We start from the raw sequence: 50568 nt of genomic DNA on the forward strand, positions 1-50568 counted from the left end.
TTAAATTCCTATCTTAATGGACTTTACGGCCTGTTTAGCTTTTAAATATTAAATAATTCCAAAATTTTTTAAGAGAGTTTAATTGGCTGTTGCGAGAAATTTTAATTCACTTATTGTTGAGATGACGCTAATTATTAAAGAAATTCAACAAACAAAATTCCTATTTACTAATTAAAAAATTTGAAGTAGAAGTCATCCATGTATGACACTTTAGTTTATCTATTTATATTGATAGTGATTAGCTTACTTATCATCTTAGTCATTCTACCGCAACTCTCTCTACTATCAACAAATAAAAGCAACACGCTTTTCGAAACTCAAAAACCGAGAGGGTTGAGTTATCAGTTAATGTATATAACGGGATTCTTAGTCGTTTTATAACTTAATTTAGGAATTGTTTTGGTGGTTTTAGAAAACAATTAAACAATCTACTTATAATCTTAGATTAAAATATTTTATTCTCTCTTTTAGAGATTATTTTATAAACAAGTACCAAGAAAACTTTTGTTTTTCTGAAATTTTATTTTTTTGACTCATTTTTCTATCAAATTTGAATTTCATAAATAGCGTAGTGAAATGGTTAAGATTGTATATTTCTAACACATAGAATAACTTATGAACTATAATCAAATCTACCCAGCGCTTTTAAGGTTAAATTAAGTTACAATATTTAAAATTTTGCTCATGATGAAACATTTTCGTTAAAAGGAATTAATTTATGGATGAGGGGACCAAGAATGAAAAATGAAATACTTAAACGAACTAAAGAGATTATATTATCCGATGGACAAAAAGCGATATTAATCCAAAACAAAGATACAACGTTTAATAATATCTTAATCGTTGAATTGAATGGGATTTTACGAGTGATTGATAAAGAAACGAAAACGCTCGCACAAACTTTAGGAGAGACACAAAATAAGCATGCTTATTATGTTAAAAAAAAACTTAAATAGGAATCCGGCTACTGTTTCTCAAAAAGATATTTAGACATCAATTCACTCCTATAGTTAGAATTCCCACATGTTGTCCTGTACGAGTCCTTTATCCAACAATTTAGCAGCTTCCTTTGATTAGTGTTTAGAACCTCCACTAGTTTCCTTAAACTAGTGACTTTTTTATGCAAAAAAAAGCACTCCTCTGAGCGACTTTTCATGAAATGATTGACAATCTTGTCAACCTCTCCTCTTCTTAATAATTGAAAAGTAGAAACAAATTAAACTATCAATCATGGAGACGTTCGACCGTTTCTCTTTACAGTATTTTGATTTTATGGTTCCTGCTGGACTCGAAACAGCAGTGCCCCCGTTATGAGCGGGGGACTTTACCCCACCAAGCATAATAACCAACAACACTTATCAATAAGCATGGGCTTTGTCATTGATTATCACTAGTAATACTTTTATAAGTCTACCAAATTTATTATACATTATTACATGAAAAATAAAAAAAGTCAGCAAATGCTGACGCTCAAGTTTAATAATACTAATTATATCATATTTTAAAATTACTATTTATTTAAGCTAGAATTGTTAAACTTATGAAGCCCTCCTGAAAACATAAAATTATGATTTATTTTTAACCAAAGAATGTTTGTGACACATTTTTCACTAGTTTACAAAATTCTAGTGATTTTTTTGTAAAAAAATCACTCCGAAGAGGAGATAAATAATTATGAGAGTAAATATTCTTCGATCAAAGTCCAATAATATGGAACACAAAAGATTCTTTTAAAATTGGGAAATAAGAATTATTTATGATAGTTTTGGGTCTGATTATTATTATAGAATAACCCAAATCTTTACAAATAGAAAGGCTATGATAGTACATCCCCAAATTAGATTAATTAAAATAAAGCTCCTAGCTTTGGACAACGGAGCTTTAATAACAAAACACTAATTATAATTTAGTGCCTAAGGAGAGTAAGGGATTCGAACCCTTGCATCAATCTCTTGATCTAATGATTTAGCAAACCATCCTCTTAAACCTCTTGAGTAACTCCCCTAATATAAATCTACTATGCCAATGTGATTCGAACTCACACACGCTATTACACACCTGACAGTTCCCAAGACCTTACCTTTCAGCCAAACTTGGGTAATCCTCCACTTCATTACTGCTATACTATAACATATTGTTTTTAAAATAACAATTATAAATTATTAAGTAACAAATAAATTACACTCATTGATATAGAAAAATTTTAACTAATTAAAAATGTCTTGTTTTGAATACCTTCACAGATTTAACATTTTATATGTGCTACAATAATGCTTTCAAAAAAATTAAAGAAGTTTAACAAACAGGTATCCTTAACATTAATTCAAATACTTAAAAAGTATCATTAATGTCTTACACTCGAAAAACATACTCTATGAGTTCTTATAAGCTAGTAAGTTTTTTAGTATTTTATTTAGCCTTTTATTTCTATTCAAAGCTAATTTAAGCTTATATTTGTAGTAAATATTGTAATTTCTTTACAACGTTTGAAATAATAAAAATTTTGTTTTATAATATAGACTATGAAAAAAAAATACATCCCTTTTGTTTCTTTTTTAGCCTTTAACGCGGCGGTAGTATCTTTTACATTCGCTCATTCTAATGTTGTTCATGCAGGAATGATTAACATCGCTACAGAAACAATGACCCAAACAGAGAATCCTCAAAACTATAATAACGCAACTGTAGAAGACAATTCATTGGATCGACCAATTTTACTTGATACTTTCACATCAGATGCTTATTCTTATAAGCAATGTACCTGGTGGGTATATAATAGAGCAAAAGAATTTGGTATAAACTATGGGGAAACCATGGGAAATGGTGGAGATTGGCAATTCAATCCTAACTATACAGTAACAACTACTCCCCAACTTCATACCGCGGTCAGTTTCAGCCCAGGACAAATTGTTGGGGGACAATGGCAAGCAGATCTTACCTACGGTCATGTAGCATTTGTGGAAGCAATTCATCCTGATGGCTCTATTTTGATCTCCCAATCTGGCCTTGGGTTCAGTGAAGTAATTAATTATCAAGAGATCTCCAGTTCTGATGCCCAGCAACTTCACTACGTGATTGGAAAACAATAATTTTATATAAAAAAAATCCGCTACAGATTCCAAATCAGAGCGGATTTTTTTATTTATTTAATTCTACTTAGTATCATATTACTCGTTCTTGGAGCTATACTATAAAAGTAGACACAAAAACGAAAGGACTTTTATGTCAGGATTTAAACGTAACGCTGAGGATTTTAAACAATCTCTCGTCAACCTCTACCAAACAGGTAAAACTCAAGCCGAACTCTGTAAAGATTATGGCCTCTCCGCTTCAGCACTCGCAAAATGGATTAAGCAGTACTGTCAAGTTCATCTTGAAAATAATACCGTATTGACTACCAGACAGATTCAAGAATTTCAAAAATGTAGTGCTCAACTTAAAGACGAAAATCTTATCTTCAAAAAAGCGAGTGTCATATTCATGAAAAACTCCAAGTGAGACTAAAAACCGCCTATCGACTTCAATTTGAATACATGACAGTTATGCTCTGTAGTGTTTACATTTCAATCGTCCAACCCACTATCATTTCATTAATAAGAAAGCTTCTAAGCGTGAAATAGAGAATCAACGCTTGAGAAAATTACTCCTTGAAATTTATATGAAAGCTAAGAAAAAAATTGGAACGAGAGCATTTAAAATCATTCTTCTGCGTGATTAGGGCATCAATATTTTTGAAGGGCATATCTTACGACTTCTCAAATCTATGACGCACCCTAATGTGTCAATGATCAAGCCTCGGATTAAATCAAATAAAACTCCTGAATTTTCTTCTGATAATTTGCTTAAGTAAAGATTTAATCCGAAGTCTCCAAATCAAGTTTGGACAATTGATTTCACTTATATTTCTAAACGGCCTAGACGACAGGTTTATCTCTGGACTATTATTGAACTCTACTTTAAAAAATGTATTGCTTGGAAAGCAAATGATAAGATTGATGCTCAACTCGCTTGTTACGCCCTAGAGACTGCTATAAATAAGAGAAAACCTAAAGAACAAATCATTTTTCATTCAGATCAAGAGAGTCAATTTAAATTAGCTTCATTTAGAAAGAGATTAGATGGGCACCAGTTGCTTGCTTCTTACTCCAAACCTGGTTCCCCTTATGATAATGCCGTAACTGAGGTCTTTTTCAAGTACCTTAAACAGCGAGAAATTAATCGGAGAACTCATCACTCAATTCATAAGTTCAATTATCCTGCTTCGAATACATTGAACAATTTTATAATAACTATAATCCTCATTCCGCAAACAATGGATTAACTCCGAATCAGAAAGAAGAAAATTATTTTAAAAAAAGATAGCTCATTTTGTGTCTAAATATTTGAACAAACTTTTTCATACCCACAAGGCGGACAAGGTGAAACAATTATCACTCTTTCAACTTTCATAACACTTCTTGATAAAAAAATTTGTATTTTCCGTCATAATCTTAAACGAGCTTTATAAGAACTATTTAAATTTAAGTTCACCATATTTTCATCAGTAACATCAACTTCAGGTTTTACTTCAACAGGATAGCTATTACTGCATAACAACTCATGAATTTCATCATCGGAGAAAAAAATTTAACATTCTTAATCGTTTTTTCAAGTGGAAATTTTTTATTTCGCAAACAATACCTCCAAGAGTCAACCGGAATACTAACTTGATTAACTGCACAAAATTTTGTCATGCTCATATTCTTTTTTTCACAAAAATCTGTAATTTTAGTCCAAAAGTATTCTGGTGTCATAATGAATTTCCTCCGTTTCTTATAATTTAACTTTATCATCGAAAAAATCTGACATAAAACAACTTCATTTTAAGACCATGGCCCAACCATTGGTATATCTACATTTATTGAGTTCGTATCACTATCACTAATCAATGAAGTTTGTAATAATTGAAGGTCGCTCGTTAACTCTTTTTCATTAAATTTTTGATTAGAAAACCGTTCCTGTAAGAAATGTCCAGGTTGAGACTTACTATTTTCTTTTAGTTGAATAAGACTCTTACCAGCCAGGCTAACCCTAATTTCTGTATCAAGTGCTGCTAACCAGAACCGATTCATTTGAGAGACAAAATATCCCTTAGGATTTTTTATGGGTTGATCTTTTCTTTCCGCCTCTTTTATTGCAAAATGATACTTGATGAGTTCATTTTCCAAATCCTCTGCCCAAAACTCTCCCATGAGCTGTGGGGTTTCTGACAATTGAGGGATAACTTTCAACAGAAAATTATACCTTTGCTCAATTTTCTTTTTTGTTCTGAAGAGAATATCTTGATAATCTTTTGCATTCTCCCCAATCCTTGAAAGTTCCACAACTGTTCTAGGGGTTAAAAAAGAATGATTTGAACCTTGAATAAAATAATCTTGAGTAGTCAGTCCTTTTTCGTATCGATTACTATCATTATTATTTGTTATATTTGTTTGGTTATATATGGTTAATGCTGCTGCCATTTTGACAGCATCGGAGCCGTCATTTTGACAGCATGACTGTTCATGGGCGTTCTCAGATTTTTCCGCTTCTAAACTCTTGCTATCACTCATGCTGTCATTTTGACAGCCAAGAGAGTTTCCGAAAGTTTCTTGTTCAAGTTGATAAAGAATTTTTTTTAACGGTTTCGTTGATTTCATCGTTAATGATTGCTTCATTAAAATCTTTGTAGTTCATAACAAGTTGTTCGGCTCTTGTTTTTGCTTGAGCTTTTGCGTCGGAATTGAACGCTTTTTTCATTCGTTGGTACTCTGACAATGTTGAACCTTCAACTTTTGGGTTAAAATCTAACCATTTTTTGAGTTCCCAAGTGATGCGCGTAACAATGACTGCATGCCATTTTTTTACAAATTGTTCTGAATAATACCGATCTAGTGCTTCATAATCTAAGGAATACCAGAGCGTTTTATCTTTAGAAATTTTATTTTTATCGTCTCGCTTGAGTACAATTTTCGCTTGTACAAGGGACTTAATCACTCTTGTGAAAGTCGATTCAGAAAAGTGATAAAACTCCTCTAGCCACGAAGGAACGAGTTGATTACGACTTGATTTAAGTGTTTTGAAGATATACATTCTTTGTTCATCTTCCACCCACCCTCTAACAGGCTCTCCATTAGCCAGCTGGGTTTGTAACTTTTGTTGGATCCAAAAATCTAAACGATTAATGAACATGTACTGCTCCGGTGAAAAAACGAGCAGTAACCGTTCATCTAATTGGAAAAAATGCTTCTGATTACGAAGCACTTCACTCGCCGAATATCGGGGAGTAGGGACATTATCGGTTGACATAATTTTTCCCTTCTATTTTTGATATAATATTTATTAAAGGAGTTTTTAGAACAGATGAATATTAATGATGAAGCACTAAATGCAGCTTTAGCTTTAACCAAAGGACAGCTAGCGCACTTTTTAGAACAAATGGTAAAACACCACCATTATCAGTATGCATACATTGAACTAAAGGATAATTTTGAAGCTCACTTTGAAGAGTTAAAACGTTTAGCTAACAATCACAAAGAAATAGAATTTCCTCAAATTTCCATGTTAATAAACAATTTTCAGCTTTTTCATGATCAACTCGCAATTTATGCTCAGTCGACTGATGGCCTTGAAAAAAATGACCAACTTTTGAAACTCTGTCAAATTGCGGCTGATCATTTTAACATCACTATTCCTGAAACTTACATCCTGGATTTAAAATCGGAACTATTGTAGTGTTCCGTTTTTTTATTAAATAAATTACTACTTTTTTTATACTCTAAATTTTTCCCATGCGTCGCTCCATTCTTTAAGAGTCAACCCTCGAACATAAATTCTCTTTCTTTTGTCAAAGTAACCAACACTTTCCTGATTGATCCATAGCTGATCTTCTTTTGGTTCAAAACTCGCTTCTTCATAGAAACTCACCATTACCTCATGTTTAGTTTGATGGGTCACAATGGATAACTCATTAAAGATATAATTGGCTGTTTTTTTATCGATTACCATATTCCTTCTCCCTCCAGATGATATAAGGCGATGATTTCGTCTACTTTATAATCACGATCAATTAAGTCATCATGAATACATGAAACGCCTTTTTTACTGACAATTTTCCTTAGACCAAATGAACCTAAAACAAAATCATTATGGCTTTCATATTCTAAGAAATATTTTTTTAATCGTAGTCGCTTTCGTTGAGCAATAATGTCTAATAAATAAACAAAAACCTTTGTAAAACATAATCCCTCGCTCTCTCTAAAATCAGTTGGGCGATAACTTAACTCCTTCTGTCCTGTTTTCTTCAAAGCTTTGGGGAAACGAACCAGTCGTTTGTCTTTATTTTTGTTTTTATTAAATTCTTCTTGTGCTTTCGCATAGCCAAATAAGTCATTCACATCATATTCAGGTAAACCATCTACCTCTGACCAGTCATTATACGTAGGAATACATGGAATATAATCTAAGAGTTGATTAAGTTCCAATTCAATGTCGTTGGCTAATTTCTTAAAAGACAGCCGAGCATTGCGGGGAGAAGGTGTGGCTAAAGCATTCAAGATTCGATAGCCAATAATTAATCGCTCAATTGTAGTCTCATCTACTTCTATTTTAAGGAGCTTTTCAAGGCGCCCCTCGTCTTCTTCTTCATAAAAATATAAAAATAATGCTTCATTCACTTGAGACCAAAAATGTAAACAATAAGGATTAACCGGATAGTAGGTTAATAATTCAAGATTCCAAGCTGCTTCAGTATATTCCGTGTAAGAATACCCAAGATTCGATAAATAAACTCCGTCTAATTTTTCTTTATTTTCCAAGGTAATATCCTCAAATTTTTTAATTTTTAGCAAGAAGGGGAACCCTATGCTAATTAATAAATTCCCCTAAATGGCTTACTGCTCCAAGTTTGAAGTAACCTTCAACATTTGAAGTTTCTGGGTGTTTTAGAATTTCAATAAAGTTTTGTTGCTCAGTGAATTGGTCCGGTACAACATAACTATTTTGTAACTCATTTTTAAGCTGTTCAAAATCAATGATGTAAGTTCCACCACCTGTCAAAAAGATTTTATCGAGATTAATTCCATCACTTTCAGCACTTAAGTCTTCTTCAAAGAATGTTTTTTCCATTTCTTTAGCTACTTTAGTGGTATAAAGTGCTTTGGCCTCTAGGACCTTGTCCGTCAAATCAATCGGAGACATGCCTTTTTGGTTAATAATGTATTTCCCGTCCTCATTTGGATTTCTTAGCATGAGGTCAACTTGACTTGAACTTACAGAGTACTCTTTAATAATGTGATTAAAAAGCCGATGGGCTCCATTTTTACTATCAGGTTTTGCGGTAGAAAGATTAAAATTTAAACCATCCACGATATCCGATAAAATGGTTCCGCCTCCGATATCCATAATTCCATATCGAATATTCATGAACTCAGAAAAGTTTTCTCTCAATTCAGTTAAATGATGGTCTGTCCATCGATAGGAGTTGTCTACGACTGTCCCTATATATTGAGGATAAAATTTCACTTCCGCAATTTCAAAACTGATGGGCACATCATCCACATAGATGGTATGACGCCCTTTAAAGAGTTTTCGTAAAGTAGGTAAGATTTCTTTTGTTTCATCTTGAAAATCTTTTGAAGGGAGCCCAGTAACTAAGTCAAGTATTGGATTTCTAATCTCTAATTCTTTAACCACTCGTGCAATCGAAAATAGAGCAATCATTTGGAACGTTTTACCTTGGTAACGTTTCAGCTTAAAGCCAATTGAACGTTCCCAATGATTCACATTTGATTTTCCCCAAGAGGCAAGTGTTTCACCAAAATAGTAGGCTTTTTCTTCTTTATCTAGTCTTAATCGATAAAGGGATGGAATATTATCTGGTTCTCCTCCCAAGTATAGAGTGGGGCCATATTTGTTTTCTAACAGTGCACTTGGCATCACAATAAGTCCTGTTTTTTTAGATTTAACCTTAACTTGGTTATTCCCTAAATCCAAAGCAATAAGTGTTTTTTTGATATTAATTCCCATTTTTATTCCTAATAATCCTTTTATTTTTATAATTGACTCATATTAATTTTCTTTAGCTATACCTTGCCTGATTAGCTTTTTTAATAATTAAATTTGTGTAAATCTTCCAATAGATAGAATAGCGAACCGCCTCTATTTATTGGTGTTAAACCTTGTTTATTCCATGCTTTTAGCGTATTTGGAGAAATTCCCAAGTCTTTTATTAATTTTGCTTGTCTTATTTCTCCAGTTTTTGACTCCATTTTGAGAAGCTTTTTTTGTATCTCTAAGCTTTCATTTAATATTTGACTAATTTCTACAACTATTCCACGCGCAGCCATTGCCGTTAACGAATCAGTTTGAGCAGTCATCATCTTCTCCTTCTATGCTTCAACTATAGTTCCCAGATGATTAAATCTCCCCAGGCCTCTTGAAAAGCTTCTTTTAAGCTAAAAACTCGCTTAATGATTTCACCTGTTAGTTTATTAACAATTAAATAAAGTACTTCCATTATTCACTTCCTCTTTTTAACCCAATAAATTAAGTTTTCGGATTGCTTCTCTAGTATTAAAGGAGGGTTGCCATGATTTGGTATAAGTAAGAGCTTCATCAAATTGACTCAATGGAGTCGCATCATAACGTGGAACCTCAAAATTCTCTTTGAAATCTCTCCCAAATTCTGAAAAGACTTTTCGACTTAACTTTTGATAGGCCTTTTTATCTTTACCTCCTAGATAGTGAACAATATGTCCATTTCTCACGTGTGAGAGGATAGCAGCATTTGTGGCAGGAAGTCCAAAACGTTCAGATAAGTCTTCTACTTTCTCTTTCACGTCTCCAATTTCTTGATGCATATTTCCATATCCAGAGGCAATCGTTGCAATTTTTTCATCTAACGACATTGGTAGGTTTTGTTCTTTGAGTTGTTGTTCCATTTTGTTAAATCGATTGACATATCTAAACGTAAATTGAGTTCCTTTAACTCCAGTCATACGATTCCCATAGACTTCACAGCCCTCTTTTGTAACTAGAAAACATGGTAATTTTTTATTTTGCATGGAGCGATATTTACTTTCCTCAAAAAAGTCTTTAATATCAATGCTTTCAGAGGAGAAGGGAAAATTCCCCATTCCTAAATCCTCAATTATTTGACGAATATCTTTTAAAACTTCATTGTGTGCTCTACCTACCATTTCGGCAACTTCTATGAAAGTTAATACTTGTTTATTTTGATTCATAATCCTCTCATTTCAATTGATAAGCTTTAATCACCCGACGTTTTTGTTGCGAAATATCAACTTTTTTAGCAAAAAAATATGAAATGTCAAAAAGTTTTTTTTCATCTAAATTTGTTGCTAAAACAATCTTAGAAATTAGTTCTCCGTTCAACTTAGAAGGACATCTTCTTAATCTATATAATTGATATTCCTCTAATCCAGACCTACTGGCGATTGCCTTATATGTCATACCTGTTGATTTAAGTAATTCGTCAAAGGGTTTATATGTCTTTTTTTTCACGAATACTCCTTTCTATACCTCCAAAATATTACGTTGATTAACATTTTTTCAACTTTATGAATTCATTATAAACAAAAAGTTACATAAAATCAACAATAAAGTTGATAAAACACAACTCGTTTCATTTACTTTTCAAAGCAATTATTATATACTTTTAGTATGGAAAAAATCACATTTGCCGAAAGAATTAAAGAGGCACGAAAAAATGCAAAATTGACCCAACAACAGTTAGCCGATATTGTGGGAAGAACAAAGTCAGCTGTTTCGCGTTGGGAAAGCGGAGAAAATACTCCACAACTTTTTGATTTAGTTAAAATTGAAAATGCTGTAGGTGTACCTGGTAAAGTTCTGATGTATGGTACAGATGAACTAAAGCCCTCTCCTATATCTGATATCAATCACATTATTTCTCAACTTGATTCTGAATATCAAATAGAAGTTCTAAAATTTTCTAAGATGCAACTTAATATTCAAAAGGCACGTGCTAAAAGAAAAATAAAAATAAAAATGGTTGATAGTAATTCTGATAAACAAGAAAAAGATGCTCCTATTAAACTTTACCCAATCAAAGCAAAAGAACATGTTGCTCTTGCAGCTGGAAATGGATATAGTTATAACGATAATGGGGAGTATTCAACATACTATACTTTGCGTAATGATTTTCCTTGTTTTGATGAGGCTGTTCCAGTAGAGGGACAATCGATGGAACCCAGAGTTAACGATGGAGATATTGCCTTAATCAAAACAAATTATTCTAAGATAAATGGGCAGATTTATGCTTTTGATTATGATGGTAAAAGTTATATTAAATACCTATATTTTTATAATGATAAGATTATTGTAAAATCAGAAAATGATAATTTTAATGATTGGGAAATTAGTTTTGAAGAATTAACTTATGACAACTATTTATATTTTAATATTGTTGGTGAAGTTGTTGATTGGTTCACGCCAGTTCTAGTTTAAAGAATTTATGGAGCAGCACTAATTGAATCAAATAAATTTTCCCTTAAGAACTAGTAAAGGTCTATTATCAGATAATAAGGAATTGATCACCTATTTTACTAATCTATCCATTCAAGAATTAATTACCGAACTTGATTACTCCAGAACCTCAAAAAACTACGATTTAGAATTAATTGTTATGAATGAGTACTATCGTAAACAGGCTATCAAAAATCTTAACTAAAAGATAAAGCGCGTGATCACGCGCAAGATATTTTAATAAAATTCATACTAACTTTCTTTAGCTATACCTTGCCTAATAATAGAACAGGAAATAAAATATGAAAATTACTAAAATAGAGAAAAAAGACGGTACTTTCGTGTACCGTACTAATGTTTATTTAGGTGTAGATAGTCTTACCGGTAAGCAAGTTAGAACAACAGCAACTGCTAAAACTCGTAAAATGTGTGAAATGAAAGCCAATCAAGCTATAAATAATTTTATCAAAAATGGTAAAACTGTTGCTAGAAAAAAAGTGATTTTCGACAATTTTAATTCACTTGCATTAAGTTGGTTTGAAAGTTACAAATTGACGGTAAAAATAAATACAGTCAGAGTTGCAAACAATTTTCTTCAAGTTTATATTTTGCCAACGCTTGGAAAATATAAGGTAGAAAATATTACAACTATATTGTTGCAGAGTATTATTAATCAATGGGCTAAAAATGCTAATATTACCACTATAAAGAATGGCAAAAGAGAAAAAGGAAAATGTAAAGACTTTAAAATACTACTAAATATGATAAAAAGAATCTTGGATTATGCTATACAGCTCGGTGTTATTACTTTTAACCCTGCTACCCAAGTTTTGCCACCAAAGTTGAAAGACCGTAGACCTACAACAATTAAATACTTTGATAAAGATGAATTAAAAAAATTTTTAGATTATCTTGACTCATTGGAGTATACTGATGAAAATGTATTAAATAGTACTTTATACCAGTTTTTACTAGCGACAGGTTTAAGAATTGGGGAAGCATTGGCATTGAATTGGTCAGACATAAACATAAAAGATCAAACTGTCACTATTAATAAAACAATTATTCAATCAGCATCAAGTAAAACTAGGATACAAATCGGTGCAAAAACCAAGGAAAGCAACCGAACTGTTTCTCTAGATAAAACAACTATCAGTGTATTATTAAAATGGAAAAATATCCAAGAAAATAAGATTATATCACTTTCAGATAGATTGGTATTTTCTTATAACGAAATACTTAAAACATACCCAAGTTCCGCTTCAATTTTAAAAAAACATTTTAAAGCAGCTGGAGTCCATGATATTGGCTTTCATGGCTTCAGACATACTCATGCTAGTCTTCTTATGAACAATGATGTAAATCCTAAGGAAATACAAATGAGGTTAGGTCATGCAGATTATTCTATAACAATGAATTTGTACAGTCACCTTGCCAAGGACAAAAAGAAAGAAACAGCTGAAAAGTTTGCTAATATACTTAGAGCATTATAATTTAATGATTTTTCAGTAAAACGTAACTAAAAGCGTAACTAATAAATATTAAAATCGTCAAAATCCCTTATTAGCGCTACATCTACGGTACTTCTTTTTTCACAGACATATTATAGCACAAGTTCTCCCTTACTATTTGCTCATTATGATTATAAATAACAGAAAAACTACTGACCAGTCTGTCAGTAGTTTTCTTAACATTAATGGAAGAAATGACTCTTGCTTCCGATTTCGGAAATCTTCTTCGTTTTATCTTCAAAGTGTGGGAAGAGAAAGGCACCTATTGCAACAAACACAATTGATACTGCTACAAGGATAATTATCGCAAACCAAGCATTTGGCCAGTAAATTCCTCCCGCTGATTCTCGTAAAAGGTTGACAGCATGAGTAAATGGTAAATAAGGATTAATGGCTTGGAAGAATTTTCCAGAAACTTGGATTGGATAGTTCCCACCACCACCAGAAATGGAAAGAACCAGGATGATAATCGCTATTCCTTTACCTACATTGCCAAACAGTGCGACCAGAACATAAACCATTATCATAAAGGCTATGGATATTAGTAAGGCAAAGAGAACACTGTAGAATGGATCTCTTACATCTACTCCTAAACCAAAATAATTTCCAAGCGTTACAATCAAGGCTTGAGCAAGTCCAATGGCTACGAAACTTCCCATTCGAGCAAAGAATTGTTCACGTTTAGAATAACGTTTTTTATCTTTATCTGATAAGTGAACCTCCGTTGTTGCCAAACTTGAAAGTAAGACTGCACCGACCCACAGACAAAGCGCAGTATAGAAAGGTGTACTTGCTGAACCATTGTTGGCAATCGGGTAGATTTGATTTTCTTGGACTTCAACTGGTTGTGTCAGGAAGTCACTTTCTTTGGTCGCATCTAATTTTAGGAGTTTGACGATTTCACCTAAGTCAACTTCTTTTTCACCTTTTTGAATGGCTGCGGCTGCTTTTTGAATTCCTGATTTGATTTCAGGCCAATCATTTTGGATTAAATCATTGGCTTGATTCAAAGCAGACTCAACATCAGGCATTTTATCATTTGCCATTGTTAAGGTATCTGTCAAATCTTTACGAACACCAGCATAATCATTTTTAAAGAAATCAGAAGCTGTCCCTAACTTAGTTTTAAGAGTAGGAAACTCATTTTTATAGAGATTAGCTCCCTCATTGATTGCATTAACAATCGTTGTCATATTACCATTTAACATCACATTTGCATCATGAATTTCTTGTTTAATGGCTGGCATTTCGCCTTGATATTTTTCTAAAATGGTAATAGCATTAGAAACTGTTTGACTTGTTGAATTTAGTAAGGCATCAAAGTCGATTTGTTGAGCTTGATTTAATAAACCTTTAGCATTTGTTATGGTATTAATCAAAGTTGTTAGAGCTTGATTAATAGTTGAATTAATTTCATCTACATTGATTTGACTTGCTATATTAGAAATATTAGTAACGACATCATCTAATTTATCTAAATAATTTTCTACATCAGATACACTAGCATTTTGAACGAGATCATTAAGATGATTCATTCTATTACTGAGGTCTCCCAATAATGAATCTAATGTGCTTAGGTTTTTAATAGCTGAATCTAAATCATGATTCCCATTACTTGCTTCGATTTTCTTAAGATAGTCAATTGTTGTTTCAATTGAAGCTCTTTGTTGAGCGATTTTAGTAACAAAATTAGTAATTAGAACATTAATCTGATTTTTTTCTTCGGGGCTAAGTTGATTATCTTCTAATGCTTTTTTTATCGTGTTGATAACTGTCGAAGTATCATCTGAAAAGCCCTTAATAGATTCTAAAGCAACCTTAGAACTACTTGTAATTGCTGGTAATGCTGTTTGTAATTTCGTAGCCGCATCCAAGGTTATAGTCCCCAAACTATCAGCATCTTGTCCCAATTTTTTAATGTCTGGCATTGATTTTTGGACTTGATTGATAATTTGTAAACCTTGTTTGGCTTCTTGAATGCCTTGAGTCATGGTACTTTCTACTGACGCAAAGTCATCATCAATCATCGAGATTTGTTTCCCAGCATTTTGAATCTCAGGTATTTTCTCTTGAAGGGTCAAAACGAGTGAAAAACTTTTATCAATTTCTGGCATTTTATCATTTAATTTAATGACCTTTTGACCTAAAGCATCTACTTCTGGTAAATAAGTGATAAATTCATTAGCTTTTGCCAGTTTTTCTTTAATTTCTGGCATTTTTCCATGAAGGTCAACAACTTGTTGAGTGTATTTATCAATGGTTCCTAAATTATCATTAGTTGATAAAATCGCTGATTTAACCTTCTGAATACTTACCATGTTTTTATCAATATCGTAACCAATTGTATTGAAGGTTTTTAAAAGGGTACTACTTGCCGTTTTGATAAACTCTTCAGAAATTTGCGATTGTAGAGAAGAGGCTCCTTTTGATGTTATTTTGGGAGCGATGGCATTGATTTTTTCGTTAATTGAATAAACAATTTGTGGTTTTTTAATATCTCCCGTGGTGAAACTTAAGAGATCCTTTGAAAAATCCTTTGGTAAATAGATCCCAGCATAGTATTTCCCAGATTTCACACCTTTATCTAAATCTGCTTTGGAATCAACAAATTTCCAGCCTAATTGGTGATTTTTCTTTAAATTTTTCAGTACTTCATCACCAATATTGATGGTTTTATCTTGAAAACTTGCAGATTTATCTGCACTATAGACCGCAATTGGTAGTTGCGAAGTATTGGCATAGGGGTCCCACAGGGCTTTAATATTAAACCAAGCATATAAAGAGGGGATTATCATTAGGGCGACAATTAAAAAAGTCGCCACGGGATTTTTAAATATTCGCTTCCAGTCTAGGGCAAACAACTTCCATGTATTTTTAATACTTTTCACTTCTTATCCTCATCATTCTTATCTCACTTGTAACTTTTTAAATTTCTTAAATATCATCGAGGCTTTTTCATACTTCATGACTGCGGATTTAAAAATTACGCAATACACGATTTTATCATATTTCATAAAAAAGTTCTAGCACTGCTTCCTTTTAATGGACACTTGCTTAACTATTGTAAATTTTTCTTGCTAGATAAAAATCTTAAATCAAAGAAATGTTTTGTTTGATAAAAAAAGGAGGAAAGCCCCCCTTTTTAATTATTCATTTGTTAAATCTTCACCGTTGCTTGCAATAACTTTCTTGTACCAGTTAAATGATTTCTTAGGCGTCCGTTTCAAACTTCCTTTACCATAATCGTCTCGGTCGACATAGATGAATCCATAACGTTTGCTCATCTCACCCGTTCCTGCTGATACTAAGTCGATACATCCCCAAGAAGTATAACCTAATAGTTCAACGCCATCAAGTTCAACTGCTTTCTTCATTTCTTTGATGTGTGCAGCCATATAATCAATTCGATAATCATCAGCTACAAATCCATTTTCATCAGGTTTATCTACTGCTCCTAAACCATTTTCTACAATAAATAATGGTTTTTGATAGCGATCATAAATAGAATTCATTGTGATTCTTAAACCAAGTGGGTCAATTTGCCAACCCCATTCACTGGCCTCTAAATAAGGATTTTTTACAGATTCAAAGATATTTCCAGCTGATTTATCTGCATCCTCATCCTTGACTTTAGCGACTCGACTTGCATAGTAACTAAATGAAATAAAGTCAACTGTGTTTTCAGCAAGGATTTCTAAGTCGCCTTTTTCAATCGGAAGTGTAATTTCTTCACGCTCTAATCTCTTTAAAAGGTAGTTTGGATATTTTCCACGAGATTGAACATCAATGAAAAAGAGATTATCATGATTTTGTTTTTGAGCTTCAAAAACATTTTCTGGATTACAATCAAATGGATAGTAATCTCCAGCAGCTAACATGCAGCCTATCTTATTTTCTGGGTCAACTTCATGTCCAATTTTTGTTGCTAAAGCCGATGCTAATAGTTCATGATGAGCGGCTAAGTATTTGGCTTGTTCTTTATTTTCTCCTTCTTCAAAAACAAGTCCTGCTCCCATAAATGGAGCATGGAGGAGCATATTAATTTCATTAAATGTCAACCAATAGCGAACTAATCCTTTATAACGAGTAAAAATTGCTCGCGCTAAATTTTCATAGAAACCAACCATTTTTCGATTACGCCAGCCACCGTATTCTTTAATTAAGTGGACAGGGCAATCAAAGTGAGTAATGGTTACTAAGGGTTCAATTCCTAAACGTTGGCATTCTCTAAAAATATCTTCATAAAATTGCAAGCCTTCTTCATTTGGCTCTTGTTCGTCACCTTTTGGAAAAATTCTTGTCCAAGCAATAGACATTCGATAGGTTTTAAATCCCATTTCAGCAAAAAGTGCGAGGTCTTCTTTCCAATGATGATACATATCAATCGCTTCTTTTGCTGGATAAAAATGGTCTTCATCGAATTCAAGGTGCTTCATTTCCCCTGTAATAATTGGAAAACGGTCTTTTCCGTGTGGAACAAGGTCGACATTGGCAAGCCCACGTCCTCCCTGATTATAGCCGCCTTCACATTGATTAGCTGCAGTTGCTCCGCCCCAGAGAAAATCTTTACTAAATGGCATAATAGATGACACTCCTTTTTTATTCTTTTTTTCATTTTAACATTTTTTTATGACATTTGATAGCGATTTCATCTATTTTTTGAAGCGCTTTCTATAATTTTATAAATAGAAAAGACTCAAATTAATTTGAGTCTTCTTCTTTTTCTGGTTCTGCCCAATTTCTTCGCAAACTAAAATGGTCTGGAACTAAATCATATCCTGGCTGGCAAAATGGGTGACAACGTAAAATACGTGCTGTTCCCATTGCCAAACCTTTGGCTGGTCCATGTTTTTCAATGGCCTGAACCATGTAATTGGAGCAGGTAGGATAATAACGACAGGCTGGTGGCAAGGCTGGAGAAATCCAGCGTTGGTAGCCATGTACTGCTTTTACTAATACTTTTTTCATCTATTTCACTTTATTAAGTAAGAACTTATCATCATTCTTGCTAGTTTTACTGACAGACATTATCAGTTCTTTATTTTTACTGACAGAAATATTTTGGAACATCTGTCAGTAAATTTTTATTTCAAAAGACTAAGAATATCAGCAACCATAAGTTCTGGTGTCAAATGATAACGATTATAAAGTTCTGTCACTGGAACAGAATCATTAAATTCACGTTTCGCACCAAAGTTCAAAACTTTAACATCATACTTACCAAGGAAGGAAGCAACTTTTTGACCAAATCCTCCGTCAAGAATTCCATCTTCGATCGTCGCAATAACTTGATGATTTTCAACTAAGTTTTCAAGGAAAGCTTGGTCCAAATCGTTGATGAAAAGTGGATTTATTAGGGTTGCATTAATTCCATTTTCAGCCAAAACTTTAGCTACTTTTTCACCATGTGAATAAAGGCCACCAAGTGCCAAGAGGGCAACTTTTTCGCCTGATTTTGTCATTTGATATGAAGGGGTTGAATAATCTGTGAGAACCGTCGGACGTGATTCTAAGCCGTGTTCTGGCATTTGAATCACAACTGGTTCTTCATGTTGAGCAAGGGCCCAATCAAGAATTGAAATAAATTCTTCTTCAGAAGTTGGAGCAAGATATTTGATATTTGGAATGTTTGAAATCCAAGTCATGGCTGATGAGCCTTGGTGTGTTTCATCTGAACCTGAAATAACTCCACCTTTAATAATAACAATTGCTGGTTCTTCATTAATTGCTAAGTCATGCCAAAATTGATCATAAGCACGTTGAACAAAAGTAGAATTGTGGAAAATAATTGGACGAGCACCAGCCGCAGCCATTGCACCTCCAAAAGTAATGGTAAATTGCTCAGCAATTCCTGCATCAATATAACGGTCAGGATATTTAGCTGCAAATTGTTTCAGTCCAAAGATTCCTGGAATTGCTGCATTGATGGCAACAAGAGGTAGGCCTTCTGAAACCTTTTTATCCATGTAATCCAACATAACTGAACTATAAGATTTACCAGAATCAATCACTTTTGATTGACCAGTTTCTAAATCGAAAGGCATGTGCCAGTGAAAAGCTTCTTTATTTTCAAGAGCTGGTTGATAACCACGTCCTTTTTCAGTATGAATATGAAGGACAATTGGATGGTTGATATCTTTTACTTCTTCAAATAAGTGAATTAAAGATTCAATATCATTTCCATTTTCAAGATATTTATAATCTAAACCAAAAGTTTTAAAGAAGTTATTTTCGGCTTGACCATTTGTCGCCCGAAGTTCGGCAAGGTTACGGTAAAGTCCTCCATGATTTTCAGCAATTGACATTTGATTATCATTAACTAAAATAATGAGGTTTCCTTTGAAATCTCCGGCATTATTGAGGGCTTCCATAGCAAGTCCCCCAGAAAGTGAACCGTCACCAATGACTGCAACAATGTTGCCTTTGTCATTTGTCAAATCACGCGCTTTGGCATAACCTAAGGCATTAGCAATTGAAGTTGAGGTATGGCCAACTGTGAAAAAGTCGTGTTCTGATTCTCTTTGACTGGTGTAAGGTGTGATGTCATGGAAATGTCCATCAGTAAATCCATTTTTACGTCCAGTTAAAATTTTATGTGGATAAGTTTGGTGAGAAACATCCCAAATAAACTTATCAATTGGTGAATTGAAAACTTTATGAAGGGCAATTGTTAATTCAGTCACACCCAAGTTTGGGCCAACGTGTCCACCAATGTTTGATACTTTATGAAGAACTGCTGTTCTAATTTCTGAAGCTAATTCTTCTAGTTCTTGATTTGATACTTTTTTTAAATCCGCTGGGCTGTCTATTTTTTCTAACACTGACATCTCTGATTTTCTCCTTTTTAGATTTACTTAGTTATTTACTAACAGAAATTGTCTTTAAAAACTAGTAAATCGACTGACAAAATTGTCATAATTTGAATGTTACTATTATCTTATCATAATTTGTCAGTAATTTTTTCCTATCATATTTTACAACTTTTGGAAAATTTTTGCAGGATTTGAAATTGTGCTATCCACACGAATTCTAACAATGAATTTTGTACCTTTAGGTTTATTATCTTCAACTGTAATCTTCCCATTGTAAGCTTCAACAATTTGTTTGGCCAGAGAAAGACCCAAACCTAAGCCACCTTTTTGACGCGTTCTTGCTTTATCTACTCGGAAAAAGCGGTCAAAGATTTTTTTCTTATCTTCATCAGAAATTCCTTCACCATTATCGGCGACAGCAAAAACTAAGAATCCCCCATTTTTTTGAACATCTACAGAGATTTCACCCTCATCACCCGTGTATTTAAGAGCATTATCAAATAAGATGGTTAGCAATTGTTTGATCAGAGCTTGGTCCAAATTAATCGTTCCATCTAATTTCAAATGGCCTGAAAACTTTTTACCTGCGTTTTCAGCAAGCATTTCATAGCTATTAAAAATATTCTCAAAATAAGTTGCCGTAGTCGCCTCTGGCTCAATTCTGATTCCAGAATCTCGACGAGCTAAGTTCAGTAAGTTACTTGTTAATAAACGCATATTACGAACTTCTGATAAACTTTCAGAAATATTTTCTGATTCATCAATAATTGTTGCTGTTGGCTTTTGGAAAAGTAATTCTAGACGATTTTGCAAGATTGCCAGAGGTGTTCTCAATTCATGTGAAGCATTTTCAACAAATTCTTTTTGTTTTTCATAAGCGGCCAAAATTGGTTTTAATGTCCAGTTTGCAAGATATAGACTAATAATTACTGACAGAAGCCAGAAAGTAATCATTGTTGTCACAATGACCCACATGGCTCGGCTCATGGCATCTTGAATTTGGTCAACATTTGAAAAAATTTGTGCATAAACCGGAGTTACTGTTCCATCAGTATTTGTAATAATAAATTGTGATGTTGTCAGATAACGATAGTGCCAATTATCTCCATAAGGATTTTTTACAGAAACAGTTTGAATAGTGTTAATTTGATTTTCGTTAAATTTCATTGTTTTTTGCAGAAGGCTCATGCCAAAGTTTGTACTTATATTTGCATTTGAACCCGCTGAAGGTATGAAACTTTTACCCTCTGAATCATAAAAAATTACACTATTATTGGGACCGTAATAGCCACTATCTTGCGAATTATTCATTCCTAATTGATTATTCGCTGCTTCTATCAAAAAGACTCGGTTTTGAGCCAAATTGTGTAAATTTTGGTCAGTCGCTCGATACATTCCTAATTGCATGACTTGAATAATAATCACGGCTAAAGCAACAAAAATGACTGTAAAAGCTAGAAAAAAATGAAGGAAGTTTTTCCCATCATTTTTTACAATAGCTGAAGATTTAACTTTTTTAATTATTTTCTTCAAAGAGGTCTCATTTCTAGATAGATTTACTGACAGAACTTTTTGTTAATTTATAGATGACTTTCATCTCTATACAATAAGCTGTCAGTAAAATTTTATCTCAAGATATAGCCAACATTTCGCAAAGTTGAAAGATTATTGACAAATTCTGTATCTTTCAATTTTTTCCGAATTTTACTCATATAAACTTCAACAACAGTTACTGTTGTATCACTGTCATAACCCCAAATCCGGTCAAAAATTTGCTCTTTTGGCAAAATAACATTTTGATTTTGCATTAAATAAACGACTAAATCAAATTCTTTTCCGATTAAATCAACAGGTTGATCATCAACTAAAGTTGATTTATTTGATAAATTCAAACGAATATTTCCATAAGTTAAACCGTTTGAATCTTCTAATTTACCTGTCCGTTTCAAAAGTGCTTGAATACGTGCTTTTAGTTCATCTAAATAGAAAGGTTTTGTTAAATAATCATCTGCTCCAATGTCGAATCCGTGCATTTTATCATCCAAAGATTCCTTAGCAGTCATGATTAAGACTGGCGTATCTACATTTTGCTCACGTAATTCCTTTAAGACTTCAAAACCATTCTTTTCTGGAAGCATTAAATCAAGCAAAATTAAATCATAGATTCCCAATTCTGCCTCATAGAGTCCTTCAACACCATCATAAACCTGTTTGACTTGCGCAAATGATTTTAAGAAATCGTAAACAGATTTTGAGAGTGATAAATCATCCTCCACTAATAAAATTTTAATCATTGAATCCATCCCTTTTCACTTTTTTTAGGGCTCATAATTTATAAATTATTTTTAGTTAAATTGCTTGGAAAGTCAATAAAACTGCGCCCATCCCTTTCTATTATTTTACACTATTATCATATTTTTGTCTTGTACTAGGCTTAACCTTATCTTAAACAAAACTAAAAAAGCTAGAACTTAAATTCTAGCTTTTGTTGATTCTCTAATAATTAATTCAAAAGGGATAATTGATTTTTCTGGCAAATTTTCTTTCTTATCTCGTAAATCCAAGATTTTCTTAATTGCGCTTGCCCCTAATTGCTCAATATGAATGTCAAAAGTTGTTAAATAAGGATGAATCATTGCTCCAAAGATAGAGTTGTTGTAAGTAATTAAACTCACATCTTCTGGAACATTTAAACCTTGACTTCTTAGACGTTCCACAACTTTTAAAGACAAGACATCATCCATAACTACAAGAGCTGTTTCATTTCGCAAGGAAAAATTAGCATCCATAAACAAGAGGTCATGATTGAGCCCAAGTTTCTCGGATTCATCTTTAAAACCTTGATAACGTTCTTCAAAAACTTCTGTTTCTTTCGTATCGGTCACGAATGAAATATTTTGATGATTTAATTGTGCTAAATGACGAACAGCCTCGCGTCCAAGCAGCATATTATCATTATCCACATGGGTAATTTCATTTTTTCCTTCAGCCGGAGTTCCAACTAAAACAAAAGGAACCTTATTTTCTAATAAATAATCGCGAACTTCATCATTTTTTCCAGCGTAAAGCACGATAAATCCGTCAACTCGCTTTTCTGAATATTGAAGTTCAATCTGTTTTTTCAACTCTTTGGCTGAATGCCCCGTCGCAATAGCGATTGAAACATCGTAATCACGAGCTGTTTCATTGATTGAGGTCAATATTTTCATAAAGAAAGGTTGGCTCGCTTTGTCAGCCACTGGCGGGAAAACAACACCAATTGTATTGGTTTTTCCCGAAGCTAGAATCTGAGCCGCTGCATTCCTTCGATAACCTAATTCATGCATGGCTTTGCGAACTTTTACTTTTGTTTTATCTGAAATCTCTGAACTATCTTTAATGACCCGACTGACCGTTGAGGCATTAACACCAGCTTTTTTTGCAACATCTTTAATTGTAACTGCCATATTTTCACTTGAGACTAGCTAAACCCAGCTCAACTCAGCGCTCCTTTCTTTTTCTTTTATTTGACACTCTGAAATTTTATTTTGCCAAATTTTCGATTAATTTTCAACTATTTTTTAGATTTTTGATAAAAAAGTCATTTAAAGACATCAAATTACTTTGTTTTTGTAACATAAAAATCTCTTAACTCAATTTTTTCACCATAAATTTCAAGATTTAAGGCTTGGCCACGTAATAATTCAAGTTTCACTTCTTGACCAACAGAAATTTTTAATAAACGTCCGCGATAGTTAATGTGAAAGGCATAACCCGTCCATGCTTGTGGTAAAAATGGGGCAAAACTCAATTGACCATCCCAGGTTTTCATTTGGGCAAAACCATGAACAATCGCCAACCATGAGCCAGTCATTGATGTGATGTGAAGTCCATCTTCTGTGTCGTTATTATAATTATCTAAGTCAAGACGAGCTGTTCTTTCATACATTTCAACAGCCTTGTCTTCCATGCCAAGCTCTGCTGCTAAAATCGCATGAATGGATGGAGAAAGTGAGCTTTCATGAACAGTTAATGGTTCATAAAAATCAAAATTTCGTTGTTTTTCGGCTAATGAAAATTGATTGCCGAAGAAATAAATTCCTTGAAGCACATCTGCTTGCTTAATATATGGACTACGTAACACTCGATCCCAAGACCAATTTTGGTTCAATGGAAGATTTTTAGGGTCAAGTTGAGCCACTGGAGTCAAATCTTTATCTAAATAGCCATCATGTTGAACAAAGATACCCAATTCTTCATCTTCTGGATAATACATTTTATCCACAATTTCTGCCCAGTGAGCAATTTCAGCTCCTTCAATTAAATCTGGGCGTGGATATTTCGCTAAACTTTCAGCAGTATAAGTCAAAACCCAAGCTGCCAATTTATTAGTGTACCAGTTGTTATTGATATTATTTTCATACTCATTTGGGCCTGTGACTCCATGAATCATGTATTTATCATTTCGTTTACTATAATGCACACGGTCTGCCCAAAAACGAGCAATTTCAATCAAAACTTCTAAACCTTCATGAGCAAGATAAGTTTCATCTCCCGTGTAGTTGCTGTAGTTATAAATCGCATAAGCCATTGCTCCATTACGGTGAATTTCTTCAAATGTAATTTCCCACTCATTATGACATTCAACACCTGTAAAAGTAACCATTGGATACAAAGCACCTTTAAGTCCTTGTTGACGGGCATTATGTTGTGCTTGTGGCAATTGATTATGACGATATTTTAAAAGATTTTTAGCAACTTTTTCATCCGAAAGTGCCAAGTATAATGGAACGGCATAGGCTTCTGTATCCCAATAAGTTGCTCCGCCATATTTTTCTCCAGTAAATCCTTTAGGGCCAATATTTAAACGTTCATCTTCGCCGTAATAGGTAGAGAAAAGTTGGAAAAGATTAAAGCGAATCCCTTGTTGAGCTTCTGCTGAACCGTCAATTTGTACATCAGCAATTTCCCAACGTTTTTTCCAAGCGATTTCTTGTTCTTTATAAAATTCATGATATGTTTTCTTAGAAATTTCAAGGGTCAAATTTGATAGCACTTTTGTTAAATTCGAGGGTTCAATATCACGACTTGTGACAACTAAAACATTTTTGATAAAGGTGAGTGGTGCATTTTCTATTAATTTTGCTTCGTAAACATCTAAAACAGAACTTTCTCTTGTTTCTTGCTTAACTCGAGTAAAATCGCCTGCAAAGCTTTGTTTAGCTGCTACCGTAAATTGTTCAACTCCAAATGGATTAGGAATTGTTTCAGTGACAATAAATGAACCTGTAGCTGTATTATCAAGGTTTTTTACTGTCCAAAATTTTTCATCGTAGTTGGAATCTTCATTACGAACATTTGCATCAATGATTGAGGCTGTACGGATTTGATGAATTTCACCATCTAAGCTTTCAAACATGAAAGCAAAAACCGCAAGTTCTTGTTGAGCAATTGAGAAAAATCTTTCGGCAGTCACACGTACTCCATAAGCTACATAAGTATAGGTGAGTACCCCTTTTTCCATATCAAGCGACAGATTAAAATCAGTCACGTGACTTGCGGCTAAATCAACTTCTTTGTCATCAATAAAAACTCTGACAGAAGCAAAATTGAGGGCATTGATTGCTTTACCAAAATATTCAGGATAACCATTTTTCCACCAACCTACACGTGTTTTATCTGGAAACCAAACCCCTGCAATGTAAGTTCCTTGGTGACTGTCGCCACTATAAGTTTCACTAAAATTTCCGCGCATTCCCATGTAGCCATTGCCAATGGAAGTAAGTGATTCTTGCAAACGACGGTCTTCTTTTTCAATCTGATTTGATGTGATTTTCCAAGGGTCAATGCCCATAATTCTTTTGATTTGTTTCATAGTGTTATCTTGTTCTCACCTTCTATTTTTTATAAACCCGATATTCCCAGGCTGACAGAACCATTTTTTCTTGAAATTTTTGATTTGAACTGCCCAAGACTTGTTGATAATTAATGACAGAACTTTCAGCAGAGCTGTCAGTAAAACTGTCAATTTTTGTAAAATCTAAATGAGCTTTTTTGTCAGCCAAATTGACAATAATTAAAAATTCAGCTCGTTCATAAACTAAAACTTGAGGATGTCTTTTAAAATGAAATTTAATTGAACCCTCTGAAATCGCTGGTTCTTGATGCCGTAATTCAATCAATTTTTTATAAAGTTCAATGAGTTCTTGATTAGTTTGACTATTAATAACAGAAAAATTTGGATTAATTTCCATCCAAGCTTGTCCACTTGTAAATCCTGCATTTTTAGAATTGTCCCACTGCATTGGTGTTCTTGAGTGCTCACGACTATTTTGGGTCACTTCTGCTAGTGCTTGATTTGCTGACAATTCTGTCATTAACATTTCATATTTCTTTTTAATCTCGTCAGCTCGCAATTGCTTTGCGTCAGTAAATGGAAAATTAGTCATCCCAAATTCCTGCCCTTGATATATGAAAGGCGTTCCTCTTAAGAGCATATAACTGACAGCCAACGCTTTTGCTGATTCTATTGAACCATCGCCAAAAGTATCAATACTTCTTGGTTGGTCATGATTTTCAATATACAAAGCATTCCACCCCCGTTCAAGCAAATCTTCTTGCCAACGCATAATGACTTTTTTATAGCCATAAATATCTCCTTGGCTGTTGTCAGTTGCTTTTCTAAGATTATGCTCTAATTCAAAAATCATATTGATATAGCCAGCTTCATCGGTCCAATCGGGCGCTTGCTTGGAGCGAACCCCTGAAGCTTCCCCAACAGTCAAAGCACCATATTCATCAAAAATAGCTTTCAAATCTGACATATATGTTTCAATCCCAGCAACATTCATGAAAGGCACCCACGGGCCGTCGCCTTTCCAAGATTTAATTTTATAGTTCCATGGCATTTTTTGAATGTGTGAAATCGCATCTAATCTGAAGCCATCTATTCCCAAATCTAACCACCAGCGAATCATGTCATAAATTTCTTGCCGAACTTTGGGATTTTTCCAATTTAAATCAGGCTGTTCTTTGGCAAAAACGTGAAAATAAGCTTGTTTTGTTTTTTCATCATAAGCCCAAGTTGAACCACCAAAAAAGGAAATCCAATCATTTGGCATTTGGTTAGGGCTAGCGTCTTCCCACAAATAATAATCACGGTAAGGATTATCTTTTGATTTTTGACTTTCTAAAAACCAAGGATGTTGGTCTGATGTATGATTGACTACCAAATCCATGATGACTTTCAAGCCATTTTCATGCGCTTTATCTAGTAATTTTTTAAAATCTTCAAGTGAGCCAAACATTTCATCAATGACTTGATAATCAGAAATATCATAGCCCCCGTCAACTTGTGGACTCTTGTAAATTGGATTTATCCAGATAAAATCAATCCCCAATTCACGTAGATAAGGAATTTTTTCAATGATGCCATTGATGTCGCCAATGCCATCTCCATTGGTATCTTTGAAAGATTTTGGATAAATCTGATAACCTACCATCTTGTGAAAATCATTTGTTTTTATTTTTTTCATAGTTTTACATTTTCATTTTTAAAGTCCCTAAACTGAACTTATTTTTTTTTCAAAATAACGGTGCTGTAAGCTGGAATTGTCAATTTTCCATCAGTTAATTTTGCTTGAGAACTACTGACAGAAAGTTGGTCAGTGATTTTTGTCCCAACAACGCTTTTTGGGAGTTTCATTGTCACATTTTCTGTATCGGAAAAATTATTGATAATAGTCAAATCCTTTCCATAATTAATGACAGACAAGCTCTCTTCACTGACAGAAATATTTTTCAATCTGTCAGTCGCAATTTCAGGATATTTTGCTTTGACCCGTAAAATTTTTTTGTACCAATTGAGCAGTGAGTTCGGATTGGCTTCTTGTTGAGCTACTGAGCCTCCGTCAGTTGTGGCAATTTCTGTCGTACCTGGCACAGAAATGTCTGCTTTGGGAGAATCTGTCCCGGCAGCATTCCACGGCATTGGCAAACGTTTATTTTGGTCAATGCCAGAACCGGTCAGCCCCAATTCCTCACCGTAGTAAATAAATGGATTTCCCGGCATCAAAAGATAAGTTTGAGCAGCCATTTTCTGCATGGATAAAGAACTTAAAAGGGTTGCAGATCGGTCTGTGTCATGATTACTCAAGAAAGGAGCGTCAATGGCTTTCGGGTTATCCGCATGAATTTCTTGGTCCCATGCTTCAATTTGTTGACCAAATAAAGAGCCTTCACCTAAGACTAAAGCTGAATTAATTGGACTTGAACTCGATTGCAAAGCATTCGGAAAGTCAAATAATGAATCAATACCTGATGGATAAATATCATCAATTGCCGAAGCCGTTGAAAAAACTTCACCCACTAAATAGGCTTTTGGATTTTGCTTTTTGACCGTGTCTGTCAGCCATTTGGTAAAGGCCGTCGTTTTTTTGTCATCATTTGAGAAATAAAAACCGACAGCGTCCAAACGAAAACCAGAAACACCTTTGTCTAACCAAAATTTCGTAATTTTTGCAATTTCTTTTTTGACCTCAGGATTGGCAAGATTGAGGTCTGGCATGGATTTATCAAACTCTGACTCATAGTATTTGCCGTTGCTGGCTAAACTATAACCCTCTTTTGCTGTATCTGACCAATTATAATAAGCCACATATTTTTTGTCGCCAGCTAGTGCTTTTTGAAACCAAACATTATCAGTCGCCGTGTGGTTAAATGGCATATCTAAAATCACAGCAATTCCTCGTTTTTTAGCTTGAGCAATCAGATTTTCAAAATCAGCCATTGTCCCAAATTTAGGATTAATTTTTTCGTAATTAGTGACATCATAGCCATGATAACTAGGACTAGCAAAAATCGGTGTCATCCAAAGTCCTTGCACTTTCAAATCCGTTGTAGAATTGGATTTTCCAGTATTCAAGTAGTCTAAATGTTGCGTGACCCCATTTAAATCACCTTCGCCATCATGATTTGAATCGGCAAATGAACTCGTAAATATTTCATAAAAATTCCGATACAAACTTCTATCAACCTTTTGGCTGACAGCCGCTTTTTTTACTGATGAATCTTTTGAATTTGCTTTTTGACAAGCACTTAAAGCACACGTCGTCAGTAAAGTTACTGACAGAAGTAAAAGCTTATTTTTCATAATATTCGTTCTCTTTTTCTTCCCAGTAAAGTCGGTCAGAATCAGTAATTTCGCGGAGAATTCGTGCTGGATTACCTACTGCAATCACATTTGCTGGCAAATTTTTTGTCACTACCGTTCCCGAACCCACAATTGTATTTTCGCCAATCGTAACGCCCGGATTAACAATTACTCCTGCACCGAGCCAAACTCGATTACCAATCGTAATCGCTTTTCCATATTCTAGTCCACGCTGTCGAACTCCGGCATCAATTGGATGAGAAGCCGTAATCAGACTGACGCGAGGTCCAAACATCACATCATCGCCAATCGTAATCGGTGCAACATCCAGAAAAATACAGTCCATATTGGCATAAAAGCGCTGACCAATTCTTGTATTTTTACCATAGTCGATGTAAAGCGGTGGATTTACAAATAACTCATCACCAGTTTGACCAAAAAGTTCTTTTTCAAGTGCCACAATTTTTTCTGTATCAAGTAGATTGAGTTGGTTAATTTCTTGATTTAATGCTCGATTATTATCAGGTTTGTATTCTGGTTCAACTTTACTTGCTTTATAGAGTTCGCCAGCAACCATTCTTTTAAATTCGCTCATTTTCACCTCACCCTTTTGCGCTTTAACTATTCCACTTCGCAAGCAAAGGCTTCCCAAGCTTTTAATTTAATCTGAGAAAGTTCAGGCAGGAAATTTTCATTGTGAATCAATAAGTCACGACAGACAAATCCTGTTTTAAATTGATTTTCTTCATCAGATAAATTGGCAACGACCAAATATTTCTTGCCCTTATAAGTCCGCAAATATGCAAAAACATCAGCCTCAGAATCAATCAACTTGAAGTCCCCATAAATGACCCAATCATGTTGTTTACGAAGTTCAATCAACTTTTGATAAGTATAAAAAACAGAATCAGGATCACTCATGGCTTGGTCAGCATTAATTTCTTCATGATTAGAATTGACAGCGAGCCAAGGTTTTCCATCAGTAAAACCTGCATTTTCTCCAGCCGTCCATTGCATCGGTGTTCTTGCATTATCACGACCAACACGACGAATTGAATCCATGATTTCATTTTCAGAATGACCAGCAGCTAAGCGTTCAGCAAACATATTCCGTGACTCGATATCATTGACTTCTTCAATTGATTCAAAAGGATAATTCGTCATTCCAAGCTCTTCACCTTGATAAATATAAGGCGTTCCTTTCATCAAATGTAATAAAATCGCAAAAGCTTTAGCTGATTTCAAACGATATTTTCCATCATTTCCCCAATTTGAGACAATCCGTGGTAAATCATGATTATTCCAAAAAAGTGAATTCCAACCTTTTTCTAAAGCTTGCCATTTGGCTAAAATTTCTTTAAGTTTTGAAACTGAAAATTCCTTTTTATCCCATTTTTCGCCCTCATCAAGATAAGCATTTGTGATGTGTTCAAATTGGAAAACCATTGATAATTCTTGACGTTTAGGGTCAGAATAAAGTTCCGCAATCTCTGGTGTTGCTCCCCAAGTTTCACCTACGGTCAGCAAATTTTTCTGACCAAAAGTTGCCTGATTCATTTCATGCAAATACTCATGTAATTTAGGCCCATTTCCTGTGATTTCTTGGTCAATTTCTTTCCCAATCAAATCAATCACATCCATGCGAAAACCGCCGATTCCCTTATCAATCCAGAAATTCATCATGTCATAAACTTCTTGATGAACCTGAGGATTTTCCCAGTTTAAGTCTGGCTGACGCTTGCTAAAAAGATGAAGGAAATATCGGCCCGATTCCTCATCAAATTCCCAAGCAGAACCAGAAAAGGTAGATTGCAAACCATTAGGTTCATCAGCCCAAATATAATAATCACGATAAGCATTATCTTTTGATTTTCTAGCTTCCACAAACCATTTATGTTCATCAGAAGTATGATTAACTACCAAATCCATAACAATTTGAATATTTCGCTTTTTAGCTTCCTTGAGCAATTCATCCATATCCGCCATCGTTCCAAAAACATCAGCAATTGCTTGATAATCAGAAATATCATAACCATTATCATCCATTGGCGATTGATAAACTGGACTCAACCAAATTGCACCAATCCCAAGTTTTTCAAGATAATCTAATTTAGAGATAATTCCTTGCAAATCACCAACACCATCACCATTAGCATCCATAAAAGAACGCGGATAAATCTGATAAACGACTGTTTTTTGCCACCAATTTTCTTTCATATTAACTACTCCATTAAGATGTGAGTTCATTCTCCTATTTTCCTAGGATATAGGAGGGCGAACTCAATTAAAATTTTACTGACAGCTTTATAAGTTAATCCCGTCAGTAAAATACTCACTAAACCAAAGATTCTGTCAGCAATTTTTACTGACAAAACTATCAGCAAAGCCGATAGTTTCTTTATTTACCGATTCAATGACTCCCTCGGTCACAGTGAACTGACAGAATCCATTTTCTATTTATAGATTACAAAACCATATTGTAAAATATTATTTTGATCAACCAAATTAGAGAAAACCACTTCATCAGCTGAAAAATAAGCCGGTTTTTCGCCAATATTGAAAATAGCTTTCAAAGTTCCACGTTCAAATTTCACAATGCCATTTTCTGAATCTACGATTTTCCATTCTACTTCTGAATCACTTAAAATTCCTTGATATTGTTTGCGTAAAGCAATCAGATTTTTAAAGAATTCAAACATCTCTAAATCTTGATCTTTTTCTTCCCAAGGCATCACCTTACGACACTCAGGGTCCATCCCACCTGTCACCGCATACTCATCCCCATAATAAATACAAGGCACACCTGGTTGCATGAAGGTGAACGTCTCAACCAATTTCATCAAATTTTTATTATTTTTTGCAACAGTCAAAATTCTGGGTGTATCATGAGAATCTAAAACATTAAACATCATTTGATTCACTTGCTTACGGTATAATGTCAGCTGCGTATTAATATTAGAAACCATTTGTTCCAAAGAAATTTTCTTCGTAATCAAACCATCTTTGATCGCATCGGTATAAGCATAGTTCATAACGGCAGAAAACTCATCGCCAACTAACCAAGGTTGTGCAGAATGCCAAACCTCACCTAAAATATAAAAATCATCTTTTGCCGCGTCACAAGTTGTGCGGAATTTTTTCCAGAAAGTGTGATCCACTTCATCCGCCACATCCAAACGCCAAGCATCAATATCAAACTCAGAAATCCAATAATCAGCTACTTTCAAAAGATAAGCTTCAACCTCTGGGTTAGCCGTATTCAGTTTTGGCATGTGTGGAGTAAAGGCAAAAGTATCATAAGTTGCATTTTCAGCATTTTCAAAATCATCAGTCGGAGTATAAGTTGCTGGCCAACTATTAACATGGAACCAATCCGCAAATTTTGATTTTTCTTGATTTTTCAATACATCTTGCCATTGAGCAGACGTATCTCCGATGTGATTAAAGACCGCATCTAACATGACTTTAATACCACGCGCATGTGCTTCTTTCACCAAAGTTTTAAACAATTCCTTATCCCCAAATTGCTTATCAATTTCCATATAATCTTCTGTATCATATTTATGATTAGAAAAAGCTTGAAAAATAGGGGTAAAGTAAATACCATTCACACCGAGTTCAGTCAAATGTTCCAAATGATCAATCACCCCTTGCAAATCTCCCCCATAAAAATCTTGACGGTCGGGAACATCTTGTGGATTCCAAGCTTTTGTTCTCTCAGGGTCATTGCTCTTATCCCCATTGGCAAAACGTTCAGGGAAAATTTGATACCAAACCGTTTCTTTGACCCATTCAGGTGCTTTAAAACGATCACTTTCATGGAAATAAGGCAAACGGAAAGCCCCATATTTTTTAGTCACCAAGCTCTCATCATAATCAAACATTCCTTGGTCTGTGTAAATTACTTTTTCTCCATCCAAGCCTGTAATGACAAATAAGTAATCTACTCGTTTCGTTGCAACAGTAATTTCGGCCTCAAAATAATCGCTAATATTAGTAGAAAGATACTTTTTCATCTCTACTTTTTGACTAGCCCAATACTGTGTTTCAGGGTTATCAAGCCCTTCCCACGAATAAGGATCGCCATAAAATAATTCGACTTTTTCCACATCAGATTTTTGTGTTTGCAGACGAACATGCATCAGATTTTTTGCATAAAGATAAGCAAATTCCGACTCAGGACGATGATAAATTGCAGCTTTGTTCATAATAGAACCTCCAAATTTTTTTGATGGCTGTACTGTCTTAAACTATTTTCAATTAATCTCAAGGACAGCGAAAAGCACCTTTTCCGTCGCTTTTCGATAGTGTCATTTCCACCACATCTGGAGAAGATAAATCTCACATTAATCATATTTTATCATAACGCTTTCATTGACGCAACCGTTTGCGACGATTTTCGCATATTATTTTTTAAAACATTTATTTTTCATTCTAAAGAATACGCTGAAAAGTCGGTATAAACCAATTTCTAAGTAATCAAAATGTAATATTTTTTTCCTTGACAAAAAGCAAACGGTTGCGTAAAATGAGGAGTGTATAAAATAAACCGTTTTCATTAGGAGGAAACACAAAATGAAATCATGGAAAAAAGTTGCTCTTGGTGGAGCATCTGTACTCGCCCTCGCAACCCTCGCAGCTTGCGGTTCATCAGCAAGTTCTAACAAATCATCATCTTCTAGCTCAAACAATGTAAAAGGTAATGTTACCTTGTGGGTTGACCCAGCTAATGTTGATAGCTACAAAACACTAGTAACTGGCTTTGAAAAAAAATATCCTGATGTTAAAGTAAAAGTCAATCAATCTCCAACAGGTTCTGCAAATGCCAAAACTGACGTTGGTAAAGATCCAGCAAAAGCAGCGGATGTCTTCAAAGTTCCTAATGACCAACTTGGTGCCATGGCTGAAGCAGGTTACATTAACCCTCTTTCTCCTGATGCAACAAAATGGGTAGACAAAAATGACATTTCTGTTGCTGGAGAAGCTGTTTCTTGGAAAGGTAAATATTATGCCTATCCTCAAGACCAACAATCAAATATCATCTTCTATAACAAAGCTAAATTCTCTGAAGCACCAACTAGTTGGACTCAATTTACACAAGATAAAGCAATCGGTACAGACTTTACAAACTCTTATAACTGGTATCCAGCCTTCCTTTCAAACGGTACAGTATTGTTTGGTAAAGATGGTGAAACTTTAGACGGTACTGACGTTGCCGGAGATGCTGGACTTCAAGTCTTGAATTGGTTTGCAAAACAAAAATCTAACACAGGTGTTGTCCAATCAGGTCAAGCATTGCTAGCTGATTTAAAATCAGGTAAAACAGCTGCTGTCCTCGATGGACCTTGGGATGCAAGTAATGTTAAGAAAATTCTTGGCGACAATTACGGTGTTACCACCCTTCCAACAATTGATTTCGGCTCTGGCGAAAAGAAAATGCAAGCTTTCTCTGGTGTAGGTACACTTGCTGTTAACTCTGCTTCTAAAAATCAAGTCGCTGCATCTTCTCTCGCTCAATATCTTTCTAATGCTGACTCACAAAAAGAACTTTATAAAGATAATAATGCAATCCCAGTTGCTAAAAGTTTGCAAACTGATTCAGATATTACCGCAGACCCAGCTGCCCAAGCTGTTATCAAACAAGTGCCTGAAGATACTTTGATGCCTAAAATGCCTGAAATGGCCACATTCTGGAATTTAGCTGCTCCTTTGATTAATAATACATACCTTGGTAAGACTCCTGCTTCACAATATGACAGTCAACTTAAAACTTTCCAAGATTCTATCTCTAAAGCAACTAAATAATTCATTAGTACTCTTTTAAAGAGGTTGGGCACAGCCTAATCTCTTTATTTATTAGAAAAGGACAAAGTTATATGTTCAGAAAAAAAACTTCTTTACCACCTGAAGCCACTTATAAAGAAGTCTGGTCTAAAGGGGATATTTTTGCAAAACTGAGTTTTTTTGTGATGGGACTCTTTCAATTAAAAAATAAACAATGGCTAAAAGGGCTTCTCCTTCTTGCCAGTGAAGTCATTATTATTTGGTGGTTACTCTTTTCAGGCTTTAAAGCTATCAGTATGCTTGGAACTCTTGGTACAGTAAAAACTAAAAAAGTTATCTGGGATGCTTCTGAGGGAGTATATAATACTCTTTTACCTGATAATTCTATGCTCTACCTTCTATTTGGTGTTTTTGCAATAGTAGCAATTGGTTTACTTATATTTTTATATATCGTTCATCTTAGATCTCTTCGTCACCTCTATGCACTTAATCGTGACAATAAGCATATTCCAACAACGCTGGAAGATTTATCTTCACTATTAGATGATAAACTTTACATTACATTAATGGTTCTTCCACTTCTTGGAATTTTAGCTTTTACTGTCGCTCCGTTAATCTTTATGATTACTCTAGCCTTTACAAACTATGATACTCAACATTTAATTGGTTTTTCATGGACTGGATTGTCTGCATTTGCTCAAGTTTTCCAAGGGGACTACGGAAAAGCCTTTTTCCCACTATTAATTTGGACCATTATTTGGGCTGTTGCTGCAACTTTAACAACATTCCTTGGTGGTGTTCTATTAGCCTTGCTAATAGAATCCAATGGAGTTAAATTTAAAGGTTTTTGGAGAACTATATTTGTTGTAGTGTTTGCCGTTCCTCAATTTGTTTCTTTGCTTTTAATGGGAATGTTCTTAGATGACCATGGACCTATTAATAGCGTTTTACAAAATGCCCACTGGATTAAAGGGCCAATTCAATTTTTATCTGACCCAATCTTGGCTAAAATTTCAGTTATTGGTGTAAACATGTGGATTGGTATTCCAGTAACAATGTTAGTTTCAACTGCTATCATTCAAAATTTATCGCAAGATCAAATTGAAGCAGCAAAAATTGATGGAGCTAACACTTTCCAAGTGTTTAAATCAATTACATTCCCACAAATATTATTTGTTTTGACCCCAACATTGATCCAACAATTTATTGGTAATTTCAATAATTTCAACGTTATTTATCTTCTTACAGGAGGTGGACCAAATACAGACAATAACTTGGCAAATGCTCAAGCAGGAACAACCGATTTATTAATTACTTGGCTCTATAAACTTACTACACAATCTACAAGAAATTACGCTCTTGCTTCTGCTATTGGTATCATAATATTTGTTATCACAGCAACTGCATCACTCGCTCTATATCGTAGAACTAATGCATTTAAGGAGGGCTAATTAGTGAAATCTTATAAAACTCAGAGAAAACTTTCTCTAACATTCCGTTACCTTTTATTAGTTATCTTAGCTCTCCTTTGGATATTCCCTGTCATATGGATGATTTTAACAAGTTTTGCTAAGAATAATAATACAGGTTTCGTTCAATCTTTATTTCCACAAAACTGGACTTTGGAAAATTATATAGGTATCTTTAATAATTCTCAATATCCTTATGCGCATTGGCTTTTAAATACTTTTATTTTAGCAGTAATATGTGCGGTGGCGAATACTTTTATCACAACAATTATGTCGTACGCACTTTCACGTTTACGTTTTAAATTCAGAAAACCATTTTTACAATTCGCATTGATTATTGGCATGTTCCCAGGAATCATGGGAATGATTGCAATGTATTCAATTCTTAAATCTATTAATATGCTTAATATTTGGGGAATGGCACTGGTCTATGTAGGTGGTTCTGGATTAGGTTTCTACGTGTTCAAGGGTTTCTTAGATACCATCCCTCGCTCTATTGACGAAGCCGCAACAATTGACGGTGCAACTCGCTGGCAAACTTTTATTCATATTACACTTCCTCTTTCTCGTCCAATGATTGTATACACATCTTTAATGGCATTCATCGGACCATGGCTTGATTTCATGTTCTCAAGTTACATCTTAGGTGGTGGAGATCCCAAAATTCGTACAGTGGCCTACGGATTGCAAAATATGATGACAAATTCAAAAGGTTCAAGTGCTACAAACCTCTATCAGTTTATCGCAGGTAGCGTACTGATTGCAGTGCCTATTACAATCTTATTTATAGTTATGCAAAAATTCTATGTCAACGGAATTACAGCTGGTGCGGATAAAGGATAAAAAATACTTTTTCATAAAATTCGATAAATAAAAAACAGATTCTTAAGAGTCTGTTTTTTCTATTACTATGCAAAATCATTTGAATAATTCAACTTTACTCTACAATAACAAAGCCAAGTGTTTCTACTTATTTTAGAAATTTTTGAAGAAAGTGTCTCGTTTATTTTTTATTAATACTATAAATAACTAATTACCAAATATTTTTAGTATTAAGTAATACTACTAATTTGCAAGTCTCAATTTTGGAAACGAGCATGTCCAAGAAATTAATTGTATGGCTATTCTCATATATTCTTTAAGTAAATCCGGTGAAATTTTTTCAAAAAACAAATTATATTGCTCCTGATAGTGTCTCGCTCCCTCAGAGTTTTTTTTAAAGTTTTGGTTTATTGATTTTAAATATTTTGAAGTATAAATGAATTCCTTTGAAACAGTGGAAACTCCAGATTTACCAATATTATATTTATTAGCTAGTATAGACCTAGAAAATTGTTTTTTAAAAAACTTTGTAGTATCATCAGTTTCTGCTGAAATTTTCAGATATTGTATCTCCGCTCCTAATGATTCGTGATTTTCAATACTCTCTAATAAAAATAATCCCTCGAAATTTTTATAATTAGAATGCTGACAATAACACGATGGAGGAATAAGATTTTCTTTTTCCCTAACTTTAAGAATAATGAGGTCACAAATACGATTGTGGTTGATTCTTTTGTTCACGCTTGAAATTACCTCAGCAGTTTCACCAATTTTTGAACTGATACTCTTTTTATCACTATCACAAATAGAAAATGTAATTCTTTTTTCGATTTGTGCCTTATTATGAAAAAATGGACCAATTTGATTTCCACCACCTGCATCATTTGAACAATTCAAAACTATATTTTGAGGTAATCCGAATTTATTTTCTTCCATCATTCTATCTACTAGACCTTTATAAAAATAACCATCTACCGTATTCTCTGTGACCAATGATGTATTTAAAAGTTGATTATCAAAATATACTATGGGAACATCAAATATTTTTACACAATTTTTTTCAATATGTTGTGAAAATTTACTCTCCGAGTTTCCCACTCTCACATAAACTTGCAAACTTTTTCTCAGAGTTATGTTGTCTTGATGATTTTGGTAAACATGATAAAATATATTTTCTAAGGAAGCGTTCGATTTGAAGTAGTCTTCTAACTCTGTACTATATTTTCTATTTTCTAAAGCAACAATATGATTTCCTTGTGCATAACTATCTAGTACATTGAAGAAATTATTTAATGTATTTTCATTTTTTTTTGATATTATTTCCTCTATTAATTCGTTACTAAGTTCCAGATACATTTATAATATTCCTCCAGAAAGAAATCCCACTGGCCATTCTTTAATTATACCTTCATGATCATAGGAAGTCGGAGTTATATTTTTATCCGTATCATTATTACTTATTGGATTTACCAAAAATATATTAATCTTATCCTCTAAATTTTTAGAGTTTTCTTCTAAGTTATTTTTTTCAATATGTTGACCAATACGATTCATAATTACAATGCTATGTGTCTCAATAATGAACTGTATTTCGGGATAATTTGAAATAATTGAAATTAGTAAGTCTGCAAATTGTGCCTGCATTGCAGGATGTAAGTGAAGTTCAGGTTGTTCAATTACTATCAAATTTTTGGGGGATTCCATCTTGCCGTAGTAATCCTTAGGCATTCCTCTTCTACTTTTATATTTTCCCTTGTTATTAATTTGTTTCCAGATAACCAATAAAACTGGTAAGATTTGAGAGTAACCAAACCCTGTATCTGCTAAATTGTATTTATTTTCTTCTAAACTGTGTACATTTATACCAATATGGCCTCCATTTTGAAAAGTTTCAAATTCAATATTGAAAGTTTCTTTTGTCCATTTCTTCCAAGAAGATTTCTGTTTTGCAGACATGCTATGTAAAATCATCGGCACATTGGTACCTGTAGAATCAACATCAAGTACTGAAAGTCCTTGTATTCTATAATATCTCTCGGCAGTGGCTCTAACAGGTGCTATATAAGAAATTTGTGAAAACAAAGTATCTAAGTTTTCATTAATTTTATTCATTGTGAATAGTGCAGTAAGAATAGTGTAGTCATCGTAAATGTAATCTATATTCTTTTTAAAAGTTGCTAATATAGTCTTTGGAAATTTTTTTTCTAAAATATAAGCTTCAAATTCTTTTCTAGTTCCATAATATTTCAAAGTACTAAAAAATTGAGCCAACTTATCAATAGATATTGATGGATTGATATTTTCAAAAAGTTTCTTTCCTAGATGATCATCCACAATCTTTTGTAAGTGTTTATGCCGATTTTTAGAATTATTTTTTTTACTTTCATCAGTAAATATCTCAGGAATTATTTTATTAGTCTGATTTATTCCCTCTAATGTCAAGTCATCAAAGAAAAGAATTTCTCTACCATCTATTTTAATACTTGATTCATCAAAATTAAATTCAATTTTTTTATTATCCAGTTTAACAGATACTTTTTTGTACTTATCCTTATTAATTGAAATTTTAATAGAAATATCAGAGATTTTATTTTTTTGTTTTTTCTCGTTATCATCAATAAAAAAAGCAAAGTACTTATAAATATTATTTGATTTCATAAGTTTTTTCTCACCTACATGAAAACGTAATACATCCAAAAGCACATTTGAATTATTTAAATTTATATCGACATCTTTAAACGAAAAAGAATATGATAAAACTTCTTTTTCGTTTTTCGAGTGCACACTCTCTTTAAAACTCCCAAAATCAACTCCTTCAGGATCATACCAAAGTAGAGGGGTATCATTGTTTCTGAATAGAGTCTGCCTTACTAATGGAAAGAAGCGAAGGATAGTACTCTTACCCGTACTATTAGCTCCCAAAAAAAGATTCAAATTACTTAACTTTATTTCTCCTGAATCTTTTATTGCCCTTAAATTTTCAAATTGTATTGATTCCATAAATTCATCTCCTATAACTTGATAAGTATATTTTAATTTATTTTTAACAAAAATGATAGTAATAATATGGTTGATTACAATTTATATAACTTTTATCTTATTTCTATTCACTTTCTAATCAACCATTGTCATAGTGCTAAAAAACATTGTTAACTAATTTCAAATATTATCTAACATCCGTTTTTGCTCTTCAAAAGTTTCCGTTAATTTATCACTAAACTTTCCTTTAATTGCTTCTTTAAGTTCTGCTGAATTTTTGGAAATTGAATTTTTAGCTGTTTCTGATTCTAATTGTGCACTTTTTTCACGTTTTTCGCGTTTCTTATAGCTACTGACAGTTCCTGTCTTTCCTAAAGTTTGAATTTGAATTTTTTGTAATTCTTTTTGTGCTTTTTTAATCAGCTGATCTACAATATCCATTCTTACCCCTTTTCTTGTAACTGTCTAAATTGTCGGTTAGACTCCAGTTCAGATTGTTCAATTTTATTTTGAACAACTCTTTTTTCTGCCTCAAATTCCTCAGCCATTTCTTGTGAGAATTGATTCAAACGATAACGAGAAAAATCATAAGCTTCAGAAAAGTCACCATCTACTTCTTGAAGCATACGATCAATTTCATTCCTAGTCTGCTCAATCAAATCATTTACTGATCGTTCTCCTCTTCTAAGTTCATCTTCCTGCTCTTCTAACTGTGTTCTTTGATAACGATAATCACTTAATAATTCTTCCTCAGTAAGCAAAATTTATTCCCTTTATCCTTTTAGTTGCTGAGCCAATTCACTATCTCGAGCAACTAATTCTGAGATTTTACTCTTAATTTCGCCCTCAAGATTTTTAAATTTATCGCTCATTGTTCTTACTTTATCAATTTTACTTTGATACTGTCCTGTCGGAAATCCGACAATATTATCTTGCGTAAAACCAACCATTTCAAGTGCTTCGTATATTTCCCAAGTTTCAAGAAGATTGCCCATATCTACCGCCTTATTAAAAGTATCTTGCCATAGTTTTTCTGATTCATTAATTCCATCTTGATAGTTTTTCATGACATTACTCATAGCCAACTCAAACTCAGAACTGGCCGTTGAAACAATCGCAAGAGCTTGTGCATCGTCTAAGTAGATTTTTTCACTGGATGAAAGACCTCCACCACTTGCTGTAAGTCTTGTCCGAAGATCACTTAACCTAGACATTTGAACTTCAAACTGTTTCCCCATTCCTTCAATACTTTTTTCAACATCAGCATTTTTAGGAAGTTTATAAACATGTCCCTTTTCATCAATAAGATTTCCCTTGCTATCAAAATTCCACGAAGATAAATCATGACTACTTCCATCAATCCATACAATTGTACCTAAATCATCCCCAGCATGAATATTACCATCCAAATATCGTACCACTTCATCGTTATTATGACGAAAGTTGACGAACATTTCCCGATGTGATTTGATATAGTTTCGCTCTTCCTCAGTTAAATCAGAATATCTAAACCATCCATTAAAAACAGTCGTTGGAATATGAGCTTCAGCTCCTATTTTTAACATATAGCCTCCTTGGCTATACCCTGTTAATTGAGTGACTGTATATTTTTCCTGTACTCTTTTCAAAAAATCTTGAGCAGATGACAGTTGGTCGGATTGAAAACCTCCCCATTCATCGACAGCACTGGCAAGATTTTTCCAATCATTGGGGTTTGTTCCAGCAGAAACAACAATCACATGATTAGGGTCACCATTAGGGAATTCTTTGGTAATAGGGGCAACCGCCATTCCTCTATAACTTCCTCCAAATAAAGAATTATCACAGTCAGTATCTACAACTCTATATGAGTCCGTTGAGTTCCCATTAGGCACATGTATTTTATTTTGTTGCCCCTCTTTAGGATTTTGCGATACTAATACATCTCCAGAATAGTTAGCATCCACTCTATATACAGCTTTATTTAACTTATTTAAGTCTTTTATACTAGTCATATCTATAATACTTCCTCAGAATCATTTGTAAAATATACTGTTATATTATTTGATGTTTCTCCATTATTTAAATCGTCACCACCAATATAACTTTCTAGCTGTTCACTTTTACTTTCGTTGTCTTTATTTATAGGAAAGTCTGTGCCTATTTTTTCATTTTTATTATCTGTTTGAATTATTATATCGATTGATATAAAACCTGCAACTGAATTTTTGCTCATTGACTTATTTACAAATTTAACTGATTTTATATCTGCAAATGTATTTTTTATTTGTTTAGCTAGTATTCTTTCTTGCTCAATACTGTAATCTGAAGTTTGTAACTCTACTTTTTCTTTTTCAGCTTTTTCGTTCATATAATATTTTCCTCCAATGATTCCCACTCCAACCAGGACTACAACTAGTAATGCTAAAATTAGCATTTTTCGTTTCTTCATTTCATTTTCCCTTACTAAAAAATTAACCTTTAAGGTTATTTTGCTTTAGAAGCCAAAGCTTTGAGCATCTTGTCTGTCACATTCCACAATGTTATCCGTATATTTATACTAAACACCTTGTTCGATTTGCTCCTTAGATTGAATATAGACTTGAACTTGTTGTTTGAGTTCTTCAGAAGTTGTAGAATTTTGTGACATTACATTTTACATTTTTCAATTTTATGTTTATATTTTACTATTTTTTTACAAAAACATCAAACTATGTCTTGTAGAGTTCCTATCTTTCCCATTTCTTTTTATAATTTAAATGTGTATAAATAATGGTAACTATTTTCTTCTTATACATTATTTGTGGAGTTTGGATAAGATTTTTTAACTTTTTTTCCAAATGAATCATCGTTTATCAAAGATAACAGGAAAAGTAACGCTATCATTCATAGAGTTAAAGAATTGATTGAAGTCCTTATAACTGATATCAAGTCGTTCAAACGATAATTTGTGCTTTCCCACTATGCTCTTTTTATCTCCATCAGTACGTGAAGAAGTTTTTGGTTGCTCGAAAAATTCAACGACTACCTTATTAGCCCCATTTCCCCACCATAAGACATGAATATCTTTCACTTCTTTTAAGGAGATATGATAACTAATGGTGCCATTAGTTAAAGGATAATAAATTAACTCATCATTATCAACCTGCATAATGAAGGGAGCCTTCTTTTTAGAATTTTTGCTTATTCTTTTAATCAAAAAAGAAACCAAAAGAGAAAAAATATATAAAATTGATATTGCCAGTGCTGTATAGGTCACCAATTTATTTTTTCCCATTTGATAAACTCCAAGACCCCCATAACCCACGATAAAAATAAAAAGAATAATGCTATTTATCTTTTTTATGCTACTTTTATCTTTCTTTAATATAAGTTTATTTTCCACATTTTGATCCATTTAAAAAACCTCATTTTATTATATTTAAGTACGAAAATTTTATTATTGTTATCTGTTATTTTATATTTATAGTAAACTCCAAGCCCTAATTCACCAACCTCCTGAAGCCCCGCCTCCATCAGATGAACCACCGTCTCCAGAAAATCCGCCATCTGCAGAGCCACTACTATAATTTGAATAAGCATGATACGAATCTCCACTATATTTTTTCGTCCCCTTAAAATCATTACTATAAAAATACCCTGTAGAAGCTGGCGCTAGTATTTGTGAAGAACTTTGAGAAACAAACATTGTTAAATCACGGATGAGATATGATGCATCTGAATAAATTCTATGATTGTTATTTTGAAGTTTTAATAGATACTTAGCTACTAGTTCTTCTGGATTTTTCTCTAAAACAGTGTTTCTGACACCTTCCAGACAATTCAAATTGATTGAAATCCTCGTAAAGTAAGGAATCATATAGTCAAGGTCTAAAGTTGCTTGTTCATCGTATCTATAGGCCCATGCAATCTCCAGTCTACTTACCTTTTCCTCAATTTTATTTAGTAAAGTTAAAGACTTCTCATTCTTTGAAATAAAATCCATGATCTCAACGACAGTATATCGAGGTTTAAAAGCAGTAATTTTTTGATATATAGCTATTGATAAATAAACAAATCCGCTAATTACTAAAATGGTTATTGAAAATATTAAGAAAACACCTCCTGAATTTTCATTTGGTGAATAGTTGTAATCATTTGGATAATTTTCTTCTGAGTTCCCTAGTAACTCTTCATTCCTATTCCAACTTAATGTATTCTTCGCCAAATCCAATGTCCGATTGACCATTGAACTAACTGCCTCATCATAATCGAAAGCTCTAAAATCATCAGCAATGTCACTTCTATAAACTTGCTCTTTTATGGTTCCTTCATTTAAAAAAGAATTGCCGTTCCAACCTTTGCCTAACTGAGTACGGTATTTATGATCATTCACTGCAATAACAAGTAAAATTCCTAAATTATTTTTCTTATCACCAATTCCTTTGGAGTTAAAATAATCTTTAGAAAACTTTTCTATTGTTTTTCCTTCTAAGCTATCTATGATAAGTACCGCATATTGCGGTTTTACCATTTCTCCATTTATCGTGGCAGTTGTAAATTCATTTAATGCCAAATTAATATTTTCTTTTGTATTTATAGATAGAATATTCGCTTGGTCGTCCACAAAGTTCTGACTATCAGCATTCACTTTTATTATAGTTCCACATATCAAAATACAAACTATCATAACAAAAAGCAACGATTTCTTTTTCATAAATTACTCCTAGAATTACTTTATTTCAAAAATTTTACTATTGTATTGTATCATAATTTACAAACTAATCTTAATTCTATATTAACTCCAAATCTCTTTATTATCATAATAATTTTATAAATAATCTTCAAAATACATCATCATTTTTCTGATATAACTTATATTTATTCACTTATATGCTATAATTAAGCCGTAATGTCACCAAAATTGGAGTATATAAATTTATGAAAAAATTTTTTATTATCATCTTTGCTATTTTTTCTATTGGAATTTTAAGCAGTTGTAAAACTTCAAGTAAAGATAGTGTTAAAACTAATAGTAATCCTCATCAAGCTATTCAAGGAGAATGGATTTCGTATTCCGAAAGTAAAATCAATCTTCCGAAAACAACGAGTGCCGCAGATGCACATAAACTGCTAGATTTAACCGCATCTACCAGTGAAAAGATCAAGTTTGATAAGAAAAAAGTCATACTTGCTACTAATGAATACGACTATAAGCTAGGTCGACAAATTATTATTGGTTCATACAGTTATGATTATAAGTTAGAACATGGTCAGGATATTTTAAAATTTGATACGACGAGTTCAGATATTGGTGGAAATGTTTATTATCGAGTAGGAAGTAAGCTTGAAAAAGAAAAGACCAAAGAAATTAACGACAAAGAAGCCAAAGAGAAAAAATCAGTGACTCATTTGAATGAAGTTTGGAAAGCAAAAACAGACATCATTGAAAAATCACTCAAGGAAGCAATGATTGGAACATGGTCAGGCCACTTTAAGGCAGTAGCAACTACTGGGCAAGGTGTGGCTTGGGCGCCCGGAATGCAAACATTAACTTTTGATGGTGGAACTAATCTTTCATTTCACGCCTCTTCTGATTCTTTGACAAATTTTGACCAAAAAGTAATTCACAACGCTTATGCTTCTTATCAACCTAATGGAATTTTAGGATTAGAACATTCAGATCATATTCCAGTAGATTCTAAGAAACTTTTAAATATCATTAAAGACCTCACCGCCGAACAAATGTTTAGCCGTATCAAATATATTGCTTTTTCCTATGATGTAACAACTGATACTGGCACGATTTCTCAAAGCTTTTCCCCTTCCGAACTTTCATATAAGAACGGAAAGTTATCATTTGATACTGCCTTACTCATCACACAATGTGGTGATGAAGGAGTTCAAATTTCTGGAAATGTTTCTAAAACGGAGTAACAATTGAAAAATAAAATTATCGTAGTAGCTATACTAATAACAACTTTTTTCTCTCTTTCAGCATGTAGTAAACTAACAAAGTCAGAAAGTACACTAATAAAGGGTCAGTGGGAACTATTACAAGAACCCACACAAGTAACAAGTAATCTCAAATTATTAGATTTTCCCAATAAGAGTACTTCTATCGTTAATTTCACTAAAGAAAAAAATTATCATTTTAATGAAAAGAAACATGAATTAAGTTATCTCAACTCCTACAAATATCAAACATCTTTTGATATTTCGGGAAACATTTTGACACTAACCAATAAAAAGCAAAAGATGATCTACTATCGGAAAAATTCCGTTCAGTATAAAAAAGCAATAACTCCAATTAAAAATAATATGAATTCAGTTAATGAAGCATGGAAAGCTCAAAACCAATCTTTTTTGAAAAATTATGAAGAGGCTATTGCAGGAAACTGGTCGAATGCCAAAGGAAATGCCCAAGTTAATTTAAATCATGATTCTCCGGATCCTGATGCAACTCTAACCATCTCCACACCTAAATTTCTCTTCTTTGATATTTCCTTTACTGGAGGTGCTCGGGATAAAACGATGTCGGTCAACTTTAAAGACAAAAATATCTCTGATGCTGCAATAAAACTTTCATATTCAGATTTTGACACTCTTTTAGGTCTTGGATGGAGTGCCTCAGAAAATTTAAACGAAACAAAAGAAAAAATAAAAAAATTAAGTTTCAGAGATTTATTTATGGACTTGGAAGAAGTGACCTTAGCATATAGCATTCCCGACTCAACATTAAGTCAAGAGATTACTGTTTCTGCCTATAGAGCTACAGTTTCATCAAATATCACTCATTTTGATGAGTGCACTATCACAACAAGAGACAGCTCCACAGATCACGAATTTAAAGCTTATTTAACCCCCGTAGAAACCACAAATTAATATGAATCTATTTTCCCTGAAACTACTTCTAATCCCTATTCTAGTTTTATCACCACTTGCCTTATTGTTAATTGAAAAATTAACTAAAAAAAAATATATTACCGCTAAAAATATCTCTGAAGACGTAATTAAGGCTGATGAGATTGAAGCTCTTATTTTAGCTGTTCTTAGCTCATGGAATCAGTCAAAACTATATCAAAACAGTCAATTTTACAGTAAAAATTTACTAAAAAAACAGGACAAACATATTGTTCACAATGATATGTATGGAAAAAAAGAATCCATTTTTGATATTCAGATTGAAGGAATAAACAACCTACACCAATTCAAGAATAAAATTACTGTGGAAATTTCCCTTAAAGCGAAATATTCTCTATCTTTTGATGAAAATGATAGCCTTATGTACCTTGTCACCTCAAGGTCAATGTCCAGATATAATGAAATGCTAAAAGATCCCCTGCCTGATAGACAAACATATCAAAAAGACGTACAAAAGTGGGAATTTGTTATTGAAGAAAATCTCTTTAAAGTGAATAAATTCTCATCAAATCTGAAATAAAAAAAGCCCCCTTAAGAATGGCTCTTTTTATTTTAGAAAAGTGAAAGAACATCTGAATAGTGAGTAGCAATCATATAAAAACTCACAGCAGCTATTGACCAAGCCCAGACGATGTGCCCAAAAAATTCTGAAAAGTGTTCTGAAAAAGGTTGCTTCCAAGGTTGTGGTACCGTTCTAGTAATAGGCATTAACAGAATATGCCATAAAAACCAGATAATAATACCATAAAGAGCCCCCTCGCCTAAGCTTATACCACTCCATATTTGTGATAAGACAACAAAAATAAATGAAAAAACAATTGAAAAACTGAAATGAAGAATCAAGGCAAACCAATACACTTTTTGGTCTTTAGAATACAAAAAGTAAGCATGAGTAATTTTTTGGGGAAAGCCAATTTGTTGCATAAGTTTTTGAGGAGGGTTTGTTTCATCTCGCTCTTTTGTACGAGGAGGAAGAATGGCTTCCCAACCAATTTTTACCATTCCAGAAATTAGTCCAGAAACAATACCAATCCATAAGCAAGGCAATAAAATTCCCAAAAACCAATCCAACGATATATTTTTTACCATTTCAAAATCTCCTTATAATATATAAAATAAAAACTACTCTTATTTTATAAAAAATTTATTATAAAGTGTATTGAATTGTTTGCTCATTCTAAAGGAAAGATTTATTATCATTAAAGCGAAAGCCAACTTCCACGTTGACCTCTTTCAATAAATTGTTGCGACAACTGAAGATAAAACCTCACAACTTCACTAGATAATTCCTGTTTTCTAGCAAGAGGCGCTAGAGAATGTTGAAGATCATTGATTACCTTCGGAGTATAATTTCCCTTTTCTAAATTATTCTTACTCTGCACTAAAACTTCACGTTCTTTGCTATTCAATGTTTTACTAAGAATTAAATTATAAAGTTCTTCTAAGATTTCTGCTTCACTCGCTTTTTTGACCATTTGTTCACTCCTCTTACCTTTCAGATAGCTTATTTTATAATTTTCTGATAATATAGTCAATTTCTTCCGAATCTATTTTATTTATTTCTAAATCTTTAGTCAATACTCTCTCTAGTATTTTAGTCATTTTTAAATTAGAATAGATATATAAATAGATTTTGTGTCAAAAAAATCTATAATACTTTATCAAAAAATATTCATTAACCTCTAAATAAGAAAGATGATATCAATGGATCAAAAAACTAAAATTATAAATTTCACCGCTCGTACTTTTCGTGTTTTAGTAGCAGTTGTCTTTGGATATACCATTTATGATTTATTTTTCAGAGAGTTATTAACTCGTAAAATTCATATTTTTTTATATATTGTCACATGGCTAATTTTGTCCTATCTGATTATCCCCAATATCACAAAAATCATCACAAAAATTTATCTACCGGAATATTTTATTGGAAGGTCTAGAACTTCTGATGGTGTGTTAGGTGATTCGGTAAATTTATTAATTGACGGTTCAAAAGAAGATATAGAAGCTGCTTTTTTAAGAATGGGGTGGACAAAATCAGATAAAATTACTTTAAGGTCCTCTCTCAAAATTATAAAATCAAGCTTATTACATCAAAGCTATCCCACTGCACCCGTTAGCTCTCTCTTTTTATTTTCTAAAAAACAAGACCTCGCCTTTGAAAAAGAAATTGCTGGCAGTCCTAAACAAAGGCATCATATCAGATTATGGGAAACTCCACAGGATTATTACCTCCCTGGGGGAGTAAAGTCTGATTGGGTCTGTGCCGCTTCTTTAGATATTGGTATTAGATTTTCTTTATTTACAGGACAAATTACTCATCGTATTGATGAGAATATAGATGAAGAAAGAAATCTTATCGCAGATGAACTCATCGAGCATGGATTAGTTGAAGAAAGGAAGCTATATACTCATTTCACAAATCCTTATCGAAGTAGAAATGGTGGGGGAGATAAGATTTCTACAGATGGTTCTTTAGTTTATTTGAAACTTAAATGAATTTTTCTCATATATCATTACTTAACATAAAATAAAAGAAGAATCTAAATAAGATTCTTCTTTTATTTTATGCACTCTACTAGTTTTACAGCGACTAAATATTTTTTAAAATTATTAAAATTTCGCAAAATAATCAATATTTCCATTTTAAGAAACGTTTTAGTTGACTGACCGTCATCAATAAGCTACTCTAAAGATAATAATAACAAGAAGGAGTTAGCCCATATGAATAAGAAAACCCTTATCTCGTCACTACTAATCACCCTTGCTTTTCTATTTTTAAATGTACAAAAGGTCAGCGCAGCTATCGATTATAATCTTTTTAATTACAATTATCCGGTAAGTGCCTATTATCCTAAATCCTCAGATAAAGCCAATGTTATGGGCAGAATAATCAAAATAAATAATGTTAGAAATGATTATTCAGTTTCCATTCCAATGGATGTTTCTCAAAATTCAGAAGGAAAGCTCAACTATTTTGGGTTGACAACTTCTACAAATGCCTATTTTACACATGATTCTGGAAACTCAATCACTAATGCAGGTTCTCTCACTGGTCCAAATACTTTGGTTGGGCCCGGACTTCAAAATCCTGTCAAATTACCAATTCCCAGTAGCACGATAACTATTGATGGGCAAACTTACTATTTTAACTACTATGTTGTTCAGGTGGTCACAGAAAAAGTGATTAGTCCAATCAATGAGGTTCAAGGAAATAATTATGCTCTGCAACCTTTAGACACTTTACCAGCAAATGCCAACTTCGCTTGGGCATATTATTCTGATAGCCCTGGTGCTATCATTCATTATAAAACGGAAGATGGTACAGAATTATTAACTTCGCCAACTCTTATTGGTGAATCAGGGGATACTATTCCCTCAGAAGTAAGAGATTTCACGGGATATACTTTAGTATCTGTTCCCGAAGAAGATAGTTTTAAAAAAGCACAATTAACTAACTTGACCTATGTTTATAGGAAAAATACAGTAGCTGCTGCTACTGTAACCGTTAAATATATTGATACGCAAGGAAATTCTATTTCAGATTCTATCCCACTTTCAGGTAATGTCGACCAAGAATACACTACTGAACAAAAAATTATTTCGGGCTACACTTTTAAAGAAGTTCAAGGAAATAAAAGTGGACTATTTTCAAC

44 protein-coding genes, 1 tRNA gene and 2 pseudogenes are annotated in these 50568 nt (G+C 33.3%); 14 read left to right on the forward strand and 33 right to left on the reverse strand.

Annotated elements, in window-relative coordinates:
* Positions 1-722 precede the first annotated feature (722 nt).
* A complete protein-coding gene (locus IAE51_RS10730) occupies positions 723-956 on the forward strand; it encodes a hypothetical protein (RefSeq protein ID WP_200095382.1) in 234 nt (77 codons plus the stop codon).
* Positions 957-1916: 960 nt separating this feature from the next.
* Here IAE51_RS10730 and IAE51_RS10735 read toward each other — a convergent pair.
* A tRNA-Ser gene (locus IAE51_RS10735) sits at positions 1917-2004 on the reverse strand.
* Positions 2005-2696: 692 nt separating this feature from the next.
* Between IAE51_RS10735 and IAE51_RS10740 the strand changes: the two are divergent.
* Together IAE51_RS10740 and IAE51_RS10745 are read left to right on the forward strand one after the other, a co-directional pair.
* Positions 2697-3089: pseudogene (locus IAE51_RS10740) on the forward strand (CHAP domain-containing protein); the annotation flags it as partial.
* A 133-nt stretch (positions 3090-3222) separates the two neighbouring features.
* Positions 3223-4378, forward strand: a pseudogene (locus IAE51_RS10745) (IS3 family transposase).
* Positions 4379-4562: 184 nt separating this feature from the next.
* Here the strand turns inward: IAE51_RS10745 and IAE51_RS10750 are convergent.
* The 3 genes from IAE51_RS10750 to IAE51_RS10760 all read right to left on the reverse strand — a co-directional run bounded on the left by IAE51_RS10750 (position 4563) and on the right by IAE51_RS10760 (position 6327).
* Positions 4563-4793 (reverse strand): hypothetical protein, encoded by a 231-nt coding sequence (locus IAE51_RS10750; protein ID WP_200095386.1) that lies wholly within the window; start codon positions 4791-4793, stop codon positions 4563-4565.
* Between the two features lie 69 nt (positions 4794-4862).
* Positions 4863-5678, reverse strand: a complete 816-nt coding sequence (locus IAE51_RS10755; protein WP_200095387.1) for a hypothetical protein — start codon at positions 5676-5678, stop codon at positions 4863-4865.
* On the reverse strand, positions 5635-6327 hold the full coding sequence (locus tag IAE51_RS10760) for a hypothetical protein (RefSeq protein WP_200095388.1): 693 nt from the start codon (positions 6325-6327) through the stop codon (positions 5635-5637). Before IAE51_RS10760 ends, IAE51_RS10755 begins: the two co-directional genes overlap by 44 nt.
* A 54-nt stretch (positions 6328-6381) precedes the next feature.
* On the opposite strand from IAE51_RS10760, the gene IAE51_RS10765 reads away from it, so the two are divergent.
* Positions 6382-6753, forward strand: coding sequence for a hypothetical protein (locus IAE51_RS10765; RefSeq protein WP_200095389.1), 372 nt, complete (start codon positions 6382-6384; stop codon positions 6751-6753).
* Between the two features lie 36 nt (positions 6754-6789).
* On the opposite strand, the gene IAE51_RS10770 is transcribed toward IAE51_RS10765, so the two are convergent.
* The 6 genes from IAE51_RS10770 to IAE51_RS10795 all read right to left on the reverse strand — a co-directional run bounded on the left by IAE51_RS10770 (position 6790) and on the right by IAE51_RS10795 (position 10542).
* A complete protein-coding gene (locus IAE51_RS10770) occupies positions 6790-7026 on the reverse strand; it encodes a hypothetical protein (protein ID WP_200095390.1) in 237 nt (78 codons plus the stop codon).
* The gene (locus tag IAE51_RS10775; RefSeq protein ID WP_200095391.1) at positions 7020-7835 is read right to left on the reverse strand and encodes a hypothetical protein; all 816 of its coding nucleotides are present in this window, start codon (positions 7833-7835) and stop codon (positions 7020-7022) included. Before IAE51_RS10775 ends, IAE51_RS10770 begins: the two co-directional genes overlap by 7 nt.
* A 49-nt stretch (positions 7836-7884) precedes the next feature.
* Positions 7885-9045 (reverse strand): ParM/StbA family protein, encoded by a 1161-nt coding sequence (locus tag IAE51_RS10780; protein WP_200095392.1) that lies wholly within the window; start codon positions 9043-9045, stop codon positions 7885-7887.
* A gap of 80 nt (positions 9046-9125) precedes the next feature.
* Entirely contained in the window at positions 9126-9395 is a 270-nt protein-coding gene (locus IAE51_RS10785) for a transcriptional regulator (RefSeq protein ID WP_200095394.1), read from the reverse strand.
* Between the two features lie 156 nt (positions 9396-9551).
* The gene (locus IAE51_RS10790) at positions 9552-10262 is read right to left on the reverse strand and encodes a Rha family transcriptional regulator (protein ID WP_200095396.1); all 711 of its coding nucleotides are present in this window, start codon (positions 10260-10262) and stop codon (positions 9552-9554) included.
* 7 nt (positions 10263-10269) lie between these two features.
* Complete coding sequence (locus IAE51_RS10795; RefSeq protein ID WP_370524373.1) at positions 10270-10542, reverse strand: XRE family transcriptional regulator; 273 nt, start codon at positions 10540-10542, stop codon at positions 10270-10272.
* Between the two features lie 159 nt (positions 10543-10701).
* Between IAE51_RS10795 and IAE51_RS10800 the strand changes: the two genes are divergently transcribed.
* Entirely contained in the window at positions 10702-11508 is an 807-nt protein-coding gene (locus IAE51_RS10800) for an XRE family transcriptional regulator (RefSeq protein ID WP_200095398.1), read from the forward strand.
* Between the two features lie 320 nt (positions 11509-11828).
* A complete protein-coding gene (locus IAE51_RS10805) occupies positions 11829-13019 on the forward strand; it encodes a site-specific integrase (RefSeq protein ID WP_200095401.1) in 1191 nt (396 codons plus the stop codon).
* Between the two features lie 200 nt (positions 13020-13219).
* Here IAE51_RS10805 and IAE51_RS10810 read toward each other — a convergent pair whose 3' ends face one another.
* The 13 genes from IAE51_RS10810 to IAE51_RS10870 all read right to left on the reverse strand — a co-directional run bounded on the left by IAE51_RS10810 (position 13220) and on the right by IAE51_RS10870 (position 33187).
* Positions 13220-15925: a YhgE/Pip domain-containing protein gene (locus IAE51_RS10810; RefSeq protein ID WP_200095402.1), complete on the reverse strand. Its 2706-nt coding sequence runs from the start codon at positions 15923-15925 to the stop codon at positions 13220-13222.
* 258 nt (positions 15926-16183) lie between these two features.
* Positions 16184-17617: a 6-phospho-beta-glucosidase gene (locus tag IAE51_RS10815; protein ID WP_021722126.1), complete on the reverse strand. Its 1434-nt coding sequence runs from the start codon at positions 17615-17617 to the stop codon at positions 16184-16186.
* 121 nt (positions 17618-17738) lie between these two features.
* Positions 17739-18005: a membrane protein insertion efficiency factor YidD gene (yidD, locus tag IAE51_RS10820; RefSeq protein WP_010906087.1), complete on the reverse strand. Its 267-nt coding sequence runs from the start codon at positions 18003-18005 to the stop codon at positions 17739-17741.
* A 116-nt stretch (positions 18006-18121) separates the two neighbouring features.
* Complete coding sequence (locus IAE51_RS10825; RefSeq protein ID WP_200095404.1) at positions 18122-19864, reverse strand: 1-deoxy-D-xylulose-5-phosphate synthase; 1743 nt, start codon at positions 19862-19864, stop codon at positions 18122-18124.
* Positions 19865-20011: 147 nt separating this feature from the next.
* Positions 20012-21382 carry a cell wall metabolism sensor histidine kinase WalK gene (locus IAE51_RS10830; RefSeq protein ID WP_003130363.1) on the reverse strand — a complete coding sequence of 457 codons (1371 nt, stop codon included), beginning with the start codon at positions 21380-21382 and terminating at the stop codon, positions 20012-20014.
* A gap of 92 nt (positions 21383-21474) precedes the next feature.
* On the reverse strand, positions 21475-22143 hold the full coding sequence (locus IAE51_RS10835) for a response regulator transcription factor (protein WP_021722129.1): 669 nt from the start codon (positions 22141-22143) through the stop codon (positions 21475-21477).
* A 177-nt stretch (positions 22144-22320) separates the two neighbouring features.
* Positions 22321-23295 (reverse strand): LacI family DNA-binding transcriptional regulator, encoded by a 975-nt coding sequence (locus IAE51_RS10840; protein WP_058206283.1) that lies wholly within the window; start codon positions 23293-23295, stop codon positions 22321-22323.
* Between the two features lie 152 nt (positions 23296-23447).
* On the reverse strand, positions 23448-25703 hold the full coding sequence (locus IAE51_RS10845) for a glycoside hydrolase family 65 protein (RefSeq protein WP_012898269.1): 2256 nt from the start codon (positions 25701-25703) through the stop codon (positions 23448-23450).
* 22 nt (positions 25704-25725) lie between these two features.
* Positions 25726-27363, reverse strand: a complete 1638-nt coding sequence (locus IAE51_RS10850) for an alpha-glucosidase (RefSeq protein ID WP_052230928.1) — start codon at positions 27361-27363, stop codon at positions 25726-25728.
* A 38-nt stretch (positions 27364-27401) separates the two neighbouring features.
* Positions 27402-28979 carry an alpha-amylase family glycosyl hydrolase gene (locus IAE51_RS10855; protein ID WP_200095406.1) on the reverse strand — a complete coding sequence of 526 codons (1578 nt, stop codon included), beginning with the start codon at positions 28977-28979 and terminating at the stop codon, positions 27402-27404.
* The gene (locus tag IAE51_RS10860; protein WP_032941364.1) at positions 28969-29574 is read right to left on the reverse strand and encodes a sugar O-acetyltransferase; all 606 of its coding nucleotides are present in this window, start codon (positions 29572-29574) and stop codon (positions 28969-28971) included. The genes IAE51_RS10855 and IAE51_RS10860 overlap by 11 nt, the downstream gene beginning before the upstream one ends.
* A 26-nt stretch (positions 29575-29600) precedes the next feature.
* Positions 29601-31196 (reverse strand): alpha-glucosidase, encoded by a 1596-nt coding sequence (locus tag IAE51_RS10865; protein ID WP_200095438.1) that lies wholly within the window; start codon positions 31194-31196, stop codon positions 29601-29603.
* A gap of 236 nt (positions 31197-31432) precedes the next feature.
* Positions 31433-33187 (reverse strand): glycoside hydrolase family 13 protein, encoded by a 1755-nt coding sequence (locus IAE51_RS10870; protein ID WP_200095408.1) that lies wholly within the window; start codon positions 33185-33187, stop codon positions 31433-31435.
* A 367-nt stretch (positions 33188-33554) separates the two neighbouring features.
* Here IAE51_RS10870 and IAE51_RS10875 point away from each other — a divergent pair, with 367 nt between their 5' ends.
* The 3 genes from IAE51_RS10875 (at position 33555) to IAE51_RS10885 (ending at position 37075) form a co-directional block, all read left to right on the forward strand.
* Positions 33555-34784 (forward strand): extracellular solute-binding protein, encoded by a 1230-nt coding sequence (locus tag IAE51_RS10875; protein ID WP_012898275.1) that lies wholly within the window; start codon positions 33555-33557, stop codon positions 34782-34784.
* 71 nt (positions 34785-34855) lie between these two features.
* The gene (locus tag IAE51_RS10880) at positions 34856-36214 is read left to right on the forward strand and encodes a carbohydrate ABC transporter permease (protein ID WP_200095410.1); all 1359 of its coding nucleotides are present in this window, start codon (positions 34856-34858) and stop codon (positions 36212-36214) included.
* A gap of 3 nt (positions 36215-36217) precedes the next feature.
* Positions 36218-37075, forward strand: a complete 858-nt coding sequence (locus IAE51_RS10885; protein WP_003130377.1) for a sugar ABC transporter permease — start codon at positions 36218-36220, stop codon at positions 37073-37075.
* A gap of 222 nt (positions 37076-37297) precedes the next feature.
* On the opposite strand, the gene IAE51_RS10890 is transcribed toward IAE51_RS10885, so the two are convergent.
* The 8 genes from IAE51_RS10890 to IAE51_RS10925 form a co-directional block, all read right to left on the reverse strand.
* A complete protein-coding gene (locus tag IAE51_RS10890) occupies positions 37298-38410 on the reverse strand; it encodes a hypothetical protein (protein ID WP_200095412.1) in 1113 nt (370 codons plus the stop codon).
* Positions 38411-40054: an AAA family ATPase gene (locus tag IAE51_RS10895; RefSeq protein ID WP_200095414.1), complete on the reverse strand. Its 1644-nt coding sequence runs from the start codon at positions 40052-40054 to the stop codon at positions 38411-38413.
* A 159-nt stretch (positions 40055-40213) separates the two neighbouring features.
* A complete protein-coding gene (locus tag IAE51_RS10900; RefSeq protein WP_200095416.1) occupies positions 40214-40474 on the reverse strand; it encodes a hypothetical protein in 261 nt (86 codons plus the stop codon).
* 2 nt (positions 40475-40476) lie between these two features.
* Positions 40477-40794, reverse strand: coding sequence for a hypothetical protein (locus IAE51_RS10905; RefSeq protein WP_200095418.1), 318 nt, complete (start codon positions 40792-40794; stop codon positions 40477-40479).
* Between the two features lie 12 nt (positions 40795-40806).
* On the reverse strand, positions 40807-42027 hold the full coding sequence (locus IAE51_RS10910) for a hypothetical protein (protein ID WP_200095420.1): 1221 nt from the start codon (positions 42025-42027) through the stop codon (positions 40807-40809).
* 2 nt (positions 42028-42029) lie between these two features.
* On the reverse strand, positions 42030-42464 hold the full coding sequence (locus IAE51_RS10915) for a hypothetical protein (RefSeq protein WP_200095422.1): 435 nt from the start codon (positions 42462-42464) through the stop codon (positions 42030-42032).
* 393 nt (positions 42465-42857) lie between these two features.
* A complete protein-coding gene (locus IAE51_RS10920) occupies positions 42858-43409 on the reverse strand; it encodes a hypothetical protein (protein ID WP_200095424.1) in 552 nt (183 codons plus the stop codon).
* A 90-nt stretch (positions 43410-43499) separates the two neighbouring features.
* Positions 43500-44708, reverse strand: coding sequence for a YgcG family protein (locus IAE51_RS10925; RefSeq protein WP_200095426.1), 1209 nt, complete (start codon positions 44706-44708; stop codon positions 43500-43502).
* A gap of 224 nt (positions 44709-44932) precedes the next feature.
* Here IAE51_RS10925 and IAE51_RS10930 point away from each other — a divergent pair, with 224 nt between their 5' ends.
* The 3 genes from IAE51_RS10930 to IAE51_RS10940 are packed head-to-tail and all read left to right on the forward strand — an operon-like array spanning position 44933 to position 47435.
* Positions 44933-45928, forward strand: coding sequence for a hypothetical protein (locus IAE51_RS10930; RefSeq protein WP_200095428.1), 996 nt, complete (start codon positions 44933-44935; stop codon positions 45926-45928).
* 3 nt (positions 45929-45931) lie between these two features.
* Entirely contained in the window at positions 45932-46876 is a 945-nt protein-coding gene (locus IAE51_RS10935) for a hypothetical protein (protein WP_200095430.1), read from the forward strand.
* Position 46877: 1 nt separating this feature from the next.
* Complete coding sequence (locus tag IAE51_RS10940) at positions 46878-47435, forward strand: hypothetical protein (protein ID WP_025016955.1); 558 nt, start codon at positions 46878-46880, stop codon at positions 47433-47435.
* Positions 47436-47467: 32 nt separating this feature from the next.
* Here the strand turns inward: IAE51_RS10940 and IAE51_RS10945 are convergent, their stop codons facing one another.
* On the reverse strand, positions 47468-48004 hold the full coding sequence (locus IAE51_RS10945) for a YagU family protein (protein ID WP_012898278.1): 537 nt from the start codon (positions 48002-48004) through the stop codon (positions 47468-47470).
* 110 nt (positions 48005-48114) lie between these two features.
* Positions 48115-48390 (reverse strand): bacteriocin immunity protein, encoded by a 276-nt coding sequence (locus tag IAE51_RS10950; protein ID WP_200095432.1) that lies wholly within the window; start codon positions 48388-48390, stop codon positions 48115-48117.
* A 220-nt stretch (positions 48391-48610) separates the two neighbouring features.
* Between IAE51_RS10950 and IAE51_RS10955 the strand changes: the two genes are divergently transcribed.
* Together IAE51_RS10955 and IAE51_RS10960 are read left to right on the forward strand one after the other, a co-directional pair.
* The gene (locus IAE51_RS10955) at positions 48611-49411 is read left to right on the forward strand and encodes an LssY C-terminal domain-containing protein (protein WP_012898280.1); all 801 of its coding nucleotides are present in this window, start codon (positions 48611-48613) and stop codon (positions 49409-49411) included.
* 225 nt (positions 49412-49636) lie between these two features.
* On the forward strand, positions 49637-50568 hold a 932-nt coding region (locus tag IAE51_RS10960; protein ID WP_200095434.1), incomplete at its 3' end, for a MucBP domain-containing protein.

Source organism: Lactococcus sp. S64 (assembly GCF_016516525.1).
Taxonomy (GTDB): domain Bacteria; phylum Bacillota; class Bacilli; order Lactobacillales; family Streptococcaceae; genus Lactococcus; species Lactococcus lactis.

Coding starts and splice junctions, on each gene's coding strand:
- IAE51_RS10770 (WP_200095390.1), bottom strand. CDS start 7,026: ATGGTAATCGATAAAAAAACAGCCAATTATATCTTTAATGAGTTATCC.
- IAE51_RS10835 (WP_021722129.1), bottom strand. CDS start 22,143: ATGATTAAAATTTTATTAGTGGAGGATGATTTATCACTCTCAAAATCT.
- IAE51_RS10765 (WP_200095389.1), top strand. CDS start 6,382: ATGAATATTAATGATGAAGCACTAAATGCAGCTTTAGCTTTAACCAAA.
- IAE51_RS10925 (WP_200095426.1), bottom strand. CDS start 44,708: ATGAAAAAGAAATCGTTGCTTTTTGTTATGATAGTTTGTATTTTGATA.
- IAE51_RS10865 (WP_200095438.1), bottom strand. CDS start 31,196: ATGAAAGAAAATTGGTGGCAAAAAACAGTCGTTTATCAGATTTATCCG.
- IAE51_RS10890 (WP_200095412.1), bottom strand. CDS start 38,410: ATGTATCTGGAACTTAGTAACGAATTAATAGAGGAAATAATATCAAAA.
- IAE51_RS10880 (WP_200095410.1), top strand. CDS start 34,856: ATGTTCAGAAAAAAAACTTCTTTACCACCTGAAGCCACTTATAAAGAA.
- IAE51_RS10805 (WP_200095401.1), top strand. CDS start 11,829: ATGAAAATTACTAAAATAGAGAAAAAAGACGGTACTTTCGTGTACCGT.
- IAE51_RS10825 (WP_200095404.1), bottom strand. CDS start 19,864: ATGTCAGTGTTAGAAAAAATAGACAGCCCAGCGGATTTAAAAAAAGTA.
- IAE51_RS10955 (WP_012898280.1), top strand. CDS start 48,611: ATGATATCAATGGATCAAAAAACTAAAATTATAAATTTCACCGCTCGT.
- IAE51_RS10870 (WP_200095408.1), bottom strand. CDS start 33,187: ATGAACAAAGCTGCAATTTATCATCGTCCTGAGTCGGAATTTGCTTAT.
- IAE51_RS10790 (WP_200095396.1), bottom strand. CDS start 10,262: ATGAATCAAAATAAACAAGTATTAACTTTCATAGAAGTTGCCGAAATG.
- IAE51_RS10895 (WP_200095414.1), bottom strand. CDS start 40,054: ATGGAATCAATACAATTTGAAAATTTAAGGGCAATAAAAGATTCAGGA.
- IAE51_RS10950 (WP_200095432.1), bottom strand. CDS start 48,390: ATGGTCAAAAAAGCGAGTGAAGCAGAAATCTTAGAAGAACTTTATAAT.
- IAE51_RS10930 (WP_200095428.1), top strand. CDS start 44,933: ATGAAAAAATTTTTTATTATCATCTTTGCTATTTTTTCTATTGGAATT.
- IAE51_RS10860 (WP_032941364.1), bottom strand. CDS start 29,574: ATGAGCGAATTTAAAAGAATGGTTGCTGGCGAACTCTATAAAGCAAGT.
- IAE51_RS10850 (WP_052230928.1), bottom strand. CDS start 27,363: ATGAAAAAAATAAAAACAAATGATTTTCACAAGATGGTAGGTTATCAG.
- IAE51_RS10750 (WP_200095386.1), bottom strand. CDS start 4,793: ATGACACCAGAATACTTTTGGACTAAAATTACAGATTTTTGTGAAAAA.
- IAE51_RS10840 (WP_058206283.1), bottom strand. CDS start 23,295: ATGGCAGTTACAATTAAAGATGTTGCAAAAAAAGCTGGTGTTAATGCC.
- yidD (WP_010906087.1), bottom strand. CDS start 18,005: ATGAAAAAAGTATTAGTAAAAGCAGTACATGGCTACCAACGCTGGATT.
- IAE51_RS10940 (WP_025016955.1), top strand. CDS start 46,878: ATGAATCTATTTTCCCTGAAACTACTTCTAATCCCTATTCTAGTTTTA.
- IAE51_RS10755 (WP_200095387.1), bottom strand. CDS start 5,678: ATGAAATCAACGAAACCGTTAAAAAAAATTCTTTATCAACTTGAACAA.
- IAE51_RS10875 (WP_012898275.1), top strand. CDS start 33,555: ATGAAATCATGGAAAAAAGTTGCTCTTGGTGGAGCATCTGTACTCGCC.
- IAE51_RS10800 (WP_200095398.1), top strand. CDS start 10,702: ATGGAAAAAATCACATTTGCCGAAAGAATTAAAGAGGCACGAAAAAAT.
- IAE51_RS10920 (WP_200095424.1), bottom strand. CDS start 43,409: ATGGATCAAAATGTGGAAAATAAACTTATATTAAAGAAAGATAAAAGT.
- IAE51_RS10910 (WP_200095420.1), bottom strand. CDS start 42,027: ATGACTAGTATAAAAGACTTAAATAAGTTAAATAAAGCTGTATATAGA.
- IAE51_RS10945 (WP_012898278.1), bottom strand. CDS start 48,004: ATGGTAAAAAATATATCGTTGGATTGGTTTTTGGGAATTTTATTGCCT.
- IAE51_RS10845 (WP_012898269.1), bottom strand. CDS start 25,703: ATGAAACAAATCAAAAGAATTATGGGCATTGACCCTTGGAAAATCACA.
- IAE51_RS10785 (WP_200095394.1), bottom strand. CDS start 9,395: ATGACTGCTCAAACTGATTCGTTAACGGCAATGGCTGCGCGTGGAATA.
- IAE51_RS10855 (WP_200095406.1), bottom strand. CDS start 28,979: ATGAAAAATAAGCTTTTACTTCTGTCAGTAACTTTACTGACGACGTGT.
- IAE51_RS10780 (WP_200095392.1), bottom strand. CDS start 9,045: ATGGGAATTAATATCAAAAAAACACTTATTGCTTTGGATTTAGGGAAT.
- IAE51_RS10900 (WP_200095416.1), bottom strand. CDS start 40,474: ATGGATATTGTAGATCAGCTGATTAAAAAAGCACAAAAAGAATTACAA.
- IAE51_RS10730 (WP_200095382.1), top strand. CDS start 723: ATGAGGGGACCAAGAATGAAAAATGAAATACTTAAACGAACTAAAGAG.
- IAE51_RS10815 (WP_021722126.1), bottom strand. CDS start 17,617: ATGCCATTTAGTAAAGATTTTCTCTGGGGCGGAGCAACTGCAGCTAAT.
- IAE51_RS10760 (WP_200095388.1), bottom strand. CDS start 6,327: ATGTCAACCGATAATGTCCCTACTCCCCGATATTCGGCGAGTGAAGTG.
- IAE51_RS10915 (WP_200095422.1), bottom strand. CDS start 42,464: ATGAAGAAACGAAAAATGCTAATTTTAGCATTACTAGTTGTAGTCCTG.